The following is a 52,837-nucleotide window of genomic DNA, read 5'->3' on the forward strand; positions in this document are numbered from 1 at the left end:
CACTGATCCCTCCGGACGGTGCGGCGTCCTCCCGCCCTGCCGCACGCCACGCCGCCGCGACCTCCTCGGCGGCGGTCAGCGGCACGCTGCTGATCAGCGTCCGCGTGGTCCAGGTGCCTTTGGTGGGGTGCTGCGCGCGCCGGACGTGGAGGTACCCCTCCTCGATCAGCTGACTGCGGGCCCCGGAGACGGCCGTTCGCCCCTCGGGCATCCGGCCGCCGATCGTCTGGATGGTGTCCCGGCTACCGGGCGGCAGCGACAGCGCCCAGAGCAACAGCGTCTTCGCCGTCGCCTTCAACCGTGGGTGCCGCACGATGTCGTGGGATGCCCGGACATACCGCTCGGGCGCGATAAGGTGCACGTGCATGAGGATCCTCTATCAATCCTTGCGCCGGACCCCGGGGTGTTCCAGCACCGCCGGGGTCAACTGTCTCTATGCGACCGGACGCTAACACCCCGTAGCCGACCGCGTACCCGCAATCCCCCAACCTCACCCGAACGCGACACCGAACCGGGCGGGCGCCCTGAAGTCCCGTACGACTACTGCTCGCGGGCGGGCGCGAAGTAGTCGCCGAGCATGGTGGTCGTCCACGCGGCCTGACGGAGGTCACCGCGCGGGCCGAACTCCGCGAACCAGGGCTTCACATCGAGCACCGGACTGCCGTCCACCGCATCGAGGTCCTCGACATGGAGGTCGAGCCCGTCGACCTTGAGCAGACGGCAGCGCGAGACGCCGAGCCAGTTCAGCCGCCGCATGTTGCGATGACCGAAGATCCCGACCTCGGGCCAGTCCGGGTTGTCCCTGGGCCGCCGGGCCCCGAGGTTCAGATCGGTCGGGTCGGTGAGGTGGAAGCGGAACACGATCTCCAGGTGGGAGAAGTCCTCCAGCCCCTTGGTCGCTTCCGGGGTGAACCGGTCACCGTCGAGCCGGATGATCGAGCGCGTCCCACCCCAGTGGTCGTCCGTGGGCTCCACCCGGCCGCCGACCACCCGGCCCAGCGCCTCCACCTCGAACGTCTGACGATCTGTCATCACTCCGTGCTCCCTCTTCAGACTGATTCGGAAAGATACGCGGCGGCACGGGCGTCCACCTCGGCGGCGGCCGCAACGCGCCGCCGCCGGTAGGGCGAGAGCAGGCCGCGCATGTCGCCGGCGGCCTGCCTGGTGCGGCCGGACCGGACACCGTCCATCGCGTCCAGGGCTTGCGACCAGGTCGCGCATGCCTCCTCGACGTTCTTCAGCCGGACCTGCACGCCGCCGAGGTAGCCGAGGGTCACGGCGTGGGTGCGGGTGAACCTCTCGGCCTTCCGGGTTCGGACACTACGCCGGAACTCCCGTACGGCACCGTCCAGATCGCCCATGTCGCGCAGTGCGCACGCCGTCTCGTGCGCCAGGCTCGCCTCGCCGAAGAAGAAGACGCGCTCGGGCTCCGCCACCTCCGCGCGGGCTCCGGTCAGGTCGGCCTCCGCACGCAGCAGTGCGGCCGTCGCGGCACGCCTGCGGCCCACGGCGGCAAGGCCCCGGGCGTGCACGACGCCGAGCAGCGCCCGCTCACGTGGGCCGGCGAGCGCGTACCGCTCACCCTCGATCGAGGCCTCGGCGAGAGCGAGTGCCTGCCGATGGTGACCGAGGTCGATCGCCTGGTGTGCCATCGCTCTCAGGACGTGGGCCGCCATCGGCGGGTCGCCCGCCTCTGCCGCGAGCTTCACCGCCTCGGTGAAGAACCGCTGAGCCGTGGGATGGTCGCCGTTGTCGAACGCCATCCACCCCGCCAGGTACGACAGTTCACTCGCGGCGGAGAACATGCCGCGCCGTACCCGCTCGCTCTCGAACTTCCCGCGCAGATAGCCGGTGACGTCAGCGGTCAGATACCGCACCACCGCGCCCCAGGCATGCCCGCCACCCCGGCGCTGGTCGACCTTCGAGAAGAGACCGGCCATCTCCCGCACGGCTTCGAGGTCTCCGCGCCCGACCCGCCGGGTCGCCACCTTGTCGCGGACGCTGCCGCGTTCGGCCGCGTCCTTCCACCACTGTTCGCCCGGGACGGCGAGCGCGGCGACCGAGTAGGCCGCCACACCCAGAGCGCGTCTGCGTTCCACATCCACTTCGGTTCTCCCGAGGTCGGCCAGAGCGATCAGCGTATCCGTGCCCCAGTCCGCCACTCGGCGAGATGGGACGATCAGGCCGATCTCCTGGGGTGTCACAACCCCGCCGAGAGCGCGGCTCAGCGCCTCCGCCAGGAACACGCCGACGTTCCCGGAGGGCTGCCGGCCGCTGATCCACTGAGAGATCGTCGACTTGCCGGTCTGCGGCGCTTCGTTGTTCTCCGCCGCCACCCTCTGCACCAACCGCGCCAACGCGTCGAGCGTCATGTCGGCCTCGGCGATGACCGCCCGCAGCCGGTCGTTCGGCTCTCGCACCGATGTCACCCTGCACACCCCCTGACGGAGCCGTTGAACCGCTTAACCGCTCAGCGTGTCCAACACCGTACTCCGCGTGATGATCCGGCGGTTTCACTGATTGCATGCCGCCGGGCGCCGCAGCGGCGCACCGGCACAGGCCGCCGAGCCCCAACTCATCCCCGGCTCGCCAAGGCGGTCACGAACGTCCTGTCGCCTTCAACGGAGGAACCTCACATGCCGAACGTGTCCGCCGGCTTCATCCTCGGCCTGCCCGCCAACGTCACACTCCCCTTCGACGTAGGCGAGTTCGAAGGCTACTCGGAGCTCTGGCTGCCCTCACGGAACTCCTCCGTGCGCCACGCCCGCCGTCACCTGCGCGACCTCATGGCGATCTGGGGCGCATTCGACGACGCAGCGGCCCGCCACTTCACCGAGATCGGGCAGTTGGTCCTCTCCGAACTGGTCACCAACGCCGTCCGGCACGCCGAGCCCGCCGTCTCCGAGAGCGGAATCCACGTCCTCTTCCTCTACGGCGAACCGGGCCTGCAACTCTCCGTCTCCGACGGCGACGCGGAGCGGCTGCCCACGACGCAGCCCGAGGACACGCTCGGCGACCACGGGCGCGGCCTCGCCATCGTCACCTCACTGTGCGCACACTGGGACTGCCATCCACGCAAGTCCCGCGCCGGCAAGACCGTCCGCGCCCTGATCGCCCCGCCCGCCCCGCCCGCGCGACAGTGGTCGACCGCATAGCGGCTCGGCTGCCTTCAGTCCCCGAGGAAGGCCACACAGGTGCCAGGTGTGTCCGTGCACTTCACGGACAGACGGCTGCCGCTCGACCGCTGTGCACAGCGCCTTGCACGCGCGCTCCGGGAAGCCCGGTGCGGCGGTCGGGGCCACAATGGACGAAGGGGCGAGCCCCGGGCTGGAGGTCCAGGACACCATGCCCTATATCGCGGTGAGCGCACTGAGCCACGAGGGTCTGGTGCGGGAGCACAACGAGGACAGCCTGACGGTCGGGCCGTGGACGCTCTGCGCCACGGTGACCGGGAACCCGCAGACGCTGCTCTTCCCGCTCGGCGATCCCTGCCTGGTCGCGGTCTCGGACGGGCTGGGCGGGCACCCGGGCGGCGAGGTGGCCAGTGCGCTGGTGGCCCGGCGGCTCGCGGCGGGCGGGCCGGAGCTGGCGAGCGAGGCCGCCGTGCGGCAGATTCTCCGGGAGTGCAACAGCGCGGTCTTCGCGGCCGCGGAGACCGATCCGGGCCTCACCTCGATGGGCAGCACGGTGGCCGGCGTGGTGCTGCTGCCGGAGTCCGTCATCGTCTTCAACGTGGGTGACAGCCGGGTGTACGAGGTGACCGACGAGCGGCTGCGCCGGGTCAGCGTCGACGACAGCCCGCCGCTCGAACCGGGGCACCGCACCACCTCCATGGTCACCCAGACCCTCGGCGGCTCCAGCCGGCTCAGCCCGGTCGATCCCCACCTGTGCACGGCCCCGCTCGCGGCCGGCGACCGCTACCTGATCTGCAGCGACGGGCTCACCGACCCGGTGCCGGACGAGGAGTTGCACGGGGTGATCAGGGCGGCGTCCGAGCAGGCCGAGGGAATGTCCGAACGGGCGGACGGGCGGGCCGCATTCGAGCTGTGGCGGAGCGCGATCGAGGCCGGCGGACCGGACAACATCACCCTGGCGCTGGTGCGCATCGGCGAGTGACCGCGCCCAGGGCGCGCCGGGGACGCAGGGGGCGCGATGCGTCCACGGGCCCGCCGCCCCCGCGTCAGCCGTGCAGGTCGCGCGCGAAGTGGAAGGCGACCACGGCCATCCGGCGGGCGTGGTAGAAGCGGTGGGCGCCGTGGTTGGAGAGGCCGGAGTCGAGTTCGATCCGTACGCAGCCGGCCTGCCGGGCGCGCTCCTCCAGCTCGGTCAGCAGCCGCCCGCCGATTCCGGCGGAGCGGGCCTCGGGGGCGGTGACCAGGTCGTCCACGAGCAGCAGCCGCCCCCGGCTGGTGGCGAGCACGCGGTGGGTGGCGACGGCGAGGCAGCGGCGGCGCTCGTCGTACGCGGCGGTGAAGACCAGGCCCTGCTGGTGCGCCTCGGCCGCGAACTCGGCGAATCCGTCGCGGGTCAGGCCCGGGCGCAGGGTGCGGATCAGCGGGGCGATGTCGGCGGCCATGGCGCTCTGGCCCGGGGCGATGTCGAGCATGGTCAGTTCCACGCGCCCACTGTACGGGCGTGGTTGTGCCCCGGCGGGGAGAGTCGGGCCTCCCCGCCGGGGCATCGGCGTGCGAGTGGGCCGGGGCCGGCCCGGGCAGGTCAGTACTGGGTCTTGACGCTCACCCCGGCGAAGCCCTTCTTCGCGTACAGGCTGATGAAGACCGCGCCGGCGGGCGGGTTCCGGACGGTGAGCGTCTCGGTGTTGCCGGCGCTCGTGGACCTGGCGGTGTAGGAGCCGGTGGTCGCCCAGCCCTTGGCGCTGTAGTAAAGGTCGGCGTTGCCCGTGCCGCCGCCGGTGCTGATCGTCAACTGCTTCGTCCCGGCGGGCACGTACAGGTACAGGTAGCTGTAGTCACCGGTGACCGCGGACAGGTTGCTGCGCCGGCAGTTCTTGCCGAGTTGGCGGGTGTCCGGGTCCGCGCACTCCGGCACGCCGGTGGCGGCGACGGTGATGCTCCGGGTGGCGGTGGCGGTGGCGCCCCGGTCGTCGGTGACGGTCAGGGTGACGGTGTACGTGCCGGCGGCGGCGTACGCCTTGGTGGGGTTGGCGGCGGTGGAGGTGCTGCCGTCCCCGAAGTTCCAGGCGCGGGCGGCGATGGTGCCGTCGGCGTCGGTGGAGTTGTCGGTGAAGGCGACGCTCAGGCCGGTGGCGAGGGCGGTGAACCCGGCGCTGGGCGGCTGGTTGGCCGGCGGCACGACGCCGCAGGAGCCGGCGGCGCAGGCCGTGAGCCAGGCGGCGAAGTCGGCGTCGTAGCGGGTGCCGATGGTGCCGGTCAGGTAGCTGCGGGCGCCGGCCCAGTCACCGGTGCGGTACTTGGCGAGTACGGCGTCCAGGTCGGCGCGGTGCGACTGGAGCATGTACCGCACGGCGAGGTAGCCCCAGTTGTAGACGCGGGTCTGGTCGGCGTTGTCGTAGGTGGTGTCGAACAGGGTGCTCAGCGCGTACGTGTGCCGGGCCGCCTGGGCGATCGCGTCGTCGTAGCGGACGTTGCGGTAGGAGTAGGAGATGTACTCCGCGAAGCCCTCGACCCACCAGATGGTCGGGGTGGTGACACCGGCGTCGAAGTCGCCGTACATGTCGAACCGGCCGTCGAGGTAGTGGGTGTACTCGTGGTTGAGGTTCCAGATCTGGAAGTCCGGGCGCAGCCACTCCGCCTCGTAGGCGATGAAGCGCGGCTGGTTGCCGGCCTTGGCCGGGTCGCCCTCCAGGTACATGCCGCCGTTGTCGGTGGAGATGCCGAAGATGGTGCCGGCGTAGGTCTGGTAGTCCCGGCTGGAGTCGAAGACCACGACCTCGATGGTGGTGTTGTTGTCCCCGGCGACGGCGCCCTTGTCCCTGGCCACGCCGTGGAAGTAGGCGTCCTGGCCCTGGAGGCTGGCGCAGGTGGCGTCGAACTCGGCGGGCGTCATCTGCTGGGCCAGGATGCGGATGCTCGCGCTACAGGTGTGACCGGTGGTCAGCACGGCGGCCTTGAGCCGGGCGGCCAGGTCGCAGGTCTCGTAGTAGGCGCAGTTGGCCTTGTCGTAGGAGTCGGTCATCTCCGCGAGGCCGACCCAGAGCGGGGCGGTGCGGCCGGTGATCGAGCTCTGCCCGAGCAGGCCCTTGACCAGCGGGCGGACCTTGGCCTGGAGCGCGGGGTACTGGAGGAAGCGGCCCAGTTCGCGGCCGGCGTTGGAGACCAGGTACCCCTGGTCGGTGCCGAGCGCGCCGAGGTTGGTGCCCGCGAAGGCGGACAGCGTGTCGGTGACGCTCGGGTCGGCCTGGACGGCGGCGACGAAGTCGGGTGACTGGTGGCCGCGCCAGAGCACGGTGTAGGTGGCGTTGACGGCGGCCAGCATGTACCAGGAGCTGTTGTACGCGCTGGTGTAGCCGGCGAGCAGCCGCTTGACGACGTCCAGGTAGCGGGCGTTCTCGCCGGAGCTGTCGATCAGGGTGACGGCCTCGGAGAGGGTCTGGCCGTTGGCGTCGGTGACGTCCCGGGAGTGCGGGGCGGCGAAGAAGCCGTCCAGGGCGGCCCGGATCGAGCCCTTCAGGGTGCTTCCGTACGGGCCGACGTCCGCGGCGTGGTACCACTGCACGAAGTAGCCGGCCCGCAGGTAGAGCACCAGTTGGGTGGCGGAGGTGCTGTTGTCGCCGGGGTAGCCGGCCGCGGTGTCGCGCAGCGCGTCCGCGACGCTGACCATCTGGGCCTCGCGGAAGGCGCCGGCGGCGTCCGGGCCGACGAGCTTGAACAGCGTGTTGACGCAGGCCACGTCCACGGACTTGATCTGCTGGACGAGGGCGGCGCCGGTACGGGTGGTGAAGTCGGCGACGTTGCAGGTGGCGGCTGCGGCGAGGCTACCGGCAGCGGGGGAAGCCGGCTTGTCGTAGTCGCGCCTCAGGGCGTCCTGGTCGGCCGGCAGCGGGGGGCGGTCACGCAGGTCGAGCACCTGGCCGGCGTGACTGTCCTCCCGCGCGGCGGTGCCGGTGGCGGGCTGGGGGGCCGCGCCGGTCGGCACCGAGGCGCCGGGGCCGCGGTCGGCCGGTCGGGCGGCGGCGGCCTGGCTCCTCGGCGCGGGGAAGCCGATGGCCAGACAGAGTGTCAACGCGAGTATCAGGAGCCTGAGGAGGTCCTTCGGAGTTCGAGCGGTTCGCACGTGGGGGTCTCCAGCCGGTCTTCGGCCGCGTGGGGGCGGCCCTGAGGGGTGAGGACCGATGCAGCAGAGCCGTATCCGCCTGGCTTTGACGTGCACACGGTGGGGGATGTGACATGTACCATTGCACGCGTCACACGTCACTGGGAAGACTCCTGCACTGCCCAATTCCCCGGCCGCCGATCCGGTCCCGGGGCCGACGCCCCTGCGGTGACCGGACGGTGACCAGGCGTCAGGTCACAGGCCGCCGCGCCGGAGAGCTCGACTCTCCGGCGCGGCGGCTCGGTTGTTCACCGTGCACCCGGGCGGCGCGGGGCGCGCGTCGCGCCCGGGTCGCCCGCGCGGCACCTACTTGCGCAGCAGCAGGATGACCCCGGCCGTGACCAGGCCGAGCGTCACCGCGGCCGCGCCGTACGCCAGTCGGTGGGCCCGCAGGCCGGGCAGGAAGCGATCGACGGCGAGGCGGCCGGGGCCGGTCAGCGTGAGCGCGCCGGCGGCGGCGGTGAGCAGCAGCTCGTACTCGACGCCCTTGGGCGCGAAGAACCCACCGCCCCAGGTGACGGCGAGGGCGTTGACCATGGTGCCGACGACGGCGGCCCCGCCAGCGGGGTGAGCAGGCCGACGGCCAGCGCGAGGCCGCCGAAGGTCTCGGTCAGGCCGGCCACCACCGCCATGGTCCGGCCGGCCGGGTAGCCACTCATGGTGAAGAACTGGCCGGTGCCGTCGATCCCGCCACCGCCGAACCAGCCGAGCAGCTTCTGACTGCCGTGCGCGGCCATCGTCAGTCCGAGCGCGAGGCGCAGCAGCAGCAGACCCGCGTCGTAGGCGTGCGGCGAGGCCGAGGGCGCGGCGGCCCTCCGGGCGCCGGCCGGGGTGGCCGGGGCGGGGACGGTCGGGGCGAGGGCGGGGGCGGTCGGGTTCGGCATACGCGTCTCCAGCGGTCATGGGTACGTGAGTACGGTTACAGCGCGAAGTGGTTCAAATTCGAACCACCATCTGACCGTACCTGCCAATTCGAATGTGAACAACTCTCGGCGTGTCGCGCGCGCCCGGCCGCGAACCGGGGCAGGGTGGAGGCATGTCTCACCGACGTGAACCAGAAGTCCTGGACCTGTACCGGAAGGCGCTTGAGGAGTTCGGCCGCCGGGTCCATCTGGTCGCCGCGCACCAGTGGGCCGCGCCGACCCCCTGCTCCGAGTGGTCGGTACGTGATCTCGTCAACCACGTCACCGCCGAACAGCTCTGGGTGCCCGAGCTGCTGATGGGCTCGACCATCGCCGAGGTCGACGGCCGCTTCGACGGCGACGTGCTGGGCGAGAACCCGGTCGCGGCCTGGGACGCGGCCGCCGGCGCGGCCCGCGAGGCCTTCGAGCTCCCCCGCGCGCTCGACCTCGTCGTCCACCTCTCCTACGGCGACACCTCCGGCCTGGTCTACTGCAACCAGATGGTCGCCGACGTCACCGTGCACAGCTGGGACCTGGCCCGGGGCGCCGGCGCCGACGGGCGGCTGCCGGCGGAGCTCGTGGACTTCACCCTGCGGGAGGTGAGCGCGTACGGCGAGGCGGCCACCGCCGCCGGACTCTTCGCACCACCGCTGGCCGTCCCCGCAGACGCCGCCCCGCAGACCCGGCTGCTCGCCCTCACCGGCCGGCGGGACGGGCCGTGACCCCGCGCCCTTGCCACACCCCCTTGCCCTGACCGGGCCGCGCACCGGCCGGACCGGTCCGTGACGCCGGATACTGGAAGGACCGGGGTGCGCGGTGCAGGCGCGCCTCCGGCGTACCGGTCCGACCGGGGCCGGTCGTAGCCGAGGGCTGAGCGAGGCGAGCCATGGGCCGGAAGGCAGAGGCGGACATCGTCGAGGAGCTGTCCACCGAGCACCGCGCGGTGGAGGAGTTGCTGGCGCGTGTCGAAGCGGCCTGGACGGGCCGGCAGGAGCCGGCCGACGGCGGCGACCGGCCGGTCGGCGCCGACAGCGGCGCGGGCGGTGGCGCCGACAGCGGCGCCGACAGCGGCGGGAGCGGCGGCCACGCGGCGGTCCTGGCGCGCGGAGCCCTGGTCGAGCAGCTCTCCGACCTGCTGCTGAGCCACTGCACCGCCGAGGAGGAGCACCTGTTCCCGGCCGTCCAGGAGCGGGTGCCCGACGGCGGCTCGATGGTCTTCACCAGCATCACCGACCACCTGGCGATCGGGCAGTACCTGTCCGACCTGGCCGGGCTGGCCCCCGAGGACCCGGCCTACCGGCCGCTCGTCGAGGACCTGGCCCGGGCCGTCCGCAACCACCTGGACATCGAGGAGCGGCGCCTGTTCCCCGCCGCCCGCAAGTCCCTGCCGCCCGCCGAGCTCGTCACCCTCGGAGAGGCCGTCCGCCGGGACCGCCGGGCCGAGACGGCGGGTGGCGCCGAGGGTTGACCGCAGAAGCCGCCGGCACCGGGCACCGGGCCGGCTCTACCGGTTGGGGCAGATCACCGCGAACCGGCCGCCCTCCGGGTCGCGCAGGCGCGCCACCCGGCCGTACGGGGAGTCGAAGGCGGCGCCCAGCACGCCGCCGCCCAGCCGCTCGGCGGTCTTGACCGCCGCGTCCGTGTCGGGCACCGAGAAGGAGACCTCCCAGTGCGGCGGGCCGCCCTCCGGGACTCCGGCGCGCAGCGCCGCGACGCTGCGGCCCTCCGCGAGCAGCACCACCCGCTCGTGCTCCCACCGCACCTCGAAGTGCGCGGGATCGCGGCCGTCCCAACGGAACACCTCGCCGTAGAACAGCGCGGCGGCGAACGGATCCGGGGTGCGCAGTTCGATCCAGACGGGGGCGCCGGGCACGTCCAGCACCCGGGCGGTGCCGGGCGGGCCCTCCCAGATGCCGAACACCGCGCCCATCGGGTCGGAGGCGAAGGCGACCCGGCCCTCGTCGAAGAGCAGCGGGCCGACGGCCAGCGTGCCGCCGCGCTCGCGTACGGCGTCGGCGGCCTGGTCGGCACTCTCGGTGCCGAAGTAGCAGGTCCAGGAGATCGGCAGGGCCAGGTCGCCGCTCGCCTCGCCGAGCCCGGCGACCGCCTCGTCCCCGGCCACCGCGTGCACATAGCGGCCCCAGCGGTCGGGGGCGGGCTCGAAGTCCCAGCCGAGCAGCTCACCGTAGAAGGCCTGCGCCTCGTCCAGGTCCCGGGCCATCAGGCTGACCCAGCACGGCGTGGCCGGCACGCAGCGCACCCTGGCGGTCTGGCTGACCATCGCGGTACCTCCTCGACACCGAGGCCGGGAGGCCCCCCGGCAGGGGCGGCCGACCGGTCGGCCGCCCAGCTCAGCCTAGGGTCAGCGGCGCGTCCAGGCGCGGTACGGCACGGCACCGGCGCGGCCCGGGTCGGCGCTCCCGCCGGTGCCGGGCGGGCCGGGGGCCGGCTTCGTCCGGCCGGACCGGCCGGGCGGCCGTCAGAGCCCGGGGAGCGTCCCGAACCCGCCGTGGCCCGCACCGGGGGCGGTGAGTGCGAGCCAGCCGTGGCCCCGGACGGGGGTGGCGGCGTCGATCCCGGAGGGGTCGATCGACAGGGACGCGGCCGCCTGGTTGACGCTCTGCACGCCGCGTGCGCCGGAGCCGCCGTCCTCGTCGTCGTAGTCCTCGTCGTCGTGATCCTCGTCCTCGTCGTCCATCAGCTCCACCTCCCAGGGCAGCGGCTCGCCCGTCCACGGCGGCTCGCTGTAGCGCCAGTAGCCGCGCCGGACGGCGCCCTGCTCGGCGACGGCCCACATCATCGCGTCGGCGTGCGGGTCCTGGTAGAAGACCTGGGCCTGACCGCAGGCCGCGCTGAGCCGCTCGATCGTGCCGTGCAAGTCCCACAGGGTCTCGCGCAGCGGGGTGTCCGCGTAGATCAGCCGCCACCCCGCGTACTCGGGGGTGACGAAGACACGGTGGACGCGCACGGAGCGGTCGCCGGGCCCGGGGACGAACTTCTCGTCATCGCGCTGGCACTCGTCGCCCAGGGCCACCGTCACCGGCACACGATCGTGCAGGCCGAGCACGTCGAAGGCCTTCTCGTAGGTCTCCCCGGGGACGGCCAGCCACCAGTGGTCGCCCAGGTCGGGCACCTCCTGGGCGCTGCGGATCCGCACCAGCCGCTGCACCGCGGCGCGATCGCGGGCCTCCAGGGCGTCGAGGCCGCCGGCCGCCAGCAGCGCCTCCAGCGCCCGCCGCCGCAGCCGCGCCGTCCCCGCCTCCCGCCGCAGCACCCGCAGCTGCGGGACGGCATCGGCGCCGAGCGCGGCCGGCTGCCCGGCTGCGAGTTGCCGCGGGTCGAGCCGTTCGAGTTCGGCGATCAGGGCATCGGTCTCGGTGTTCATGCCGCAGACCCTAGACGGGTGCACTGACACTCCCTCACCTGCCCCCGCCGGCCACACCCCGCGGCTGGGCCCGGGTCGCCCCGGCACCGTCAGGTCAGCACCAGCACCCAGAACAGGGCGAAGGGCACGACCACCGCGCCCGCCAGCAGGACCGCTCCCAGTCGGGCCCGCTCACGGGCGGCCCCCGGGCCCCGCGCCCGCCACCACCACACCGCGGTGGCCGCCGCCGCCAGCACGGCCCCCAGGGTGAGCACCTGGAGGGCGAGCCAGGCCACCGGACGGCCGGCCAGCACCGGCCCGGCGGTCAGCGCCAGCGTGACGTAGCCGAAGTAGCCCAGGAAGCCGAGCACCACCGTGAGGCCGCTGCCGGCCAGCCAGCGGGTGGCCCCGCTCGGCGGCGGTCCGCCCGGGCTGCGGCGCAGCCGCGTGAGCAGGCCCGCCGGCAGGTACGCGGCGGCGGTGACGGCCATCAGCAGCAGCGCCGCCGACTCGGAGCGGGTGGCGCGACGGCCCGCGAGCGGGGCGGCCTCCCTCGGGCGCGGTGCCCGGGCCGACGGGCCCGAGCGGAAGGCGCACCGGTGCCCGCACCCGTCCGGGGACGGGTCGACGGTCAGGTCTGCGAACGGATCTGCGGACAGGTGGCGGGGCCGGGGGTGCCGCCCTCTCGGCGGCTGTCCGCCGGGGGGCCGGCCCTCGACGAGCCCGCCCTGCTCCGCGCGCTCGGCCCGCTCCACTCGCCGGACCTCGGTCCGCCCCTCCGCCCGGATCTCCAGGCCTGTGCCGTGCCCTGCCCTGCACCCGCTGCGTAAGTCCACACCCCGTCCAATGCACCGCCCCGCCGGCCCGGCCATCGCCGCGCCCGCACCGTCACCCGACAGCCCCCGGAGGGCCACCACGAGTGACAGAAACCCATCGAAGCTTCATATGCCTTCCCCCGCCGCTCGCAAACCCCCGGGCCGCCGCGGGCTCGGCCCGCCCCCGCACGGCGGCGGCCCTGCCGGCCCCGGCTCCGCCCCCGAGCACCCGGAACCGCACCCGGAGTCCACCCTCACAACAATGTGACCCAGATCACATCGAAGTTTGAAATTCCGGGGAGCGGGTCCCCGTTTGGTCCTGTGTACGACAAACCGGGGAGGCTTTCCCCGGAACCGGAAGGGAGCAGGACCGTGAGCAGCACCACCGCCGCCGAGCCCCGCGCGCCCAAGCTGCGCGCGGACGCCACCCGCAACCGGGAGCGGATCATCGCGGCGGCGCGGGAGGTCTTCGTCGAGGTCGGGGCCGACGCCCCGCTGGACGAGATCGCCCGGCGCGCGGGCATCGGGAACGCGACGCTCTACCGCAACTTCCCGAACCGCGACGCGCTGATCCGCGAGGTGGCGCTGTTCGTGAAGGCCCGCATCCTGGCGCGGGCCGAGACGGCGATGGCCGAGCACCCGGACGCGTTCGACGCTCTCCAGAGCTTCGTCCACGGCGCGGCCGACGAACAGCTCGGCGCACTCTGCCCGGTCATCTCCGGGCGCTTCGACCACAACGACCCCGACCTGGCCGAGATCCGCGAGCGCCTGGTCGTCATCGTCACCGAGCTGATGGAACGGGCCCAGCGCTCGGGCGGCCTGCGCCCGGACGTCGCCCCCGGCGACATCTTCGTCGCCATCAGCCAGCTGACCCGCCCGCTGCCGGGCACCGCGTGCCTGGACCTCTCCGGGTTCGTCCACCGTCACCTGCAACTGTTCCTGGACGGTCTGCGGGCGCCGGCCCGATCGACCCTGCCCGGCCGGGCCCTGACCTTCGAGGACTTCCAGCAGCAGCACTGACACCGGCAGCACCGACACCTGGCGCACCACCGCCCCCGCGCCGGCCCGAGCGGCCGGCCGAAGCCAGCGCGCCCGTACGCCTCGCCTCGCCCGACCCGTCCGACACTCGCCCGCACGCCTCGCCCAGACACTCCCGGCCGCCAGCTCGGCCGGCCCCGCAGCCATCGCTTCGCGCACCGACTCCGCGGAGTCCCCCGCGTCCGGATGCCCCACACCCGCAAAGTGAGTACCTCCATGCCTGAAACAGCCCCGCAGCCCGATCCCCGGCGCTGGAAAGCCCTCATCTTCATCGGCCTCGCCCAGCTGATGGTCGTGCTGGACGCGACGATCGTGAACATCGCCCTGCCGTCGGCCCAGCGCGACCTGGGGATCACCGACGGCAACCGCCAGTGGGTCATCACCGCGTACGCCCTCGCCTTCGGCGGGCTGCTGCTGTTCGGCGGCCGGATCGCCGACCTCTGGGGCCGCAAGCGGACCTTCGTGGTCGGCCTGACCGGCTTCGCCCTCGCCTCCGCGCTCGGCGGCGCCGCCGCCAACACCGCGATGCTGCTCGGCGCCCGCGCTCTCCAGGGTGTCTTCGGCGCCCTCCTTGCCCCGGCCGCGCTGTCGCTGCTCGCGGTGATGTTCACCGAGGCCAAGGAGCGCGCCAAGGCGTTCGGCATCTACGGCGCGATCGCCGGCGGTGGCGGTGCGATCGGCCTGATCCTGGGCGGTCTGCTCACCGAGTACATGAACTGGCGCTGGACCTTCTTCGTCAACATCCCGTTCGCCGTGGTGGCGGCCGTCGGCGCCGTCCTGGTGATCCGCGAGCCCGCCCAGGGCCGCAACCGCGACCGGCTGGACATCCCCGGCGTCCTGCTGGTCACCACCGGCCTGGTCTCGCTGGTCTACGCCTTCACCCGCGCGGAGGCGGACGGCTGGTCGGCCCCGCTGACCATCGGCCTGTTCATCGCCGCCGGTGTGCTGCTCGCCGCGTTCGTCGTGGTCGAGCGGGTGGTCAAGGCCCCGCTGCTGCCGCTGCGGGTCATCCTGGACCGCAACCGCGGCGGGGTGTACCTGTCGCTCGGCCTGGCCGTGATCGGCATGTTCGGCCTGTTCCTGTTCCTGACGTACTACCTCCAGGTCGTGCTGCGGTACAGCCCGGTGCTGACCGGCGTCGCCTTCCTGCCGATGGTGGCCGGTATGATCACCGGCTCCACCCAGATCGGTGCCCGGCTGATGACCCGGGTCGCCCCGCGCTACCTGATGGCGCCCGGCTTCCTGCTCGCCTCGGCGGGCATGCTGATCCTCACCCAGATCAAGACGGACACCTCGTACCCGGCACTGATCCTGCCCGGCCTGGTCCTGATGGGCCTGGGCATGGGCACCGCCTTCATGCCGGCGATGAGCCTGGCCACGCACGGCGTCCAGCCGCGCGACGCCGGTGTCGCCTCCGCCATGGTGAACACCTCGCAGCAGGTCGGCGGCGCGATCGGCACCGCCCTGCTCAACACCATCGCGGCCAGCGCCACCACGGCGTACGCCGCCGCCCACCTGGCCGGGGCGAAGTCCCCGCAGGGCGTCCAGCTGCTCCAGCTGGAGTCGATGGTGCACGGATTCTCGACGGCCATCTGGTGGTCGTTCGGCATCCTGGTGGCGGCCGCCGCCATCGCCTTCACCCTGATCAACACCGGTCACCAGGGCGGCGCCCCGGCCGGCGAGGGTGCGCAGGACGCGGACAGCAACGCCGTCCCGGTGCTGGTGCACTGACACCGGCCGATCCCGCGGTGTGCACAATGGCCGGGTGGATCTCCAGGACCAGCTGACCCAGGCCATGGAAGCGGCCCGTCCGGTGCTCGGCACCGGGCGGGTCGCCGACTACATCCCGGCGCTCGCCGCCGCCGACCCGGACGCCTTCGGGCTGGCGCTGGCCACCGTCGACGGCGAGGTGCACGGCGTCGGGGACTGGGAGCGCCCGTTCTCCGTCCAGAGCATCTCCAAGCTCTTCACGCTCGCCCTCTCGCTGGCCGTCGGCGGGGACGACCTCTGGCTGCGGGTGGGCCGCGAGCCCTCGGGCAGCCCGTTCAACTCGCTGGTCCAGCTGGAGAGCGAGCACGGGATCCCACGCAACCCGTTCATCAACGCGGGCGCCATCGTGGTCACCGACAGGCTGCACAGCCTCACCGGCGACGCCCGGGCCGCCGTCCGGGACTTCCTGCGCGCGGAGTCGGGCAACCCGCTGCTGGACAGCGACTCGGTGGTCGCGGCCTCCGAGGCCGAGCACGGCGACCGCAACGCTGCGCTGGCGCACTTCATCGCCAGCTACGGCAACCTGGAGAACCCGGTCCAGACCGTGCTCCAGCACTACTACGACCACTGCGCGCTCACCGCCAGCTGCCGGGACCTGGCGCTGGCCGGCCTCTTCCTGGCCCGGCACGGGCTGCGCGCCGACGGCTCCCGGCTGCTGACCCGCAGCGAGGCCAAGCGCATCAACGCCGTCCTGCTCACCTGCGGCACCTACGACGCGGCCGGCCAGTTCGCGTACCGGGTCGGGCTGCCCGGGAAGAGCGGTGTCGGCGGCGGGATCCTGGCCGTCGTGCCCGGCCGGGGCACCCTCTGCGCCTGGAGCCCGGCACTGGATCCGGCCGGCAACTCCGTCGGTGCCGTCGCCGCACTGGACGCCTTCACCACGGCCACCGGCTGGTCGGTGTTCTGAGCCACGCCCCGGAGCCCGCGAGGCCCGCGAGGCCCGCGAGGCCCGCGAGCCCCCCCGGGCGGTCCGAGCTGCCCGAGCTGCCCGAGCTGCCCGGGCCGGCTGTCGGTGCCGGCGGGGATCATCGCCACCACGCCGACCTGGGAAGACTTCTGGACCCTGATCGACCTGCTCGGTGATCCGGCCGACTGCGCGTACGCCGAGCCACTGGCCGAGGCCCTCGCCGGGCTGCCGCCGGCGGCCATCACCGGCTTCGCCGAGCGACCGGCCCGCGCCAGCCCCGACGGGTGGCCGCCGCTGCGGCCCTGACCCCCTCAGCACCCGGGGGCCCCGGGGCAACGGGGACCGATCCGGCCGAAGGGGCCACCCCGGGGCGAAAACGGGGAGTGCACCCCGCTACTGTATGGGGCGCGGCAGGAAACGGGGGCTGCTCCCCGCTTCCGCCGCCCCATCGTCCCTGCTCGACAGAGGTGTGTGGCACATGACCCGGAATCAGACGCCCGGCCGCGGCCGGCGGGCGGCGGACTGGGCGGACGGCCGGCTGGGGATCCACTCCCTCGCCCGGGCCAACCTGCGCAAGATCTTCCCGGACCACTGGTCCTTCATGCTCGGCGAGATCTGCCTCTACACGTTCGTCATCATCATCCTGACGGGCGTCTACCTGACGCTCTTCTTCAAGCCCAGCATGGGCGAGGTCGTCTACGACGGCGCCTACACGCCACTGCGCGGGATCCGGATGTCGGAGGCCTACGCCTCCACGATGGACATCAGCTTCGAGATCCGCGGCGGCCTGCTGATCCGTCAGATCCACCACTGGGCCGCGCTGGTCTTCATCGCCGCGATGCTCGTGCACATGATGCGCGTGTTCTTCACCGGCGCGTTCCGCAAGCCGCGCGAGGTCAACTGGGTCTTCGGCTTCCTGCTGTTCTTCCTGGGCCTGACGGACGGCTTCTTCGGCTACTCGCTGCCCGACGACCTGCTCTCCGGCACCGGGATCCGCTTCCTGGAGGGCGTACTGCTGGCCGTGCCGCTGGTCGGCACCTACCTCCAGATGTTCCTGTTCGGCGGCGAGTTCCCCGGCACCGACATCGTGCCGCGGTTCTTCACCATCCACGTGCTGCTGATCCCCGGAATCATGGTCGGCCTGCTCGCGGCGCACCTGATCCTGGTCTTCTACCACAAGCACACCCAGTGGGCCGGGCCCGGCCGCACCGAGAAGAACGTCGTCGGCATGCCGCTGATGCCGGTCTACATGGCCAAGGCCGGCGGCTTCTTCTTCCTGGTCTTCGGGGTCATCGCACTGATGTCGGCGATCGCCACCATCAACCCGATCTGGGCGTACGGCCCGTACCGCCCCGACCAGGTGTCCACGGACGCCCAGCCGGACTGGTACATGGGCTTCGCCGAGGGCCTGGTGCGCGTCATGCCGGGCTGGGAGGTCCGGGCCTGGGGTCACACCCTCAACCTGGGCGTGCTGATCCCGATCACGCTCTTCCCGGTGATCCTGGGTGCGATCGCGGTCTACCCGTTCACCGAGTCGTGGGTCACCGACGACAAGCGCGAGCAGCACCTGCTGGACCGCCCGCGCAACGCCCCGGTACGCACCGCGCTCGGCGCGGCCTGGATCAGCCTCTACCTGGTGGCACTGGTCGGCGGCGGCAACGACCTGTTCGCCACCCATCTGCACCTGTCGCTGAACGCGATCACCTACTTCGTCCGGGTCGGCCTGTTCGTGGTGCCGGTGCTGGTCTTCGTGATCACCAAGCGCTGGTGCCTGGGCCTCCAGCGGCGCGACAGGGACAAGGTGTTGCACGGTCGCGAGACCGGCGTCATCAGGCGCCTGCCGCACGGTGAGTTCGTCGAGGTGCACGCCCGACTCCCGCAGGAGAAGCTGTTCGAGCTCACCGCACACGAGCAGCCTCAGCCGATCGAGCTGCCGGCCGAGGTGGACGAGAACGGCGTCGCCCGGCGGGCCGGACTCCTGGACCGCACCCGCACCAGGCTCTCCCGGGGCTTCTACGGCGAAGGCGCCCGGATCCCCAAGCCCACCGCCGAGGAGCACCGCGAGATCACCAGCGGCCACGGCGGGCACTGACCCGCCCGCCGCCGGCCGGCAAACAGCCCCAGGTATCAGCCCCAGGTATCAGGAGGACTCCGTGCACGAGGACCACACCGAGCAGCTCGCCGCCGGCAGGTACCTGCTGCTCACCACCTTCGGCGAGGACGGCACCCCGGTACGCACACCGATCTGGGTGGTCCAGGACGGCGGCGCGCTCGGCGTCTGGACGCCCGCCGACTCCTGGCCGGCCCGGCGGATCCGGCGCAGCCCCCGCGTACTGGTCGGCCCCTGTGACGCACGCGGCAACCCGACCGGTGGGCAGCTCCCGGCCCGGGCGGCACTCTGCGACCCGGACGCCACCGCCCAGTACCGGACCTCGCTGATCAACAAGTACGGCATGCCCGCCCTGCTCACCCTCGCCCGCAGCCGCCTGCGGTGCGGGCTGGCCGGCACGGTCGGCATCCGGATCACGCTCGACGAGCGCGCACCGCTGCTGATCGGCGCGCCCTGGCAACCGCCCGGCACGTACAGCCTCAACTGACCCACGGCACGTCCCGGGCCGACGCCCGCCGCCCACCGGTCGGCGGGCTCGGCCCGCGCCCGCGTTGCCGGGCGCGGGCCGCGTTACCGCGCTCCGTCCCAGTCCGCGTCCGCGTCGGGTCAGCCGGCCCGGTCCGCGCCGCCGCGCCCCTCCCCGGTCCCCGGCTCGGCGGCCCCCGACCCGGCGACTCCCGGCTCGCACTCCTCACGGCCGGTGTCGGTGTGCACGACCCGGACCGCCCGCTCGGGGCCGCCGGGCACCGCCCGCTGGGGCCGGCCGCAGCGGGGGCAGGTCAGGGGGATGGGTGACATCGCTCCTCCGATCCGGGGGTCGCGTCCCGCTCGCGCCGTGCGCCGAGCCCGGCGAACCCCGCGCGTGGCCGTACGGTCGCCTCACGGCCGTACGGCCACCTCAGTCGTGCGGTCACATCAGCGGGTGTGTCGGGAGCGGAGTGACCTCCTGGATCTCACTGTGCGCCTTGGTCAGCAACTGCGACGCGAGGTCGTTCAGGGCCCGCGCGGCCGCGATCTCCTCGCCCACCCGCAACTGCTCCGGATCCGAGGGGTGGCGGCTGGTGTAGCCGTGCGCCCGGATCTCGCTTCCGTCGCCGAGCCGGAGCAGGGCGGCTGCCGCGGTCCTGGCGCCCTCCTCGCGGAATTCCATCTCGATGTGCCAACCCACCAGAGTCTGCATGACGGATCACCTCCAGCTGTACCACCTCCAGAGTGCGCCGGGCGGGCGGCGAACACCAGGCAGGCCGGCACGGCAGGCTCCCGCGCGCACCGCCGGCGACGCCGCGGGCGCAGTCGGCAGTATCCCCAGAATCGACTTGAACGCGTTCAAACCCTGTCGTAGAGTCTGCTCCGCCAGGATTTTGAACACGTTCAGATGAAGGTCGTGACACCCGTGCCCCCGGTGCCGCTCATCCGCCCCAACCTCAGCGCCCACCGGGCCGTGACCGCCGGGAGACTGCCGTGACGATCCTGGTGAACCTCATCGTCATGCTCGGCATGTCCACCGTGATACCCGTCGGCCTGACCCTGATCGACGGCCCCGGCCTCGCCCCGCTGCGCCGCTGCTGGCCGGCCGCCGCCGTGCCGGGCGCCGTCGCCCTGTGGCTGCCACGCGGCCCGGGCGCCACCGCCCTCGCCGCGGCCTACGCGCTCACCACCCTCGTCCTCGCCGCCCAGGCGCCGCGCCGGCTGCTGCGGACCCGCTCACTCGCGCCGCGCGAGATCGCGGTGCTCACCGCCCTCGCCGCGCCGTCGGTCGCCGGGCTCGCCCTGGTCGCCGAACGCTCGGGCCACCGGCTGTTCGGCTTCGACCTGGACATCCTGGCGCTGACCGTCCCGCACTTCCACTACGCGGGCTTCACCGCCGCCCTGGTCGCCGGCCTCGTCTGCCGGGCCGCACCCGGCCGGCCCGCCGCCCGGTACGCCGCGCTCAGCGTGCCGCTGGGCACCCTGCTGGTACTCGCCGGCTACTTCGTCGACGACTGGGCCGAACTGCTCGGCGCCGTCGTCCTCACCGCCGGCATGTGGCTGGTCGGCCTGCTGACCTGGCGCGACCTGCGCACCCGCAGCGGCGACCGGACCACCGCCGGCCTGCTCGCGGTGTCGGCCGCCGTCCTGGCCGCCACCATGCTGCTCGCCCTCTGGTGGGCCCTCGGCGAGGCCTCCGGCCTGCCGCACCCCACCCTCACCTGGATGGCCGCCACCCACGGGCTGGGCAACGCGCTCGGCTTCGCGCTCTGCTCGCTGCTCGCCTGGCGCCGGCTCAAGGACACCACGGAGATCCCCGCATGAGAATCCTCAACTACCCCGAGGTGGGCGCCAGCATCGCCCCTGTCCCGCTGTCCGGCGGGTACCACCACCTCCGCCACCGCGCGCTGATCGGCCACGGCCGCGACACCCTGGAGGCCGCCGGCGCGGCCCTCACCGAGTGGCGGATGCACCGTGCGGCAGGCGTCCGGATCCGCACGCGGGCGGACCGGGCGGCGCCGGGAGCTGCCGTCGAGTGCGCGATCGGCGCCGGGCCCCTGCGCATCGGCGCCCCGTGCGAGGTGGTCTGGGTGGCGTACGAGGGCGACCGGATAGGCTTCGCGTACGGAACCCGGCGCGGGCACCTGGCCTGCGGCGAGGAGTCCTTCGTGGTGGAGCTCGGCGCCGACCGGGCAGTCTGGTTCACCGTCACCGCCTTCAGCCGCGCCGACCGCTGGTTCACCCGCGCCGCCGGCCCGCTGCTGCCGCTGGCCCAGCGCGCCTTCGCCCGCCGCTGCGGCCGCGTCCTGGCCAGCATCGCCACCACCGCCACCACCCGCTGACCCCGGTTCTTGCCCACCGACCCGTTGCCCACCACCCCCACCGCCGGCCGGCCCGGCCGCGCTCGCTGACGCCGGCCGTGGCCTCCCGGCCGTGCCGGGTCGTGCTCCTCTCGCCGCAGGTGAGCACGGGCCGCCGGCACGCCCACCGGTCGGCACCGGAGTGGGGAGTCGGCCGGTCCGACTTCCCACTCCGCCGCGCCGTACGTACGCGCGCGGCCGCCGATGCCCGGCCCGGTGGAGCTGCGTGCGACGTGCCCCCGACGGCGGGCCGCGGCCCCGGCGGAAATGGCGGTGCGCGCCCCGGGCGGTGTCCGCCAGACTCGGGGGGTGATCCTCATTCAGCCCGTGCTCGAAATCTACGTACCGGACGACTTCGCGCTCTGGCCGGTCGCCGCGCTGGCCCCGTTCAGCCTGCTCGCGCTCGGTGGCGGGCTGAGCCCCGAGGAGGTCGGCTCGGTGATGGCCAGTCTGGGCCACATCAACCGGGACACCTCGGACGACGCCGAACCCGTGGGCGATCCGCTGGACCTGTTCCTCGGCGCCCTGCTGGACCCGGAGGACGTCACGGGCAGCGGCGGCCTGCGGATCGAGGACACCGTCACCGGTACGGTCCTGCGACCCGGATGCTGCTGCGACCTGAACGACTGGCGGGAGTGGCTGGAGCTCGGCGCCGACGGGATCTGGCTCGGCCACGACCCGTGGCCCGTCGCCGAACGGCTCGGCGACACCGTCCGGCTGGTGCCCGACCAGGGGAACCCCGGCCCGGTGATCGAGCTTCCGGCCGCCGAGCTGGGCCGGCTGCTGCGCGGCGTCCAACGCGACCTCGCCGGCCTGCTGCGGCTGGTCGACGGCTGGGCCGGGGCCGTCGCCCCGGGCCGGGCGCCGGCCCTGCTCAGGACGATCGACACCGCGTTGAAGATCACTCCGGCGGTGGCGCCGGACCACGCCGCCGGGTGAGCGGCCGCCGGATCCCGTCCGGCCCGCCGGGCCGCCCACCGCCCGAGTCCCGGGGGGAACGCGCGGACACGGGGCCGGCCGACCCCGACCACCAGGGCCCCAACCGCCCCTCCCGTGAGCACTGTTAGCATCGTCCGCCTACCGACGGAAACGCCACTAGGGGGAATTGGTGTCCGACTTCACGGTTGACGTGGACTTTCTCGCGAAACTCTCCAAAGACCTGCAGGGCTGCGCCAGCGAGCTGGAAGAGGGCCTGAAGGCACTGAAGGACGTGGGCCCGACCGGCCTCGGCTTCGACTTCCTGGACGACTCCTGCGCCCACTTCCAGGACAAGTGGGAGTACGGCCTGAAGAAGGTCCACGAGTGCGTCAAGGTCCTGCACGAGGGGCTGGACCAGGTGCAGCAGAACTACGCCGGGACAGAGCAGGGCCTCACCAAAGCCATGAGCGGAGGCAACTGATGGCCACGAACACCCAGGACTGGCCGGGCATCGGCCACAACCCCGCACCGGGCGAGCCGGGCGCGGTCTCCGGCCTCAGCACCAGCCTTCGCCGGGTCTCGCAGCACCTGGTCGAGGTGCACACCGTACTCACCCAGCTCTCGAACGGCCAGGGGCAGTGGACGGGCGAGGCGGCCAACGCCTTCACGGGCAAGCTCGGTAAGCTTCCCGGCTACCTGCGGGACGCCTCGGACTCGATCACCGAGGCCTACCAGGCCCTCGACGTCTGGTACCGCTCGCTCGGCGAGCACCAGCCGAAGGCCCGAGACCTGGAGCGCCAGGCCCGATCCGCCCGCGAGCACAAGGAGCAGGCCGAGGCCGCCCACCGGAGCGCGGCCGGCGCCGCCGACCTCCAGCTCGCCGGCAAGCACTACCCGGACGACGCGAGCCTGGCCGACGCCAAGCGCCGCTACGACGCGGCCAGGACCCAACTCGACGCCGCCGCCCGTACGGTCGACAGCGCCGCCACGGAGCTGGACGACGTCCTGCGCCGGGCGCACGAGTTGGGCGACACCCACAAGTCCGACGCCCGCCAGGCGTCCACCCGGATCCGCCAGGCCGCCGACAGCAAGGCACCGCCGGAGCCCGGCATGTTCAGCAAGATCGGCTCCTGGATCAAGGCGCACGGCGCCGACATGCTCACGGTGGCCGCATCGGTGGCCGGCGTCGCGGCCATCTTCTTCCCGCCGCTCGCCCTCGCCGCCATCGCGCTGAGCGCGGGAGCGTTCGCCGCGCACGTGGCCACGTACGGCGCGTCCGGGCTCTGGCCGCCGAGCTCCAAGAACGTCGGCAACTACCTGACCCTGGGCGGAGACCTGCTCGGCGCGATTCCCGGGGTCGGCGTCGCCGCCAAGGGCATCGGTGTGGCCGGCCGCACCGCCCGGGCGACCGAGGGCGTCGGCGCGGGGATCCGGGCCGGCGCCAAGGCGGGCGCCACCGAGGTACGGGCAGGTGCCCGCGCCATCGACCCGGCGAACCCGATCTTCACCACCGCGATCGAGAAGCCGGCCATGAAGCTCGGTCTCTCCAAGGCGGCGGCCATGAACGTCTCCGACGGGGTGCAGGCGGCCACGACCCTGGGCCTGGCCGCCCCCACCGCCTACTCGCTGACCCAGAACAACCCGAGCGACGGGCTGACCAGCTCCGTGAACTACACCACCGGGGCCGGCAACGTCCTCGGCGGAGCGGGCATGGCCAGGGGCGGCGGCAAGGCCGGAGTCGCGGGCAGCCTGCTCGCCCTCGGCAGCGCCTTCGGACTCGGCAACTGGGGGGTGGCCCATGGCCACTGAGACCTCACAGGCACCCGGCCCCTCGCTCTGGCTCGCCCTGCCGGCCGGCTTCATCCGCATCGACCTGGACGAGGACCCGGGCGACCGGATGGAGCGGATGGCCGCGGGGCTGCACGCCCTGTTCCCCGACGCCCTCCCGGAGCAGAAGCTGAGCCTCGTCCTGGCGGGTGAGACGGCTCTGCAGTCCCACCTGCGCGAGGGCGCGGTCCATGTGTCGAGCTGCCTCTACGTGGCCGGGGACGGCGAGCCGATCCAGGGCACCTTCGCCCTCTTCGTCCGGCCCGAGGAGATCGGCGACCTCGCCACCTACCCTCAGCGCGCTGCGGAGCAACTCGCCGCCGCCTGGCCGGAGGCCGAGGCCGGCGTTCTGGGCCTGCCGTACGGCCGGGCCGCCGTCGCCACCCGCGACAAGGCGGTCCCCGTCCCCGGAGCGATCTACGGCGTGGCCGAGGACACGGCCACCGTCGTGCGGCAGATCGAACTGCTGATCCCGCACCCCTCGGGCCGTCACGTGGTGGCAGCCGTGTTCAGCACCGAACACCTGGAGCACTGGTCCGAGTGGCTGCCGATCGTGGCGACGGCGATGGACGGCATCTCCTTCCTCCCCCCTGCGACCGATCCGGCTGACGAGGGACCGTCCGAGCAGTGGACCAGCGTCCGGCGGGCGTTCGGATGAGTGCGCCCGTCACGACCCGCTGCCGCTGCCGTGAAGGGAGGCGGCCACCGTGCTGACACCGCCCCGGGCTGCCGCCGGTGGCGGGGCGGCCGGCGGGGCACCGCGGAGGCGCGGCGAGGGCTCGGCCGGCCTGACCTCGGCCCTCGCCGTGTTCGCGGTGGGCGGGCTCTTCGGGCTCGTCTTCGCCAACGCGTACCTCGGCGGGCTCGCCGGCTTCGGCCTGGGCGCCCTGTACGCGGTCGTGCTGTCGGCCGGCCTCGTCGTGGCGGCCGGAGCCGAGACCGGGTGCTGGACGGCCTTCCTCGTGCTGATCGCCGCACTGATCGCCGCCGCGGCGGGCAGCTCGGCCAGGGAGGACCTGATCCTGCTCTCCGGGCGTACGGTGACCGCCACGGTGGTCGGTAAGAGCATGGGCCCGGTCTCCAAGGGACACGCCGACTGGTACTACACCCTGCGCGGGCCCGACGGCACGACCGTGCCCGGCGGAAGGCTCAAGCTGTCCGAGGACGGCCTCGCCACCGGCGATCAGGTGACCGTACGCGAGGACCCCGCCGGCCGGGCGACGCCGAACGCTCCGGACAGGGTGAACCCCGACGGCAGCCTCTGGACCGCAGCGGGACTCTCCGGCGCGATCGCGCTCGCGGTACTGTACGCCGGCCTCACCCGCCGCAGGGCTCTGCGGGCCGGCGCCGGCCCGCCCCCGGAGGGTCACAACTAGGGCTGCCCGCCGGGGCGCAGCGGATCTCGCGCTGCGCCCCGGCGGGCGGACACCCGGGCCGGGCGACACCTGGTCACGCCTGGTCAGGGAGACGCCTGGTCAGGGCCCCGCCGTTCAGGCCTGGGCCTGGGCCTGGACGGGGACGCTGACCAGCACCTGGCGACCGTCCAGGGTGCGGACCTCGAAGTGGTCGATGTCCTTGAGCTGGAGGCCGGCCCCGCCACCGGTGCGCAGGGCGTCGGGCGCCTGGGCGGTGCCGTACCCGGTGTCGGGGACGGTCCAGGTGGTGACGGTCTGCCGCTCCCCGCTGCGCGAGACGGCGACCAGGTCGCAGCTCAGCGGGCCCCGGACGTTGGAGAGTTCGAGGCTGACCTGACTCCCCCACTGCTTGCCCGCGACCCCCACGGTCGCCCGCGCACCGCTCAGCGGGTCGGTGGCGGTGAACTGCTGCGCGACCGACGTCGTCGCGGCTCCGTGGTCGGCGCTGACCACGGCGACGGTGACGGCCGGCCCGCCGACCACCAGCACGGCTGCCGCCGCGACCAGCACCAGCCGACGGGTACGGCCGCGCCGCCGGGTGGCGGCGACCTCGCCGACCAGCCGGCCGAGCAGGTCCTCGCTCACCCTGGGCGCCGGATCGGCCGGGTCCACGGCGTCCGGCCCTCCGGCGGACAGGTACTCGGCCAGGATCGGCTCCAGTCCGCCGAGCTCCTCGACCTGCTGCGCGCACTGCGCGCAGCCGGCCAGGTGGCGTTCGAAGGCACTGCGCTCGGGCTCGTCGAGCACGCCGAGGACGTAGGCACCGACGTCGACGTGATCTTCCCTTGGCGACGTCACGATGTCACTCCTCGTTCCTCGAGCGCCAGCTTCAACGAGCGCAGCGCGTAGAAGACCCGGGACCGCACCGTGCCCGCGGGGACGCCGAGTTCGACCGCCGCCTCGTTGACCGTACGGCCCTTGAGATACGTCTCGACGATAACCGCACGGTGGGCCTCGGTCAGGTCGTCGAGCGCTTCGGAGATCGTCATCAGCCTCAGCGCCTTGTCGAGCTCGTCCTCGGCCGGCAGCAGCTCCAGTGGCGAGGCGTCCACCTCGCGTGGGCGGGCCTGGATGCTGCGGTGGTTATCGATCACGATCCGCCGGGCGACCGTCACCAGCCAGGGGCGCAGCGAGCCCGCCGTCACGTCCAGCCGGTGGATGTTGCGCCAGGCCCGGACCAGCGTCTCCTGGACGATGTCCTCGGCCCGCTGGCGGTCTCCCGCCACCAGGCGCAGCACGAAGCCGAACAGCGGGCCGGCGTGCTCCTGGTAGAGCGTGCGCATCAGCTCCTCGTCGGGTGTGGTGCCGTACGACGGCCCGCCCGCGGCGCCGCCACCGCCGCCGCGGGAGTGCTGTTCGGTCACGGCGCTATCCTTGCGCACCCGTACCTCCGGGTCGAGAGACTCGCTCGGCCACTCGACGGTCTTCGTCATCCGTCACGCCCGGCCGGGCCGTACGTGCCACCGGTGGTGGCCACCTGCCGTACTCGGTCAGTAGCCGTAGCCGCCGGAGCTCGGGGACTGCGAGGGGGTGGCCGGCTTGCCGGCCGGCGGCTGCGAGGGCGTGGTGGCGCCGGCGCCGGCCTTCTTGCCGTCCGGCGTGACGACGAACCAGGTGCCGCCGACGCCCTGGCCCTTGGTCTCGCCGGGCTTGGTGTCGGGGGCGTAGCGGTAGAGCGGCCAGCCGTTGAGGGTGAGCTGCTGGCTGCCGTCGGCCCTCGTCACGGTGCCGACCAGCTTGCTGTCGATGCCCTTGACGGAGGTGTCGCCGCCGGCCGGCACGGGCGGCCAGGTGGTGGCGCAGGCGCCGTTGCAGTTGGACATGGACGGGCTGGCGGTGTCCTTGTCGAAGCGGTACAGGGTCAGGCCCGCGCTGTCGGTGACGATGGCGCCGAGCTTGGGGTCGGTGGCCGCCTGGAGGGCGGCCGCGCCCGCCTGGGCGCCGGCGGAGCCGGTCGACGGGCTCGTTGGCGCGGGGCTGGCCGGCGCGGTCGCCGCAGCGGTGGGCGACTGGCCCGAGCCCGCGGAGGAGGAGCCGGAGCCGGAGGAGCCACAGGCGGTCACCAGGGCGATCGAGGTCAGGCCGGAGGCGGCCAGCAGAGCGATCCGGTTGTACTTGCGCATGATCGTGTCCCCAGAGGCATGCTGATCGGAACCGCCGGGTGGGTCCCGCCGGCCGGGGCGCCTTCCCCGCGCCCGCACCCTCCAGTACGGACGCCGGCGCGGAGGTACTCAACCGTCGTCCAAGATTCTTCGGAATTCTTTCCGGGACACCTTCTCGGGCCGCCCGCCCGGCCCGGGAAGGGGGTGGAATAGCGGGGGTGACGCGGGGGTTGACGCGTGCGGACGGCCTCGGATCCAACCTCGAAGGGCAGGAACCCTGATATGAGCACGGTCGTGCTGACCAAGGACAACTTCGACGAGGTGGTCCCCGGCCCGGCGGGCAAGGACTTCGTCTTCATCGACTTCTGGGCGGCCTGGTGCGGGCCATGCCGCCAGTTCGCCCCGGTGTACGAGAAGGCCGCCGAGCGCCACCCCGACCTGGTCTTCGCCAAGGTGGACACGGAGGCGGAGCAGGAGCTGGCGGCCGCCTTCGGCATCCAGTCGATCCCGACGCTGGCGATCATCCGGGAGGGCGTGCTGGTGTTCTCGCAGCCCGGTGCCCTGCCGGAGGCCGTGCTGGAGGACTTGATCGGCAAGGCCCGCGAGCTGGACATGGCCGAGGTGAAGCGCAAGGCCGCGGAGTCCGCGGCCGCAGCCGACCCGGCGTGAGCCGGGCGGCCTGAGCCCGGCGCGGGCCGGGCCGACCGCAGGACCAGCCGGGCCCGCCCGCGATGCGCCGGGTGGCGCACGGACGCCTCCCGCACGAGACGGGCGCCGGGTCAGGCCCGGTCGATCGCCATCTCGATCTCCCGGCGGTCGGCATCCCCCGGGACGGGCTCCGAGTGCCCGGTACGCCGGAAGCCGGCCTTGCGGTAGAAGGCCTGGGCGCGCGCGTTGTCCTCGTGCACATAGAGCCGCACCCGCTCGATGCGTGGCTCGGGCAGCTCCCAGGACCACTGCCGGGCGGCCCCGAAGAGCGCCTCGGCGATGCCGGAGCCACGCGCCTCCGGGCGGACGAAGACGCCCACGACGTGGGTCTGCGCAGCATTCGGGACACCCCCGAACGAGGCTGCGACACCGGCCGGCTCCACCAGCACGCTGAGGGTGCCGACCCAGCGCCCGCCGGCGTCGTCCGCGTCCTGCGCGATGAACTGCCGGACGCTCTTCCCCTCCGCGGCGGCCGCCACCCGCTGCTGCCAGAACTCGTCCGGTCTCGCGACGGCCTGCTCGTACGTGTCCAGGAAGGCGATGGCGGCGGCCGGATCCTGAAGGGCGGCCAGCCGGATCTCCTTGGCCCTGGGCCACTCCTCGTGGCGCACGGCCCTGATGGTGTAGGTCATCGCCCGATCTTCGCACCAGGCCCGGGCCGCGCCGCAAGGCAATTTCGCCTCCCGCAGCGGCCTACGGGCCCGAGCAGGCGACGCGCCGGGGCGGCCGACGACCGGCGGGGTCAGAGCCGGGCCGCGAGCCCGTCCACCAGCAGGCGCAGCGCGAGTTCGAAGCCCCGCTCGTCGAGCCCGCCAGGACCGCCGCCACGCGCCGCGGAGGCCTCCAGGGCGCCGGCCAGCGCCGGGTGGCTCGGGCGGTACTCGGCCGGCCTGCGGGTGAAGCCGGCGGTGAAGGTCTCCAGGGCCGAGCCGAGTACCAGGTGGTCGAGCGGTCACCGCGTGTCTGATGGCCTCCCAGGGCGGCGCCGCCCTCGGGCTGTACTCGCTCGCCCGGGACGGCGTCTCCCCGTTCTCCGACCAGGTCCGCAAGGTCAACGAGCACCGGGCGCCGATCGGCGGCCCGGTGGCCGCGACCCTGGTCAGCGGCGCCGCGCTGCCCCTGGGCCTGGAGTCCACCGCGATCGGCAGCCTGATCACCTTCGGCACCGCCGCCACCTTCCTGCCGTTCTTCCTGCCGTTCTTCCTGCTCAGCCTGGCCGCCCTGACCGCCCGGCTGCGGGGCACCTGGCGCCCGTCCGGCCAGGTCTCGTACGGCCGGGCCGGCACCGCGCTGAACGCCCTCGCGGTGCTCTGGACCGGCCTGGAGGTGATCAACATCTGCTGGCCGCGCGCCATCCTCGCCCCGCCCGGCGCCCCCTGGTACCAGGTGTGGGCCGCGCTGCTCGGCGTCGGCATCGTCACCCTTCTGGGCCTGGGATACCTGCTCGTCCGCCGCCCGCAGCGACACATGCGCGACCACCCCGCCGCCGAGCGCCCCGACACCGGCGAACTGGCCCCGGCCGTCCTCTGAGCCGTACCGCCTCGGCCCCCGGCCCGGGTGACATCGCCCGACACGGCTTCGAGAGCCCGCGCACGGCCGCCGCACGACCGTGACAATGGCACCGATGCCGGATCCGGAGCCGTACCGGGCGAGGCCCGCGGTACCGCGGCGCACCGGCAGCACAGCGATCGACAGGGACACCCATGGCGGAGCAGCAGCCGGTGGCCGAGCTCGACCCCCGGTACAGCGACGGCAACACCTCTCCGACCGGCTGGCCGGAGGCCCGTGACAGGCTGGTGGGCGCGGAGCTCTACTGGCTCTCCACCGTCCGCCCCGGCGGCCGCCCGCACGTCACACCGCTGATCGCGGTGTGGGTGGACGGCGCGCTGCACTTCTGCACCGGCCCCGGCGAACGCAAGGCCAGGAACCTGGCGCACAACCCGCACTGTGTGCTGACCACCGGCACCCCGACCCTCTTCGAGGGCCTGGACGTGGTGGTGGAGGGCGACGCCGTCCGGGTCCGCGGCGACGATGCGCTGCGCCCGGTCGCCGACGCCTTCGAGCGCAAGTACGGCAGCGACTGGCACTTCGACGTCCGCGACGGCGCCTTCATCGGCCAGGGCGGCGAGGCCCTGGCCTTCCGGGTGGATCCGGCGACGGCCTTCGGCTTCCGCAAGGGCGACGGCGAGTACAGCCAGACCCGCTGGCGCTTCACCGCCGAGGGCTGACCACACGGGACGGGCTGTCCGTCCGCGCGCAGGACCGGCCGTCCGCTCGGAACCGCCTGATCGCCCGGGACGCAGGCGCGAGCCGCTGCCCGGAGCCGCCTGTGCGCGCACCCGATCAGCGTGTTCACCTGCGCGAACCGCCGCACCCGGCAGAGGATGGGCCCGTCGCCGGTGATCCCCTCCGGCGTGGCAGCCGACCGAGAGCGAGGGCGTGTCCGCCATGAGCCAGCTTCCGACCCCGACCGAGACCCCGGGGGAGGCCCCGCCGGCCTTCCGCAAGGTGACCACCGCCGTGGTGACGGGCAACGCGGCAGCCGCGCCGTACCACGTGGACGTCCGTGCGGGCACCCATCGGCTCGGCGCCGACGAGCCCGTCCGGCGCGGCGGCTCCGACAGCGGACCCGAGCCGTTCGCGCTGCTGCTCGCCTCGCTCGGCTCCTGCACCGCGATCACTCTGCGGATGTACGCCGAGCGCAAGCAGTGGCCGCTGACCGACGTCCGGGTCCGGCTCGGCTACGAGACCGACGGGCGCACCGGGCGGATCTCCCGCCGGGTGGCGCTCGACGGCGAGCTGGACGAGGACCAGCGCGCCCGGCTGCTGGAGATCTGCGAGCGCACCCCCGTCACCCTGGCGCTGCTCGCGGGCGTCGCGATCGAGACCACCGAGGAGCGGGCATGAGCGAGCAGCCCGAACGGTCGCACGAGCACGAGCACGAGCACGACCAGGAGCAGGGACAGGGCTCCGAGTCGGGGCTCGGACTGGAGCAGGACTACGACGTCATCGTTCTGGGCGCCGGCCCGACCGGCGAGAACCTGGCCGACCGGACGGTCGCCGCCGGCCTGCGCACCGTCATCGTGGAGAGCGAACTGGTCGGCGGCGAGTGCTCGTACTGGGCCTGCATGCCGAGCAAGGCGCTGCTGCGCCCGGCGGCCCTGCTCGCCGAGGCGCGGGCGGTGGCCGGTGTCAGGGAGGCGGTGCGCGGCGAGCTGGACGCGGCGGCGGTGCTGGCCCGGCGGGACTCCTTCGCCTCCGACTGGCAGGACGACGGCCAGGTGCAGTGGCTGCGCGACACCGGTATCGACCTGGTCCGCGGCCACGGTCGGCTGACCGGCGAACGCACCGTCACCGTGACGACGGAGGACGGCGGTGAACGCCGGCTGACGGCACGGCACGCGGTGGCCGTCTGTACCGGCAGCCGGGCCGTGCTGCCCTTCGGCGTACCCGGCCTGGCCGAGGCCGGCCCGTGGACCAGCCGCGAGGCGACCAGCGCGCCGAAGATGCCACCGCGGCTGATCGTGGTCGGCGGTGGCGTGGTCGGCGCGGAGATGGCCACCGCCTGGCGGGCGCTGGGCTCCGAGGTCACCCTGCTGGTGCGCGGCGCGCGGCTGCTGCCCCGGATGGAGCCCTTCGCGGGCGAGCTGGTCGCGGACGGGCTGCGCGCGGCGGGCGTGGACGTCCGCACGGACAGCAGCGTCGGCGAACTGGAGCGCCCCGACCAGGACGGCCCGGTCACGGTGGTGCTCGCGGACGGCGAGCGGCTGACCGCCGACGAGGTGCTGTACGCCACCGGACGGGCGCCCCGCACGGAGGACCTCGGCCTGGAGCGGATCGGCCTGACGCCGGGCGACTGGCTGGAGGTGGACGACAGCTGCGCCGTCCGCGCGGTCGAGGGCGGCTGGCTGTACGCGGCCGGGGACGTCAACCACCGCGCGCTGCTCACCCACCAGGGCAAGTACCAGGCCCGGATCGCCGGCAACGCGATCGGCGCGCGGGCCCACGGCAAGCCCGTGGACACCGGCCGCTGGGGCGCGCACGCGGCCTCGGCGGACACCGCGGGCGCCCCGCAGGTGGTCTTCACCCACCCCGAGGTGGCCGCCGTCGGCCTGACCATGGCCGAGGCCGAGCGGGCGGGCCTGCGGGTGAAGGCCGTCGACCACGACCTCGGCGCCGTCGCCGGGTCCTCGCTGTACGTCGACGGCTACACGGGCAAGGCCCGGGTGGTCTTCGACCTGGACCGCCAACTGCTGGTCGGGGCCTGCTTCGTCGGCCCCGGCGTGGCGGAGCTGCTGCACTCGGCGACGGTCGCCGTCGTCGGCGAGGTGCCGATCCACCGGCTCTGGCACGCGGTGCCCTCGTACCCGACGATCAGCGAGGTCTGGCTGCGCCTGCTGGAGGACTGCCGCGGCTGACCGTCCGGGGCCTCTGTCCGGGGCCTCTGTCCGGGCTGGCATTCCGGGCCTCTGTACGGGCTGGCATTCCGGGCCGCCGGCCGGAGGTGACGATCCGCCATCTCCGGCGGCGGCGCCGGCCACTGCGGCCACGGCTGCGGTCGGACGCTCCGCGATGGGATGCCGCTGCGGTCGGGCACTGCTGCCGCCACGGCGGTCCGTGCCGCGGCCGCCGCGGGCTGCCGCAGGGTCGGCCGCGGTGCCGCCTCCCGAGTGAACGCCGGTCCCGGGTGCATGGCAGGTGAGACACCTCGCCGCTTGTCCGCCCAGCATCTGCCATGTGCCGCCGCATGCGTTCTGACCTGCGCTTTCATACCCGTTAGGGTGGAAGCGGCGCGATCGGGAACCCCCTTTGTCCCACGATCGAAAGACGAGGCCCACCCATGACCCTGAGCATCCGCAACCAGCTCCCCGGCGAAGTCACCAAGGTCACCAACGGCGAGGTCATGTCGACCGTCAAGGTCCGCCTCGCCTCCGGGCAGGAGCTCACCGCCGCCGTCACCCTGGACGCGGTCAAGGAGCTCGGCCTCGCGGCGGGCAGCCAGGTCCGCGCGCTGGTGAAGTCCACCGAGGTGTCGCTGGCCACCGGGCCGGTCGCCGGGCTGAGCATCCGCAACCAGATCCCGGGCACGGTCTCCGAGATCTCCACCGGCGGTGCGATGGCCGGTGTGAAGGTCACCGTGGACGGCGGCGAGCTGACCGCCGCCATCACCGCCGACGCGGCCGGCGAACTGGGTCTGAAGGCCGGCTCGTCCGTCGTCGCGCTGATCAAGTCGACCGAGCTCTCGCTCGCCACCGCCTGACCGGCGGTCGGCGGCGGTCGCCGCGCCGGCGCACGCACCGGCCGACACGAAGCACGGGCCCGGCCCGGCCGCACGCCGGGCCGGGCGTCCGTGGTCACGCCGCGCCCTCGTCCGGCCCACTGCCCGTGGCGCTCACGGCCGCGGCGGTAGGCCTGGGCCATGAACACGTCTGCCGCCGTGAGCGGCCCCCCTCCCCAACACCCGTCCGAGCCCCGAGTCCCGGCCACCCCCCGATGGCACCGCCGGGTCACCGCCGCGCTGCTCGGCACCCTGATCAGCCTGCCGCTCGCCGCCACGCCCGCGCGGGCGGCAACCGGTGACATCACCGAGTTCGGCATCCCCACCGCTGACAACGCTCCGATCGGCATCACCGCGGGGCCCGACGGCAACCTGTGGTTCGCCGAGAACCGCGGCAACCGGATCGGGCGGATCAGCACCTCCGGCGCCGTCACCGAGTTCCCGCTCTCCCACCCGGACAGCTCCCCGGACACCCTCACCAGCGGCCCCGACGGGCGGCTGTGGTTCACCGAGTCCGGTATCAACGCGATCGGCCGGATCACCACCTCGGGGTCCGCCATCGACGAGTTCACGGTGCCCACCGCGAACTCCTTCCCGCTCGGCATCACCGCCGGCTCCGACGGCAACCTGTGGTTCACCGAGGCCGGGACCAGCAGCATCGGCCGGGTCACCACCGCCGGAGTCTTCACCGAGTACCCCATCCCCTCGGGCGACTCCGCCTACCGGATCACCGCCGGCCCGGACGGCAACCTCTGGTTCACCGAGCTGTTCGCCAACAAGATCGGACGGATCACGCCCACCGGGTCCGTCACCGAGTACCCACTGCCCACCCCGGACTCCTTCCCCGACTCGATCACCAGCGGCCCCGACGGCAACCTCTGGTTCTCCGGGAGCGGCTTCAACGGCATCGGACGGATCAGCCCCGACACGGGCGCCGTGCACGAGTTCCCGCTCACCACGCCCAACAGCGGTCCGATCGGTATCACCACCGGCCCCGACGGCAACCTCTGGGTGGCCGAGTCCAACGCCGACCAGGTCGCGCGGGTCACCCCGGGCGGTGTGGTGACCGAGTACCTCGTCCCCGCCACCCACCCGGGCAGCACTCCGTTCCACCTCACCGCCGGCCCGGACGGCAACGTCTGGTTCACCGAGCTCCTCAGCGGCGTCATCGGGCGGGTGCAGACCGGCGTGAGCGGGCCGACCGCCGACGTGAGGGTCGGGCTCGGCGCGCCCGCCACCGTACGGACCGGCTCGGCGTACACCTACACCCTCACCGTGACCAACCCCGGGCCGGCCACCGCGGCCGCCGTCACCGTCACCCTGACCAAGCCGCTGGACCTGCCGGTGACGGCGGCCACCGCGCGCCCGAAGCGGCAGACACCCACTCAGCTGACCTGGAACCTAGGGCCGCTGAAGGTCGGGGCACGACGCGTCATCCAGGTGACCGCCATGGCGACCTTCCCGCACACGGTGAGCGCGACGGCCAAGGTGACCTCCACGACGCCCGACCCCGACCCCACGGACGACTCGGCGACCGCCCGCACCCGCTTCACGCTGCGCTGAGCACCGCCCCCAGCGCCGCCCCCAGCCGCCCCCAGCCCTCAGCCCTCAGCCCTCAGCCGCCGGCCACGCACCGGGCGGCGGGCCGCACCTCAGGCCCGCCGCCCCTCCCGGTGCCCGTGGCCCGGCCGGCGCCGCGCTCAGCCCTGGGCGACCGGCCCCAGCCAGACCGAGCTGACGCCGCTCACGTAGCGCGCGCCGCAGTGGTCCGCCGGCACCACCAGCTGCGGTCCCGACTCGTCCAGCGGAGCGCCGTCCATGCTGGTGGCGAGCAGGATCTGCTGCCCGCCGAAGTCGGGGTCGATCTCGGCCCAGGAGAGCACCGCGCGGTGGCCGTCCGCGCCGCTGACGGCCAGCAGGAAGCTCAGCCGCTGCTTGCGGCCGGTGAAGTCGATCCTCGGGCGGGCGGCGCGCAGCACATCCCAGAGCCGGGGGCCCTCGTACCCGTGCCGCTGCGCGCCCTCGGTCAGGCAGTCGAAGCTCACCTCGACCTGCTCGGTGGGCAGCTCGCGCAGTTGTCCCACCGTCAGCTCGACGGGCTCGTCGAGGTGGCCGTGCAGCCGGACGGTGGCGGGGGATTTCATGCGGCACGCTCCTCCCGGACCGCCTGGCACGGTCCGGGAGGGTGGCACCCGTGAGCCGCCCATAGCATTCGCATCTGCGATGGTGAAAGCAATCTTTCAGCCGCATCGGCGATGGATACCCGCCTACGTCCCTGGCGTCTGCGGTTCAAACGCCGACGGCACGGGCACCCGGCGCCAGGACACGCAAGGACGCAATAGGGCGGACGGCCGGATCCGGACGGCACCCCGCAGCACCCCCTCGGCGTACCGGCGTGCTCCATCTCCACCGCGGCCGGACGGACCATCGCCGGCCCCACCGGCGCCGTCGGCCTCACCGGCACCGGCAGCACCGACAGCACCACCGAAGGTGCCCGCCCTGCCCGGCCCGACGGCCACGCGGACCCGGATCGTACGGACCCGGATCGGGCGGCGCAGCCCGCGGGCGGCCTGGCGATCGGCCCGCAGGACGCGTCCCCGTTCGACGGCTGGCTGCTGCATCCGCGCGCCGACCCCGGTAGCACCCCGGCAGCCGCCCCCGCCCCGGCTCCCACGCCGATGCTGCACGCCTTCGCCGAGCTGCTCGCGCCCCTCGCCACCCGCGCCCACACCGAGGCCGCCGCCCGCCGCCGCGCGCTCGGCGAGCTGCTCGGCCGGCTCGCCCCCGACGGCCCCGCCGACCTCACCGAAGCGCTCACCGCCTGCGGCCTCCCCCCGCACACGCCGCTGGTCACGGTCGCCGCCGAGATCGACGGCGCGCCCACACCCGCCGCCTGGGCCGCGTACGCGCTCGCCGGGGCCCTGTACCCGCTGGATGCACCGTTCGCCGCCGGGACGGACAGCCACGGTCGGACGGCCGCGCTGGTGGCCGCACCCGCCGAGCGGGTCGCCGCCCAGCTGCGGCGGGCCCGGCCGGCCCTCCAGGCCCGGCTGACCGGCGGCCGGACGCTGCGCGCCGGGGTCGGCCCCGCCGCGGCGCCCGGCGCCGGGCCGCTGCGGGCGGCGCTGGTCCAGGCCCGCTACGTGCTCGCGGGCGCCGCGCCCGACCCGGCCCCGATCGGCAGCGCGGCCGAACTCGACTCCCTCGCCGGGCTGCTGCGGGGCATCCCGCCCGAGGTCACCACCGCCTTCCACACCCGGCTGCTGGCGCCGCTGGCCGCCCACGACCGGGAGAACAGCGTCTCCCTGCTCGGCACCCTGGCCGTCTTCCTGGACCACGACTGCTCCTGGGCCCGGACGGCCGAGTCGCTGCACGTCCACGTCAACACCGTGCACTACCGGGTCCGCCGCGTCGAGGAGCTCACCGGCCGCAACCTCGCCCGCCTCCAGGACCGCCTGGACCTGCGCGCCGCCCTCCTCTGCGCCCCCACCGCGCACTGAGCCCCCGCACTGAACCGTCCGCGCTGGGCCCCGCTCGTTCCCCGGACCGCTCAGCGCGGCACAGGCCCAGGGCGGGTGCGGGAAACGGGTGGCGGGCTCTGGACGCTGGGGTTACCCGTGGGTACTGTTCCGGGCATGCCTACCGGCCGCACCTACGACGTCGTCCTGTTCGGGGCCACCGGCTTCACCGGCGAGCTGACCGCCGAGTACCTCGCGCGGCACGCACCCGCCGCCACCCGCTGGGCGCTGGCCGGTCGCAGCCACGCCAAGCTGAGCGCGGTACGGGCGCGGCTGGCCGTGATCGACCCCGCGCTGGCCGAGCTGGACCTGCTCACGGCGGACGCCGCCGACCCGGCCTCGCTGCGGGCGGTCGCCGAGTCCGCCCGGGTGGTGATCACAACGGTGGGCCCGTACGTCCACTACGGGGACGCGCTGGTCGGCGCCTGCGCCGAGGCGGGGACGGACTACGTCGACCTGAGCGGCGAGCCCGAGTTCGTCGACCGGACCTACCTGCGGCACCACGCCACGGCGGTGGCCAGCGGCGCGCGACTGGTGCACTGCTGCGGGTTCGACTCCATCCCGTACGACCTGGGGGTGTACTTCACGGTCAAGCAGCTCCCCGAGGGCGTGCCGCTGAAGGTGGAGGGGTTCGTCCGGGCGAACGCCACCTTCTCCGGGGGCACCCTGCACTCGGCGGTGACGGCGTTCGCCCGGGTGCGGACCGGTGTGAAGCTCGCGGCGCAACGCCGCCGCGCGGAGGACCGGGCGGCGGGCCGGGCCGAGGACCGCCCGACCGCCCGCCGGGTACGCGGGCTGCCGGGCCTGCCCCGGCACGAGCGGAGGGTCGGCGCCTGGGCGCTGCCCGCCCCGACCATCGACCCGCAGATCGTGCTGCGGTCGGCGCGCGCCCTGGACGGCTACGGCCCGGACTTCGCCTACGGCCACTACCTGGCCGTACGGACGCTGCCGGTCGCCGTCGGGCTGGCGGGCGGTGCGGGCGCGCTGCTGGCGCTGGCCCAGGTACCGCCCGCGCGCAACTGGCTGCTGGGGCGCAAGCAGCCGGGCGAGGGGCCGTCGGCCGAGAAGCGGGCGAAGTCCTGGTTCAAGGTCGTGTTCCTCGGTGAGGGCGGCGGCCGGCGCGTGGTCACCTCGGTGTCGGGCGGCGACCCCGGCTACGGCGAGACGTCCAAGATGCTCGCCGAGTCGGCCCTCTGCCTGGCCTTCGACGACCTCCCCGCCACCGCCGGCCAGGTCACCACGGCCACCGCGATGGGCGATGCCCTCACCGAGCGGCTGATCGCGGCGGGCATCAAGTTCAGCGTCCACAAGGGCTGACGGCCTCGGCGTCCCGTGCGGCCGCCGGCCCTGACGCCTCCGCCGGCTCCGGCAGCGCCGAACCGGCGCGGCGCTGCTCGGGGCGGGTGAACAGGTACGCCGACGCCAGGGCGGCCAGCCCGGCGATGGCCAGCAGCAGGACCCGGTGGTCGAGGACGGTGATCAGCGCGGCGCCGAACGCGATCGCGATCGTCTGCGGGGTGGAGAGCGCCAGGCCGAGCGCCGCCTGCGCCCTGCCCATCAGCTCCGGCGGTACGCGCCGCTGATAGAGCGTCATGACGCCGACGCTGATCCAGGGCAGACCGGCCCCGACCAGCGCCGCCCCGGCGAGGGCGGACGGCGTCGACGGCACGGCCTGGAGCAGGAACCCGATCGCCGCACCCGCCTGGCCGAGGGCCACCAGGCGGCCTTCGCCGAGCCGCCGCATCAGCGCGGCCGCCGAGACTCCGGCGAGCACGGCACCCACCCCCTGGGTCGAGATCAGCACCCCGAGGAACGTGTCGGGCCGGTGCAGCCCGTCACTGACGACCGCGAAGACGGCGGTCTCGGACAGGCCGAAGGCGGTCACCGTCAACGCGCCGGCCAGGGTCAACTGCCGCAGGGCGCGGGTGTCGCGGATGTGGCGGGCACCGGCCGCGGCCTCGGCGAGCCGGTGCCGGCGCCGATTCCCCTGCCCCTGACACCGGCCCTGCCCCTGCCCGGGTGGGCACGGGCGGGCCTCGCGTATCCGCAGCGCGAGCAGCGAGGCCGCGGCCACCAGGAAGGTCGCCACGTCGCCGATGATCATCGGGGTCGCGCCGAACGCCGCCAGCAGCCCGGCACCGAGCAGCGGGGTGAACAGCCTCGTCCCCCACTGCATGGTCTGCAGCAGGCTGTTGGCGTCACCCAGGGTCTCCTGAGGCACCAGGGTCTGGAGCAGCGCGGCCTGCGCCGGTCCGAGGACGGCCGCCGAGAGTCCGTAGCCGAACATGACGACATAGATCAGCCAGAGCTGGCCCGGGCCCCGGACCAGCAGCAGGAGCAGGACCAGCGCGGCGGTGGCCAGGTTGGCCGTGATCAGCAGCGGGCGCCGACGCATCCGGTCGGCGAGCACGCCGCCGAGCGGGCCGCCCAGGGTGCCCAGCGCGAAGACGAAGAACGACAGCCCGGCAGCCGAGGCGCTCCCGGTGAGCGTCTTGATCCAGATGCCCAGGGCCAGCCACAGCGCCGAGTCGCCCACTCCGGAGAGGATCTGCCCGACGAGGTAGAGCCGGGTGTCGCGGTCGGCCAGCAGGCGTCGCATCCCCTCAGACCTCCGGCTCGAAGTGCCCGGCGGGCGCGGCCTCGCCGCCCTGCGGCAGGTGGCCCGGCTCGGCGGCGTCGCGCGGGTAGCTGAACAGCAGCAGCTCGACGGGCAGGCTCCCGGCCGGGCGGCGGGCCGGGTCCTCCAACCGGTCCCGGTACCGGTCGATCACCTCCCGCAGCTCGACCGTGAGCTGCTCGGCCTCCTCCGGGGTCACGTACGCCAGGCTCTCGGTGCCACTGGTGACCTGCTGCCAGGCCCCGCTGAAGCCCACCCGGCGGGCATTGACCACACCGGCCCGGCCGAGCCAGGTGTCCCAGAGCAGTCGGGCCAGGGCCTCGGCCGCATGGGACAGCTCGGCATCGCCCTCAGCCGGGTCCACCGTGAATCCGGCGTGTGTGAGTCGCCACGGCCGCCGCCGGCCGGGGGCCTCGCCGGCCTCCTCGACGAACCCGTACTTGGCCAGCGTCCGCAGGTGGAACGCGCAGTTGGTGGGCGACTCGCCGATCAGCTCACCGGCCTCGGTCGCGGTGAGCGGCTCGTGCCGCGCCAGCGCGTCCAGCAGCGCGAGCCGGGTGGGATGGGCAACGGCGCGCATCGCCTTCGGGTCCTTGAGCCGGCGCGGCGGGCGAGATTCGTCGGAAGACATGTTTCGAGAGAGTACGCTCGACACATGTCGCTCGACAAGCCTCACGGGTCGTCAGTTCGGCATCCGGTTCAGCCGCCTGCGAATCCGGGCGATACCGGCAGCGCCGGCCACCCCCGAGTCCTCACCGCTCGCCGAGTGCGGCGCGAGTGGCCATCCGCATGTCGTCACCGCCCGCAAAGATGGCGATTCCCGTGACCGGGTGGGATTGTCCGCGTGTCCGCTGAACGGAGCCCCCGGCTTCCTCCACGATCAGCGACAGCGGCGCGTAGTCCCACACCTTCCCGCTCGCCTGCACCGCCAAGTCCATCGGCGTCGACCCGGCGGCGCGCCTACGCCCCGTCGTCCACCCGCAGGCGGGCGCTGACCTCGCCGAGACCTTCGGCCAGGACGGCCAGCTGCTCGCGGCTGAGCACGTCGATCAGCAGCTCGCGCACCAGCGCGACGTGTCCGGGCGCCGCCCGGCGCAGCGCCTCGCGCCCCCGCTCGGTGAGTACGGCGAAGATGCCGCGTACGTCACTGGGACAGGAGCGGCGGCCGACCAGCCCGGCCTTCTCCAGCTGCGTGACCTGGTAGGTGAGGCCACTCTTGGAGGTGACCAGCTTGTCGGCCAGCTCGGTCATCCGCAGCTCGCCGCCCGGGGAGGCGGAGAGGTGGACGAGGATCTCGTACTGGGCGTGGGAGAGGCCCGAGTCCTCCTTGAGCTGGCGCTCCAGTCGCCGGTTGAGGAGGTTGCTCGCGGCGACGAAGCCCCGCCATGCGGCCATCTCGTCCTGGTCGAGCCAGCGGGGTTCGTTCATGGGGGAATCGTACTCCTGTTGTTCAAATTCGAACCACGGTGTACCGTCAGAAGTGTCAAGGTTCAAATTTGAACCACCCTGTTCTCGGGCCACCCCCACCGGCGGACCCCGAAGGAGAGCGCCATGCCAGTACGCCGCCTGAACCACGCGGTCCTCTACGTCCGTGACGTCGCCCGGGCCGTCGAGTTCTACACCGACGTGTTCGGGTTCAAGGTCGACGTCGAGATCCCCGGCCGCGCGGCCTTCCTCAGCGCGGCGGACACCCTCAACGATCACGACCTCGGCCTGTTCTCGGTCGGCGAGCGGGCCGTCGGCGCGTCGCACGGACAGGTCGGGCTGTACCACCTGGCCTGGGAGGTCGGCACACTCGGCGAACTCGCCGAGATCGCGGGCAAGCTCCAGGAGCGCGGCTCGATGGTCGGCGCCACCGACCACCTGGTGTCGAAGTCGCTCTACGCCAAGGACCCCGACGGCATCGAGTTCGAGATCATGTGGCGCGTCCCCCGCGAGGACTGGCCCAGCAAGGACGAGGAGAACCGCCTGCGCCCCCTGGACCTGCGCCAGTCCATCGACCGCTGGGGCACCGAGCTGAGGACGGGCGCCGCCGCCGGCTCCGCCACCTGACGCGCGAGGCGGACGCCAGACGGCGCCACCGGCCAGGCCGGTGGCGCCGCACGCACGGCAGAAGTCACACCTCGAACATCGCGGCCCAGCGAGTGAAGGAACGCCACGCATCCGGGGAGAACCGAAGCGCCGGGCCTTCGGGATCCTTGCTGTCCCGAACTGCTCCGGGGACGGCATCGTTCACCTCGATGCACTCACCCTCACCAAGGCTGTACGTGCTCTTACGCCACGCGTTCGGCAGGACGCCGGCCATAGTCGTCATGACTTCACTTCCTTCAGCGCTGAGACGATCAGATCGATCGAGTCATCAGTGGAGAGAGCCACCGCCCGGGCCAGATCATAGATCCGCACGCAACGCCTCACGTCCTCCGGACTCGTGATGAATGAACCTTCGAGTTGGTTCTCCACATAGACCTCGTCGGGCCCCTCGGCAAACGAGAAGATCGTGAGGCCCGTACCCATTGCGGCGTGAGCTCCGACGCTCTCCGGGATCACCTGGAACTCGATGCGCAATCTTCGAATCAGCTCCAGCAGCGCTTCGAGCTGGGCCGCCATCACCACGGCGCCACCCACCGGCTTGCGCAACGCGGCCTGCTCGACGATGAACCACGTCATCGGCGGTGACGGCTGCTCAAGGATGGACTGCCGCGCCATCCGAACCGCCAGCTTGTCCTCCAGATTCTCAACTCTGGCCTTGAACATCACCTCCCGGGCGTAGTCCTCGGTGAAGTGCCTCATCGACCTTCTGGACGAACTCGATCTTCGGAGTCCGCTTGGCCAGCTCTGCCAGCCCCACGTAGTCCGCGGAGTAGGCAACCATCGCGCCCAGCTCCTCCTCGGTTCCGGACATCCCGATCCGGCAATCGATCAGCGCAACGGAGAACAGTGATGGGCGAGTTGGACAGCAGAACCGACGAGGCGCCGCAGCCGTCCTCGCCCAGCTGATCACCACCCCGGCCGGCCATCGCATCGAGGTGCCGCTCGCCGGCGCGAGCGCCGACGTCACCGTCGCCGCTCTCGAAGTCGCCGCCACCGCCGACAGGTTCGGCAGCCGGGGGCGCTTCCTCTGGGCCGAGGTAGACCACGCCGTCCACGTCAAGCCCTCCTGACGTTCCACCGCCGAAGGGCACCCCGGTTCGCCGGGGCGCCCTTCGACCGGCACCAGCCGCTCCATCACCCACACCCCGACCGCGATCACCAGGCGTTTCGCACCCGCCGCGCCAGCCCGCCCGCGCTATAACGGCAGCGTGCCCAAACTCGTCGATCCCGCCGCCCGCCGCAGGGCCGTCGCCCAGGCCGTCCTGGCCGTCGTCGGCCGGCTCGGGCTGGAGCACGCGTCACTGCGCAACGTCGCCGACGAGTCCGGGCTCGCCATCGGCTCCATCCGCCACTACTTCGCCGATCACAACGAGCTGATGATCTTCGCCATGGAGGAACTGGGCGCCCGCATCGGCGAGCGCCTGCGCGCGCACACCGAACGGCCGTTGGCCTCCGCGGACGGCACCGGCGACGCCAGCACCCCCGCCGCCGCCCCGCGGGCCACCCTGGAGGAGCTGCTGGCCGAGTTCCTCCCCCTGGACGACGCCCGCCGGGAGGAGGCCGCAGTCTGGCTGGCCTTCACCGCCGCCCTGCACACCCGCCCCCAGCTGCGGCCCTGCGCCGCCGAGCACCAGCAGGAGATGCACGCCCTGGTCTCCCACGTCCTGTCCGAGGCGCAGCGGTCCGGCGGGCTGTCGCAGGACCTGGACCTCCCCCTGGAAACCGCCCGGCTGACCGCCCTCCTCGACGGGCTCACCCTCCAGGCCGTGCTGCTGCCGGACCGCTCCCCGCCGCAGCTGTTGCGGCAGGTACTGCGACGGCACCTGGAGACCCTCGGCTCCGGCGGCTGACCGGACCGCCCCCGGACTCGCCCCGCCGCGCCGAAGCCGACACCAGCGGTGACCGGCAGGCCACGACCCACCACTACCGGTAGAACGTCCGCCCGCCGACGCCGGAGGAGACCGACCAGACCTCGGCTATCAGGCCGTCGGCGACCCGGAGGATGTCCGTCCCGCTCCGCTCGACGACGTCGCCGTCCTCGCCGGTGAAGCTCGCCCGGTAAGGGCGGGCGACCAGGCCGCTCGGCACACCGTCGACGAGCGTGAGGTCGACGACCGCGACGCCCTCGGCGGTGAAGGTGAGCCCGGGTCGGCCCTTGTGCCAGGCCGCGATGATGTCGGCGAGCTGCGGCGGGGTCCGGGCGTCGTCGAACACCTCGGCGCCGGCCTGGGCGTAGCGCAGGGTGAACTCCGGGGCCATGATCGGAACTGCGAGGTCCAGGTCGTGGTTCCACAGTGCCGTCCACCGGTCGTACAGCCGGATGCCGAGCTCGCGGGTGTCGTCTGCGCCCATCATGACCGTCCTCACGTTTCGCTTCCCTTCGGTTCCACGGGAGCGCGACGCTAGCAAGGGACACTGACAGACCGCCCCTGACCTGCGTGGGAGGGCGGAAGGGCCCTGTCCCGCCGGGCCTTTGGTCCCGGCGAGGAGGGCAGAAGGCTCCGGCCGTACCGACACGGCCGTCACCCACTCCTGAGGCCGGGGGGAGCCGAAGCACCTCGTATCCGGGGCGGCCACCAGCCCTTCGACCTGACAGGAGTCCCGACATGACCGACGAGGCAGTCGCCCATCGCCTCGCGGATGCCTTCTTCACCCATTGCCACCGGTGCCGGCAGCCCGAGGACCCGGACTGCCCCGGCCGCTCCACCTGGCGGCTCTACCTGGACCTGAGCCCGGCCACCGTCCGCCGCCTGCGCGCCTGGGCGGACAGCCCCGAGGCCTTCCCGGCCACCTCCACCGAGCGCACGGCGCTACCGCCGCCGCAGCACGCCGCGGACGAACGCGGCCTGGCCGATGTGCTGCAGATCGTCGGAGATCACGCTCACCAGTCGCACGCCCAGCGTCACGGGCGGGGTCCACGCCTCGTCCACCACCCGGGCGAGCGAGGCGCCGGTGATCCCGCCCAGGTACTCCAGCGTGCGCTCGTGCACCGCGTCGTAGTAGCCGGTGAGCGGCTTCGGGGAGCCGACCCGCACGGCGGCCACGTCCTCGGCGCCGTGCCCGTAGCCGGTGGCCCGGTCGGAGAACGGGAGCTTGAAGCGGTCGTTCCAGCCCTGTGCGGTCCAGATCTGCTCGGTACCCGCCACATCGGCGATGTGGTCGTCCTGAATGCGCGTCAGATGCCAGACCAGCCAGGCGATCGTGTTGGCCTGGGGGTCGACCCGCGCTGACAGCTCGTCGGCACTCAGGCCTTCGACGACGTCATGGACGGCCTCCCGGATCCGGCCGAACGCGTCGACCAGTACATCCACGCTGTTCATGTGCGACTTCCCTTCCTGCGGGACAGCCCGTGAGGACATTTCGGCACATATCTTCCCTCCAGTGTGCGCGCGTGGGAGGCCTCGGGCCGCCAGAGGTTGATTCGTGTCCGCACCGGCGTAGGGTTGTGGGTGAGCGGGTAGATGGAGTGTTCAAGTCCTCCCAGCTCCACGCCCGGGGCTGTAGCTCAATGTCGAGCGATCCGCTCCCCGAACGGTTCCCCGAGGGCCGGTGCCGCGCACCGGCCCTTCGGCATGTCCGCCCCTCTCGGGATCCCGGTCGCCCGCCCGGCGGTACCCGGCCGCCGTTCGGCCCTGCCCGGTGTCCCCCGGCCCGGTGAACGGCCGGCGTGTCGGCCATGGCGACCGGCCCGGCGGGTGATCGATGTCTGCGACCCCCGCGGGCTCGTCAACGGCCCTCTGACCGCAGAGGCCTGCCCGGCGGGATCAGAAGAGGATCACCGAAGCGATGAGTCACTCCCGTATAGCCCTGTGCGCCGTAGGCGCAGCCGTCGCGGCCGTCCTGACCGCCGCCCCCGTCGCCCTGGCCGGTACCGCCACCGTGGGCGGGGCGAGCGCCAAGGTCTCGCCGTCGACGGTGGCACCGGGCGGTTCCTTCACCATCTCGCTGGACTGCTCCGCCTTCGCGAACCCCTCCCCCACCCCCGGCGAGGGGCAGGGCCTCCAGGAGGCCGTGAAGTTCAAGGCCGTCGGTGGCGGCAAGTTCGAGGGCACGGGCAAGCTCGCCGCCGCCTTGGCCGGCGCGAAGTCGGTGACTATCAGCGGCCACTGCCTGTCGAGTGACAGCGCCTCGGCGTGGACGGTCACGGTGACCGTCGCCGCCGTCGCCGCCCAGCCCACGGGCCCGGCCGCGACCGGTGCGGGCATCGGCGCGGACGCCGGCGAGGTCGCCGCGGGCGCCGCGCTGGCTGCTGCGGCCGTCGGCGGCGCCGCGTACCTGCGCCGTCGCCGGGCCGACGGCCGGGCCTGAGCCCGCACAGGTCGCTGTAGAGCCGTAGAAGGGTGCGTCCCCGAGCCGGGGGCGCACCCTCGCGTGGGGACACGCGGGAAGGGAAGGACCCCGGATGCCGCAGCGGACGCTGTTCCCCAGGGCCGTGCTGCTGACGGCGCTGCTGCTGGCCTGCCTGCTCGTCCAGGACGGGCTGGCGCCACCGCACCCGCCCGCGCCGACCGCCGCCGAGGCTCCCAACCGTGACCGGACGGTCACCGCCGGCCCGGGCGGGCAGGTGCGGCCGGCGGCCGGGCACTCCCCACCGGTGCGGATCAGGATCCCGGTCATCGACGTCGACGCGCCCGTCCAGGGGCTGGGCCTGGACCGGGACCGGCACCTGCTGGTGCCGGACGCGTCCGACCGCAACCTCGCCGGCTGGTACCAGGACTGGCCCTCACCCGGCGAGGCGGGCAACGCCATCCTCAGCGGGCATGTGGACACCACGGCGGGCCCTGCGGTCTTCTGGAACCTCGCCACGCTCCGCAGGGGCGACCTGATCCGGATCGAGCGCGCCGACCGGAGCACCGCGGTGTTCGGCATCGACGCCGTCGAGGCGTACACCAAGGCCGGCTTCCCCGACGCCCGGGTGTACAGCCCGACCCCGGACGCCCAGCTACGGCTGATCACCTGCGGCGGCACGTACAGCAGGCAGACCGGCTACCAGGGGAACGTGGTCGTGTACGCCCACCTCACCGCGCTCGAAGCCGCCTGAACCCGGCGGCGGCCGCTGCCCGGACGCACGCGGCGGGTCAGTGCACCGGATGGCGGGGCGGGCGGGCGGCGGCCGGGGCCGGGGCGGTGGCGGTCAGTACCTGGCCGGTGGGGGTGCCGGAGCCGGCGGCCGCCGGGCCGTTCCACTCGGCCGCCGTCATGAAGAGCGTCCTGCCGTCCGGGCCGCCGAGGGCGCAGGAGAAGCAGCCCCGGTCGAGCTCGATCCGCTGGAGCACCTCACCGCCCTCGCGCACCCGCACGCAGCACCTGTTCGGCACGTCGGCGTACCAGACGGCGCCCTCCGCATCGAGGGCGATGCCGTCCGGGGCCGCGCCGTCCACGGCGGCCCAGACCCGGCGGCCCGAGAGCCCGCCGTCGGCCCCGATGTCGAAGGCGGTGAGCCGGCCCGCGTACGACTCGGCGAGGATCAGCGTCGAGCCGTCCGGCGTCACGGCCATGCCGTTGGGGAAGGCCACGTCCTCGGCCACCCGGCGCGCCGAACCGTCGGGGGCGACCACGGCGACGAGGCCGGCTGCGGGTTCCTTACCGGTCATCAGGTCGAAGCCGATGCAGTTGACGTAGGCGTACCCCCGGCCGTCCACGGCGACCTCGTTCCAGGGCCGGTCGCAGAGCGCGCGCAGGTCCGCGTGGGGCACCAGCGAGCCGTCCGGCTCGCGGCGCAGCAGCATCCGGTCGCTGCCCGCCAGGACGAGCAGCCGGCCGTCGGGCAGCCAGTCGATGCAGAACGGGAACGCCGCTACGTGCGCGACGACTTCGCGGTGACCGGCCGTCTGACCGGCCGGATCGACGGTGACCAGCTCGTGGGAGCCCCAGTCGCAGTACCAGAGGCGGTCCTGGTGCCACCGGGGTGACTCGCCGAGGACGAGTCCGGTCAGGAGGATGCGGGGCTCGGTCACGGAGATCGTCTCCTCGGCGGTGGGGCGGGTGAGGGGCGCGGGGCGTGCGGGAGATCAGCGTGCGGGAGATCAGCGTGCGCAGGTGAAGCGTTCGCCGATGTGCTCGGGCTGCTCGATCTCGTCGACCAGCGCCACCGCGAAGTCCTGGACGGAGATCCAGCTCCGGCCCTCCTCGTCTCTCACCAGGTGGTCCAGGCTGGTGCGGTAGTGGCCGGTACGAGGCCCGGGCTCGATGGTCGCGGCCGGGCTGACGACCGTCCAGCGCACGTCCGTCACGGTGTTGAAGTAGTCCTGCGCCGCACCGTGCGCGTGCATGATCCGCAGCAGCCAGTCGGGCAGGCCCGGAGCGTCCCAGACCCTGACCCCCGGCGCCGTCTCCAGGCTGCCCGCACCCCCGACGGCGATCAGTCGCGGCGCGTCGCCGCCCAGCGAGCGCAGGCCCTCGACCAGTGCGCGGGCGGCGGGCTCGATCAGGCGTCCGCGGCCCGGGCCGTCCCCGCCGCCGACCGCGCTGACCAGTACGTCCTGGCCCCGGGCGACCCGCGCGACGTCCGCCGGGTCGAGCACGTCGGCCGCCGCCACCGCCACGCCCTCGCCCCGGTAGCGCGCGGGGTCGCGCACCACCGCGGTCACCTCGTGCTCACGGGCCAGCGCCTCGACGACGATGGCGCTGCCGATGGTGCCGCCGGCGCCGATGACGGCGATCGTGGCCATGGGTACCTCCTTCTGCCGGAAGTCCCAGCAGTAGCACCCGCCGCACCCGCCCCCGGGCCGGACACGCCACCCGTACGCTGCCTGCCGGGCAGTCACCTCCGCCGGGGGGACGCGGGGTCGGCGCTTCGGGCCCCGGGTGGCCGGCCACCCGGGGAGTGACCCATCGGCGGGCGGGCGCCGCAGGCAGGACGGCCGCCCGTCCCCTCCGTACGCGCGGAGGGGGCGGGCGGCCGTTGCCGCCGAGGTGGCGAGGTGGCGCGACGGCGAGGTGCGTCAGCCGGTGCGCTCGGCGGCGCTGCGCTCGACGCAGAACTCGTTGCCTTCGAGGTCGGCCAGCGTCACCCAACCGGTGCCGTCGGGCCGCCGGTGGTCGCCGACCAGGGTCGCGCCGAGTGCGAGCAGCCGCTCGGCCTCCTCGTCGCGGGTACGGTCCTGCGGCTGGAGGTCGAGGTGGACGCGGTTCTTGACCGTCTTCGCCTCCGGGACGGTGACGAAGAGCAGGGCGACGCCCTCGGACTGCACCAGCGCCTCCGGGTCACCGGGCTTGTCCTCGTCGCTCAACGAGGCGCCGAGCACCCCGGCCCAGAAGCTGCCGAGCCGGTAGGCGTCGGCACAGTCGAATGTCATGTGTCGTGCAAGAGAAGCCATGATCGTCACTATGCCGCCGCCCAGCACCGCGGTCCAGCGGTTTCCGGCTACTCGCGGTCGAGAGCCGGGGCGCGGCGGATGTGCAGGTGCCCGTCACGCGGGAAGGGCGGTTCGGCGGGCAGCACCCGGTCGAAGCGGTACCCGCTCTTCTCCGCGACCCGGCAGGACGCCGGGTTGTCCACCTGATGCAGCAGTTCGAGGCGCTCCAGACCGCCGGCGGCGAAACTCTCGAAGGCCCAGCCCGTCAGCGCCGCCACCGCCCGCGGCGCCACCCCGCGGCCCCGGGCGGACGCGGCCGTCCAGTACCCGACCTCGGCGGACGGCGCGCCCGGGGGCCCGCACTTGAGGGCCACGTTGGCCACCAGACGGCCCGCTCCGGCCCCGGCTCCGGCTCCGGCTCCGGCCCCGGGGTGCGGTTCGACGACGGCGAAGCTGAGCCGGCTCCCGGTCTCCCAGCCGACCCGCTGCGTCTCCAGCCACCGGACCGCGTCCTCGGGACCCTCCACCGGCATCCGCGTCCAGCGCCGGAGGACCGGATCCCGGTAGGCCTCGATCAGCGGCCCGGCGTCGCCGTCCCGCCACGGGCGCAGTAGCAGGGCGGGGGCGGACGCGGTGGCGTCCACCCAAAGGGCGGTGTTCGACATGACTCCCCCGGGCGTGATCGGCTGATCGCCAGGGTAGTCGTGCCACCGCCGCCGGCACCGAGGTGCCGCAGCGCTGCGGCACCTCGGCGTACCCACGCGTCGGCCGCCGTCCCGACGGGGCGCCGGGCCGGCGGGTCGCTCGGATCCCGGCGGGCCGCTCAGATCAGGCCGTCCCAGCCCCAGCGGGGCGTTGGGCCCGGGTCGCCCAGGTTCTCACCGACCGGGGCGGCCGAGACGTCGCGGGCGATCCTGGTGCCCCAGTCGAAGTACTCCAGCACCCGGCGGCGCAGGAGTTCGTCGTCCGGGAGCTCCTTCTGCACGGCGGCCGCCATCAGCTCCATCCAACGGGTGCGCTGCTCCTCGGTGATCGACAGGCCGAGGTGGGCGCGGAGCAGCGACTGGTGGCCGCCCAGTTCGGCGGTGAAGCCGGCCGGGCCACCGAAGACCTCGGCGAGCCAGACCGCGACGTGCTCGACGTGCCCTCTGGTGAAGTTCGCGAAGACCGGTGCGAGCAGTGGGTCCGCGAGCACGGCGTCGTAGAAGGTGTCACTGAGTCGGCGCAGTGCGTCGAGGCCGCCGACGGCCTCGAACAGGCTCTCGCTGTGGTCGGTCATGTCTCTCCTCGGAGTCCGATCGGGCAATGTCCTTGCCCAGCATGCGCGTTGGCCGGCCGCAGGCGCGGCGTTGTTCGCGTGTGGCGCAACCGGACGGGTGTTCCCCCACGACACCCCGGCACGGGGGTGTGCAGCGGGCGCGCGTCCCGGCAGAGTGGGCGCATGCAGACTCCACTGTCCGTGATGGACTTCCTCGACCGCGCCGAGCTGGTCTACGGCGACCGGGTCGGGATCGTCGACGAGCCGGTGCAGCCGGCCGCCTCCTGGGGCGAACTGACCTACCGTCGGGTCGCCGAGCTGGCCCGGGCGCAGGCCGCCGGGCTCGACCGGCTGGGTGTCGGGCCCGGGGAGCGGGTCGCGATCGTGTCGCACAACTCGGCGCGGCTGATGACCTCGATGTTCGGTGTCAGCGGCCACGGCCGGGTGCTGGTCCCGGTCAACTTCCGGCTCCGGGCCGAGGAGGTCTCGTACATCGTCGAGCAGAGCGGCGCATCCGTCCTGCTGGTCGACCCCGAGCTGGCCGAGTCGCTGGCGGAGGTGCCGGCCGAGCACAGGTTCGTACTCGGCGCCGAGAGCGACGCGGTGCTGTACGACTTCGAGAAGCCACCACGACGGTACGAGATCTCCGAGTCGGACACCGCCACGATCAACTACACCAGTGGAACCACCGCCCGCCCCAAGGGGGTTCAGCTCACCCACCGCAACATCTGGCTCAACGCGGTACTGATGGGCCTGCACTTCGGCGCGAGCGACCGGGACGTCTACCTGCACACCCTGCCGATGTTCCACGCCAACGGCTGGGGCCTGCCGTTCGCGCTGACCGGGCTGGGCGCGCAGCACATCGCGCTGCGCAAGGTGGACGGCGCGGAGATCCTGCGGCGGGTGGAGCGGCACGGGGTGACCTTCCTGTGCGGCGCCCCGGCGGTGGCCACCATGGTGCTGGACGCGGCCGCCGACTGGGAGGGCCCGATCCCCGGGCGCGACCGGGTGCGGATCATCGTCGCGGGCGCGCCGCCGCCGACCTCGGTGGTGCAGCGCATCGAGTCCGAGCTGGGCTGGGAGTTCATGCAGATCTACGGCCTGACCGAGACCTCCCCGATCGCCACCGTCAACCGCAGCCGGTCCGAGTGGGACGCACTGCCCTCCGCCGAGCGGGCGGAGCGGCTGGTGCAGGCGGGCTCGCCCGCGCTGGGCACCCGGCTGCGGGTGGACGGGCAGGGCGAGGTGGTGATCCGCTCCAACACGGTGCTGGAGGGCTACTGGCACCAGCCGGAGGAGAGCGCCGAGGCGCTCAGGGACGGCTGGTTCCACACCGGCGACGGCGGCACCATGACCGACGGCTACCTCACGATCTCCGACCGGAAGAAGGACGTCATCATCAGCGGCGGGGAGAACGTCTCCTCGATCGAGGTGGAGGACTGCCTGTACGACCACCCGGCCGTCGGCGAGGTCGCGGTGATCGGCGTACCGGACGAGAAGTGGGGCGAGACGGTGAAGGCGCTGGTGGTCCTCAAGGCCGGGCGGAGCGCGGACGAGGCGGAGCTCATCGCGCACTGCAAGCAGCGACTGGCCGGCTACAAGTCGCCGACGTCGGTGGAGTTCCGGGACGCGCTGCCGCGGACGACGACGGGCAAGCTGCAGAAGTTCCGGCTGCGCGAGCCGTACTGGGCGGGGCGGGAGCGGGGGGTGAACTGACCGTCCCACGGTGTTGTCGTGTTCCGTGTTCGGGGCGGTGGCCGTAGTCTGCGCCCGTGGTCCTACCGAGAGGGAGACGACCGATGGCGAGCCTGGACGCACTGCTGGCCGACCTGCGGGCCGAGAGCGCCGAACTGGACGGCCTGGTGGCTCCGCTGCCGCCCGCCGCCTGGGCCCGGGCGACGCCGGCCGAGGGGTGGACGATCGCGCACCAGATCGCCCACCTGGCGTGGACGGACGACTGGGCGCTGCTGTCCGTACGGGATCCGCAGGCGTTCGCCGACGCCGCCGAGGGGATGTTCGCACCGGGCTCCGACCCGGTCGAGGAGGGCGCGAGGCGGGGCGCGGACGATACACCTGCGGCGCTGCTGGCCCGCTGGCGCGCCGGGCGGGAGGCCCTCTCGGTGGCGCTGGGCGCGGTGCCCCCGGACGTCCGGCTGCCGTGGTTCGGGCCGCCGATGAAGGCCGCGTCGATGGTGACCGCACGACTGATGGAGACCTGGGCGCACGGGCAGGACGTCGCCGACGCGCTCGGCGCCGCCCGGGTGCCGTCCGCGCGACTGCGGCAGGTGGCGCATCTGGGCGTACGCACCATGGGATTCGCGTTCGGTGTGCACGGACTGCCCGCGCCCTCCGCGCCCGTACGGGTGGAACTGACCGGTCCTGAAGGCGAGTTGTGGGCCTGGGGCCCGGAGGACGCGGCGGACCGGGTGACCGGACCGGCGTTGGACTTCTGCCTGCTGGTCACCCAGCGCCGGCACCTGGCCGATCTGACGCTGTCCGCCGAGGGCGGGACGGCGGTGGCCTGGCTGCCGATCGCGCAGGCCTTCGCCGGTCCGCCCGGCAAGGGGCGGGAGGCCGGGGAGGTGTAGGTGGGCTGTCCCGGTGCGCTCGGCGGCGCCAAACCTCCTCAGTACCTGACCCCACTGCTCGACGCCCAGTTGGACCGCTGGGCGGCCGCGCACGATGCCGACCCGGTCACCCGGGCGCAGGACGTCCCCGCGGCCTGGCCCGTCCGGCAGGCGGCCACCGAGCACGACTTCACCTCCGTCCCGCCGACCCAG

General features: G+C 73.5%; 61 protein-coding genes and 1 pseudogene (2 of these 62 only partly in view). 34 read left to right on the top strand and 28 right to left on the bottom strand.

The annotated features are described in order from the left end of the window. The 3 genes from ACIBH3_RS18865 to ACIBH3_RS18875 form a co-directional block, all read right to left on the bottom strand. A protein-coding gene (locus ACIBH3_RS18865; protein ID WP_396313113.1) for a hypothetical protein crosses the window boundary here: on the bottom strand, nt 1-367 show its start. The gene continues 629 nt to the left of window position 1, outside the view; 367 of the gene's 996 nt are visible here — the first part of the coding sequence; its start codon is at nt 365-367; its stop codon lies off the left edge, out of view. Between the two features lie 173 nt (nt 368-540). After that, complete coding sequence (locus tag ACIBH3_RS18870; protein WP_396313114.1) at nt 541-1,032, bottom strand: TrmO family methyltransferase; 492 nt, start codon at nt 1,030-1,032, stop codon at nt 541-543. Nucleotides 1,033-1,049: 17 nt separating this feature from the next. After that, nucleotides 1,050-2,420 (bottom strand): Tat pathway signal protein, encoded by a 1,371-nt coding sequence (locus ACIBH3_RS18875; RefSeq protein ID WP_396313115.1) that lies wholly within the window; start codon nt 2,418-2,420, stop codon nt 1,050-1,052. A gap of 216 nt (nt 2,421-2,636) precedes the next feature. Between ACIBH3_RS18875 and ACIBH3_RS18880 the strand changes: the two genes are divergently transcribed. Further along, nucleotides 2,637-3,155: an ATP-binding protein gene (locus ACIBH3_RS18880; protein WP_396313116.1), complete on the top strand. Its 519-nt coding sequence runs from the start codon at nt 2,637-2,639 to the stop codon at nt 3,153-3,155. A gap of 190 nt (nt 3,156-3,345) precedes the next feature. Then, on the top strand, nt 3,346-4,116 hold the full coding sequence (locus tag ACIBH3_RS18885) for a PP2C family protein-serine/threonine phosphatase (protein ID WP_396313251.1): 771 nt from the start codon (nt 3,346-3,348) through the stop codon (nt 4,114-4,116). Nucleotides 4,117-4,180: 64 nt separating this feature from the next. On the opposite strand, the gene ACIBH3_RS18890 is transcribed toward ACIBH3_RS18885, so the two are convergent. The 3 genes and pseudogenes from ACIBH3_RS18890 to ACIBH3_RS18900 all read right to left on the bottom strand — a co-directional run bounded on the left by ACIBH3_RS18890 (nt 4,181) and on the right by ACIBH3_RS18900 (nt 8,177). Beyond that, nucleotides 4,181-4,618, bottom strand: coding sequence for a GNAT family N-acetyltransferase (locus ACIBH3_RS18890; protein WP_396313117.1), 438 nt, complete (start codon nt 4,616-4,618; stop codon nt 4,181-4,183). A 98-nt stretch (nt 4,619-4,716) separates the two neighbouring features. After that, on the bottom strand, nt 4,717-7,254 hold the full coding sequence (locus ACIBH3_RS18895; RefSeq protein ID WP_396313118.1) for a collagenase: 2,538 nt from the start codon (nt 7,252-7,254) through the stop codon (nt 4,717-4,719). Nucleotides 7,255-7,599: 345 nt separating this feature from the next. After that, nucleotides 7,600-8,177 (bottom strand): annotated as a pseudogene (locus tag ACIBH3_RS18900) (DoxX family protein). A gap of 152 nt (nt 8,178-8,329) precedes the next feature. Between ACIBH3_RS18900 and ACIBH3_RS18905 the strand changes: the two are divergent. Both ACIBH3_RS18905 and ACIBH3_RS18910 read left to right on the top strand, forming a co-directional pair. Further along, a complete protein-coding gene (locus ACIBH3_RS18905) occupies nt 8,330-8,917 on the top strand; it encodes a TIGR03086 family metal-binding protein (RefSeq protein WP_396313119.1) in 588 nt (195 codons plus the stop codon). Between the two features lie 164 nt (nt 8,918-9,081). Then, nucleotides 9,082-9,663 carry a hemerythrin domain-containing protein gene (locus ACIBH3_RS18910; protein WP_396313120.1) on the top strand — a complete coding sequence of 194 codons (582 nt, stop codon included), beginning with the start codon at nt 9,082-9,084 and terminating at the stop codon, nt 9,661-9,663. A 36-nt stretch (nt 9,664-9,699) separates the two neighbouring features. Here the strand turns inward: ACIBH3_RS18910 and ACIBH3_RS18915 are convergent, their stop codons facing one another. The 3 genes from ACIBH3_RS18915 to ACIBH3_RS18925 all read right to left on the bottom strand — a co-directional run bounded on the left by ACIBH3_RS18915 (nt 9,700) and on the right by ACIBH3_RS18925 (nt 12,314). Then, on the bottom strand, nt 9,700-10,476 hold the full coding sequence (locus ACIBH3_RS18915; RefSeq protein WP_396313121.1) for a VOC family protein: 777 nt from the start codon (nt 10,474-10,476) through the stop codon (nt 9,700-9,702). Between the two features lie 198 nt (nt 10,477-10,674). Continuing rightward, complete coding sequence (locus tag ACIBH3_RS18920; RefSeq protein ID WP_396313122.1) at nt 10,675-11,580, bottom strand: hypothetical protein; 906 nt, start codon at nt 11,578-11,580, stop codon at nt 10,675-10,677. Between the two features lie 89 nt (nt 11,581-11,669). Continuing rightward, complete coding sequence (locus ACIBH3_RS18925) at nt 11,670-12,314, bottom strand: hypothetical protein (RefSeq protein ID WP_396313123.1); 645 nt, start codon at nt 12,312-12,314, stop codon at nt 11,670-11,672. A gap of 432 nt (nt 12,315-12,746) precedes the next feature. Between ACIBH3_RS18925 and ACIBH3_RS18930 the strand changes: the two genes are divergently transcribed. The 6 genes from ACIBH3_RS18930 to ACIBH3_RS18955 all read left to right on the top strand — a co-directional run bounded on the left by ACIBH3_RS18930 (nt 12,747) and on the right by ACIBH3_RS18955 (nt 18,686). After that, nucleotides 12,747-13,394 carry a TetR/AcrR family transcriptional regulator gene (locus ACIBH3_RS18930; RefSeq protein ID WP_396313124.1) on the top strand — a complete coding sequence of 216 codons (648 nt, stop codon included), beginning with the start codon at nt 12,747-12,749 and terminating at the stop codon, nt 13,392-13,394. A 234-nt stretch (nt 13,395-13,628) separates the two neighbouring features. Continuing rightward, nucleotides 13,629-15,143: an MFS transporter gene (locus ACIBH3_RS18935; RefSeq protein WP_396313125.1), complete on the top strand. Its 1,515-nt coding sequence runs from the start codon at nt 13,629-13,631 to the stop codon at nt 15,141-15,143. 34 nt (nt 15,144-15,177) lie between these two features. Beyond that, on the top strand, nt 15,178-16,089 hold the full coding sequence (locus tag ACIBH3_RS18940) for a glutaminase (protein ID WP_396313126.1): 912 nt from the start codon (nt 15,178-15,180) through the stop codon (nt 16,087-16,089). Between the two features lie 105 nt (nt 16,090-16,194). Then, nucleotides 16,195-16,395, top strand: coding sequence for a hypothetical protein (locus ACIBH3_RS18945; RefSeq protein WP_396313127.1), 201 nt, complete (start codon nt 16,195-16,197; stop codon nt 16,393-16,395). 172 nt (nt 16,396-16,567) lie between these two features. Further along, nucleotides 16,568-18,181 (top strand): cytochrome bc complex cytochrome b subunit, encoded by a 1,614-nt coding sequence (locus ACIBH3_RS18950; protein WP_396313128.1) that lies wholly within the window; start codon nt 16,568-16,570, stop codon nt 18,179-18,181. Nucleotides 18,182-18,242: 61 nt separating this feature from the next. Then, a complete protein-coding gene (locus ACIBH3_RS18955) occupies nt 18,243-18,686 on the top strand; it encodes a PPOX class F420-dependent oxidoreductase (protein WP_396313129.1) in 444 nt (147 codons plus the stop codon). Between the two features lie 119 nt (nt 18,687-18,805). On the opposite strand, the gene ACIBH3_RS18960 is transcribed toward ACIBH3_RS18955, so the two are convergent. Continuing rightward, the gene (locus ACIBH3_RS18960; RefSeq protein ID WP_396313130.1) at nt 18,806-18,997 is read right to left on the bottom strand and encodes a hypothetical protein; all 192 of its coding nucleotides are present in this window, start codon (nt 18,995-18,997) and stop codon (nt 18,806-18,808) included. 112 nt (nt 18,998-19,109) lie between these two features. Continuing rightward, nucleotides 19,110-19,379, bottom strand: a complete 270-nt coding sequence (locus ACIBH3_RS18965; protein ID WP_396313131.1) for a DUF1876 domain-containing protein — start codon at nt 19,377-19,379, stop codon at nt 19,110-19,112. 281 nt (nt 19,380-19,660) lie between these two features. Here ACIBH3_RS18965 and ACIBH3_RS18970 point away from each other — a divergent pair, with 281 nt between their 5' ends. The 7 genes from ACIBH3_RS18970 (at nt 19,661) to ACIBH3_RS19000 (ending at nt 25,148) form a co-directional block, all read left to right on the top strand. Next, nucleotides 19,661-20,491 (top strand): YndJ family protein, encoded by an 831-nt coding sequence (locus tag ACIBH3_RS18970; protein WP_396313132.1) that lies wholly within the window; start codon nt 19,661-19,663, stop codon nt 20,489-20,491. Further along, nucleotides 20,488-21,009: a DUF1990 domain-containing protein gene (locus tag ACIBH3_RS18975; protein WP_396313133.1), complete on the top strand. Its 522-nt coding sequence runs from the start codon at nt 20,488-20,490 to the stop codon at nt 21,007-21,009. Before ACIBH3_RS18970 ends, ACIBH3_RS18975 begins: the two co-directional genes overlap by 4 nt. A 327-nt stretch (nt 21,010-21,336) precedes the next feature. Further along, complete coding sequence (locus ACIBH3_RS18980) at nt 21,337-21,966, top strand: hypothetical protein (RefSeq protein WP_396313134.1); 630 nt, start codon at nt 21,337-21,339, stop codon at nt 21,964-21,966. A 169-nt stretch (nt 21,967-22,135) separates the two neighbouring features. Then, nucleotides 22,136-22,426, top strand: coding sequence for a hypothetical protein (locus ACIBH3_RS18985; protein WP_396313135.1), 291 nt, complete (start codon nt 22,136-22,138; stop codon nt 22,424-22,426). Beyond that, nucleotides 22,426-23,754 carry a putative T7SS-secreted protein gene (locus ACIBH3_RS18990; protein ID WP_396313136.1) on the top strand — a complete coding sequence of 443 codons (1,329 nt, stop codon included), beginning with the start codon at nt 22,426-22,428 and terminating at the stop codon, nt 23,752-23,754. The genes ACIBH3_RS18985 and ACIBH3_RS18990 overlap by 1 nt, the downstream gene beginning before the upstream one ends. Further along, nucleotides 23,744-24,430: a hypothetical protein gene (locus ACIBH3_RS18995; RefSeq protein ID WP_396313137.1), complete on the top strand. Its 687-nt coding sequence runs from the start codon at nt 23,744-23,746 to the stop codon at nt 24,428-24,430. The genes ACIBH3_RS18990 and ACIBH3_RS18995 overlap by 11 nt, the downstream gene beginning before the upstream one ends. Before the next feature lie 49 nt (nt 24,431-24,479). Next, a complete protein-coding gene (locus ACIBH3_RS19000; protein WP_396313138.1) occupies nt 24,480-25,148 on the top strand; it encodes a hypothetical protein in 669 nt (222 codons plus the stop codon). Nucleotides 25,149-25,262: 114 nt separating this feature from the next. On the opposite strand, the gene ACIBH3_RS19005 is transcribed toward ACIBH3_RS19000, so the two are convergent. Genes ACIBH3_RS19005 through ACIBH3_RS19015 form a run of 3 tightly spaced genes read right to left on the bottom strand, consistent with a single transcriptional unit; the run spans nt 25,263 to nt 27,310 of the window. Continuing rightward, nucleotides 25,263-25,985 (bottom strand): zf-HC2 domain-containing protein, encoded by a 723-nt coding sequence (locus tag ACIBH3_RS19005; protein ID WP_396313139.1) that lies wholly within the window; start codon nt 25,983-25,985, stop codon nt 25,263-25,265. Beyond that, on the bottom strand, nt 25,982-26,620 hold the full coding sequence (locus tag ACIBH3_RS19010) for a sigma-70 family RNA polymerase sigma factor (RefSeq protein WP_396313140.1): 639 nt from the start codon (nt 26,618-26,620) through the stop codon (nt 25,982-25,984). The genes ACIBH3_RS19005 and ACIBH3_RS19010 overlap by 4 nt, the downstream gene beginning before the upstream one ends. 57 nt (nt 26,621-26,677) lie before the next feature. Beyond that, on the bottom strand, nt 26,678-27,310 hold the full coding sequence (locus tag ACIBH3_RS19015; RefSeq protein ID WP_396313141.1) for a hypothetical protein: 633 nt from the start codon (nt 27,308-27,310) through the stop codon (nt 26,678-26,680). A gap of 261 nt (nt 27,311-27,571) precedes the next feature. Here ACIBH3_RS19015 and ACIBH3_RS19020 point away from each other — a divergent pair, with 261 nt between their 5' ends. Continuing rightward, nucleotides 27,572-27,958 (top strand): thioredoxin family protein, encoded by a 387-nt coding sequence (locus ACIBH3_RS19020; protein WP_396313142.1) that lies wholly within the window; start codon nt 27,572-27,574, stop codon nt 27,956-27,958. A gap of 110 nt (nt 27,959-28,068) precedes the next feature. Here ACIBH3_RS19020 and ACIBH3_RS19025 read toward each other — a convergent pair whose 3' ends face one another. Continuing rightward, nucleotides 28,069-28,629, bottom strand: coding sequence for a GNAT family N-acetyltransferase (locus tag ACIBH3_RS19025; RefSeq protein ID WP_396313143.1), 561 nt, complete (start codon nt 28,627-28,629; stop codon nt 28,069-28,071). Nucleotides 28,630-28,963: 334 nt separating this feature from the next. On the opposite strand from ACIBH3_RS19025, the gene ACIBH3_RS19030 reads away from it, so the two are divergent. The 6 genes from ACIBH3_RS19030 (at nt 28,964) to ACIBH3_RS19055 (ending at nt 34,838) form a co-directional block, all read left to right on the top strand. Beyond that, complete coding sequence (locus ACIBH3_RS19030) at nt 28,964-29,527, top strand: amino acid permease (RefSeq protein WP_396313144.1); 564 nt, start codon at nt 28,964-28,966, stop codon at nt 29,525-29,527. A 173-nt stretch (nt 29,528-29,700) separates the two neighbouring features. Continuing rightward, nucleotides 29,701-30,225 carry a pyridoxamine 5'-phosphate oxidase family protein gene (locus ACIBH3_RS19035; protein ID WP_396313145.1) on the top strand — a complete coding sequence of 175 codons (525 nt, stop codon included), beginning with the start codon at nt 29,701-29,703 and terminating at the stop codon, nt 30,223-30,225. A 220-nt stretch (nt 30,226-30,445) separates the two neighbouring features. After that, nucleotides 30,446-30,904 carry an OsmC family protein gene (locus ACIBH3_RS19040; protein ID WP_396313146.1) on the top strand — a complete coding sequence of 153 codons (459 nt, stop codon included), beginning with the start codon at nt 30,446-30,448 and terminating at the stop codon, nt 30,902-30,904. Further along, nucleotides 30,901-32,415 carry a dihydrolipoyl dehydrogenase family protein gene (locus tag ACIBH3_RS19045; protein WP_396313147.1) on the top strand — a complete coding sequence of 505 codons (1,515 nt, stop codon included), beginning with the start codon at nt 30,901-30,903 and terminating at the stop codon, nt 32,413-32,415. Before ACIBH3_RS19040 ends, ACIBH3_RS19045 begins: the two co-directional genes overlap by 4 nt. Before the next feature lie 422 nt (nt 32,416-32,837). Beyond that, nucleotides 32,838-33,257 (top strand): molybdopterin-binding protein, encoded by a 420-nt coding sequence (locus ACIBH3_RS19050; RefSeq protein WP_396313148.1) that lies wholly within the window; start codon nt 32,838-32,840, stop codon nt 33,255-33,257. Between the two features lie 159 nt (nt 33,258-33,416). After that, nucleotides 33,417-34,838, top strand: a complete 1,422-nt coding sequence (locus tag ACIBH3_RS19055; RefSeq protein WP_396313149.1) for a hypothetical protein — start codon at nt 33,417-33,419, stop codon at nt 34,836-34,838. A gap of 137 nt (nt 34,839-34,975) precedes the next feature. Here the strand turns inward: ACIBH3_RS19055 and ACIBH3_RS19060 are convergent, their stop codons facing one another. Further along, nucleotides 34,976-35,419, bottom strand: coding sequence for a molybdopterin-dependent oxidoreductase (locus tag ACIBH3_RS19060; protein WP_396313150.1), 444 nt, complete (start codon nt 35,417-35,419; stop codon nt 34,976-34,978). A 534-nt stretch (nt 35,420-35,953) separates the two neighbouring features. Here ACIBH3_RS19060 and ACIBH3_RS19065 point away from each other — a divergent pair. Beyond that, entirely contained in the window at nt 35,954-36,775 is an 822-nt protein-coding gene (locus ACIBH3_RS19065; protein WP_396313151.1) for a PucR family transcriptional regulator, read from the top strand. A gap of 135 nt (nt 36,776-36,910) precedes the next feature. Then, entirely contained in the window at nt 36,911-38,110 is a 1,200-nt protein-coding gene (locus ACIBH3_RS19070; RefSeq protein WP_396313152.1) for a saccharopine dehydrogenase family protein, read from the top strand. On the opposite strand, the gene ACIBH3_RS19075 is transcribed toward ACIBH3_RS19070, so the two are convergent. The 3 genes from ACIBH3_RS19075 to ACIBH3_RS19085 form a co-directional block, all read right to left on the bottom strand. After that, a complete protein-coding gene (locus tag ACIBH3_RS19075) occupies nt 38,091-39,392 on the bottom strand; it encodes an MFS transporter (protein ID WP_396313153.1) in 1,302 nt (433 codons plus the stop codon). The genes ACIBH3_RS19070 and ACIBH3_RS19075 overlap by 20 nt on opposite strands. 4 nt (nt 39,393-39,396) lie before the next feature. After that, on the bottom strand, nt 39,397-40,041 hold the full coding sequence (locus tag ACIBH3_RS19080; protein WP_396313154.1) for a helix-turn-helix domain-containing protein: 645 nt from the start codon (nt 40,039-40,041) through the stop codon (nt 39,397-39,399). A 329-nt stretch (nt 40,042-40,370) separates the two neighbouring features. Then, complete coding sequence (locus ACIBH3_RS19085; RefSeq protein ID WP_396313155.1) at nt 40,371-40,838, bottom strand: MarR family winged helix-turn-helix transcriptional regulator; 468 nt, start codon at nt 40,836-40,838, stop codon at nt 40,371-40,373. 123 nt (nt 40,839-40,961) lie between these two features. On the opposite strand from ACIBH3_RS19085, the gene ACIBH3_RS19090 reads away from it, so the two are divergent. Then, entirely contained in the window at nt 40,962-41,462 is a 501-nt protein-coding gene (locus tag ACIBH3_RS19090; RefSeq protein WP_396313156.1) for a VOC family protein, read from the top strand. A 64-nt stretch (nt 41,463-41,526) separates the two neighbouring features. Here ACIBH3_RS19090 and ACIBH3_RS19095 read toward each other — a convergent pair whose 3' ends face one another. Beyond that, a complete protein-coding gene (locus tag ACIBH3_RS19095) occupies nt 41,527-41,724 on the bottom strand; it encodes a DUF397 domain-containing protein (RefSeq protein ID WP_396313157.1) in 198 nt (65 codons plus the stop codon). Beyond that, nucleotides 41,721-42,200 (bottom strand): DUF5753 domain-containing protein, encoded by a 480-nt coding sequence (locus ACIBH3_RS19100; protein ID WP_396313158.1) that lies wholly within the window; start codon nt 42,198-42,200, stop codon nt 41,721-41,723. The genes ACIBH3_RS19095 and ACIBH3_RS19100 overlap by 4 nt, the downstream gene beginning before the upstream one ends. A gap of 236 nt (nt 42,201-42,436) precedes the next feature. Here ACIBH3_RS19100 and ACIBH3_RS19105 point away from each other — a divergent pair, with 236 nt between their 5' ends. Then, on the top strand, nt 42,437-42,571 hold the full coding sequence (locus ACIBH3_RS19105; protein ID WP_396313159.1) for a hypothetical protein: 135 nt from the start codon (nt 42,437-42,439) through the stop codon (nt 42,569-42,571). Between the two features lie 138 nt (nt 42,572-42,709). After that, nucleotides 42,710-43,351, top strand: coding sequence for a TetR family transcriptional regulator C-terminal domain-containing protein (locus ACIBH3_RS19110; RefSeq protein WP_396313160.1), 642 nt, complete (start codon nt 42,710-42,712; stop codon nt 43,349-43,351). Nucleotides 43,352-43,424: 73 nt separating this feature from the next. Here ACIBH3_RS19110 and ACIBH3_RS19115 read toward each other — a convergent pair whose 3' ends face one another. Both ACIBH3_RS19115 and ACIBH3_RS19120 read right to left on the bottom strand, forming a co-directional pair. Then, nucleotides 43,425-43,853, bottom strand: a complete 429-nt coding sequence (locus ACIBH3_RS19115) for a nuclear transport factor 2 family protein (protein WP_396313161.1) — start codon at nt 43,851-43,853, stop codon at nt 43,425-43,427. A 458-nt stretch (nt 43,854-44,311) separates the two neighbouring features. Further along, nucleotides 44,312-44,821, bottom strand: a complete 510-nt coding sequence (locus ACIBH3_RS19120) for a DUF664 domain-containing protein (protein WP_396313162.1) — start codon at nt 44,819-44,821, stop codon at nt 44,312-44,314. Nucleotides 44,822-45,287: 466 nt separating this feature from the next. On the opposite strand from ACIBH3_RS19120, the gene ACIBH3_RS19125 reads away from it, so the two are divergent. Both ACIBH3_RS19125 and ACIBH3_RS19130 read left to right on the top strand, forming a co-directional pair. Next, complete coding sequence (locus tag ACIBH3_RS19125; RefSeq protein WP_396313163.1) at nt 45,288-45,809, top strand: hypothetical protein; 522 nt, start codon at nt 45,288-45,290, stop codon at nt 45,807-45,809. 94 nt (nt 45,810-45,903) lie between these two features. Next, nucleotides 45,904-46,542: a class F sortase gene (locus ACIBH3_RS19130; protein WP_396313164.1), complete on the top strand. Its 639-nt coding sequence runs from the start codon at nt 45,904-45,906 to the stop codon at nt 46,540-46,542. Between the two features lie 37 nt (nt 46,543-46,579). On the opposite strand, the gene ACIBH3_RS19135 is transcribed toward ACIBH3_RS19130, so the two are convergent. The 5 genes from ACIBH3_RS19135 to ACIBH3_RS19155 all read right to left on the bottom strand — a co-directional run bounded on the left by ACIBH3_RS19135 (nt 46,580) and on the right by ACIBH3_RS19155 (nt 50,078). Beyond that, nucleotides 46,580-47,458 (bottom strand): SMP-30/gluconolactonase/LRE family protein, encoded by an 879-nt coding sequence (locus ACIBH3_RS19135; protein ID WP_396313165.1) that lies wholly within the window; start codon nt 47,456-47,458, stop codon nt 46,580-46,582. A gap of 69 nt (nt 47,459-47,527) precedes the next feature. Continuing rightward, nucleotides 47,528-48,172 carry an NAD(P)-dependent oxidoreductase gene (locus tag ACIBH3_RS19140; protein WP_396313166.1) on the bottom strand — a complete coding sequence of 215 codons (645 nt, stop codon included), beginning with the start codon at nt 48,170-48,172 and terminating at the stop codon, nt 47,528-47,530. Between the two features lie 273 nt (nt 48,173-48,445). Further along, nucleotides 48,446-48,820: a VOC family protein gene (locus ACIBH3_RS19145; RefSeq protein WP_396313167.1), complete on the bottom strand. Its 375-nt coding sequence runs from the start codon at nt 48,818-48,820 to the stop codon at nt 48,446-48,448. Nucleotides 48,821-48,867: 47 nt separating this feature from the next. Continuing rightward, entirely contained in the window at nt 48,868-49,464 is a 597-nt protein-coding gene (locus ACIBH3_RS19150; protein ID WP_396313168.1) for a GNAT family N-acetyltransferase, read from the bottom strand. 158 nt (nt 49,465-49,622) lie between these two features. Continuing rightward, nucleotides 49,623-50,078 (bottom strand): group II truncated hemoglobin, encoded by a 456-nt coding sequence (locus tag ACIBH3_RS19155; RefSeq protein ID WP_396313169.1) that lies wholly within the window; start codon nt 50,076-50,078, stop codon nt 49,623-49,625. Between the two features lie 162 nt (nt 50,079-50,240). Between ACIBH3_RS19155 and ACIBH3_RS19160 the strand changes: the two genes are divergently transcribed. From ACIBH3_RS19160 to ACIBH3_RS19170, 3 genes are all read left to right on the top strand, one after another. Then, nucleotides 50,241-51,773, top strand: coding sequence for an AMP-binding protein (locus ACIBH3_RS19160; RefSeq protein WP_396313170.1), 1,533 nt, complete (start codon nt 50,241-50,243; stop codon nt 51,771-51,773). Between the two features lie 83 nt (nt 51,774-51,856). Further along, complete coding sequence (locus ACIBH3_RS19165; RefSeq protein WP_396313171.1) at nt 51,857-52,645, top strand: TIGR03084 family metal-binding protein; 789 nt, start codon at nt 51,857-51,859, stop codon at nt 52,643-52,645. Next, nucleotides 52,646-52,837, top strand: partial view of a hypothetical protein gene (locus tag ACIBH3_RS19170; protein ID WP_396313172.1) — the 5' portion only. 117 nt of this gene lie beyond the right edge of the window; only the first 192 of its 309 coding nucleotides appear in the window; it begins with the start codon at nt 52,646-52,648; its stop codon lies off the right edge, out of view.

Origin of the sequence: Kitasatospora sp. NPDC050543 (assembly GCF_044457565.1) — a bacterium.
Taxonomy (GTDB): domain Bacteria; phylum Actinomycetota; class Actinomycetes; order Streptomycetales; family Streptomycetaceae; genus Kitasatospora.

Excerpts from the sequence above, each read along its gene's own strand:
- ACIBH3_RS19130 (WP_396313164.1), top strand. The coding sequence starts at position 45,904 with ATGCCGCAGCGGACGCTGTTCCCCAGGGCCGTGCTGCTGACGGCGCTG.
- ACIBH3_RS19155 (WP_396313169.1), bottom strand. The coding sequence starts at position 50,078 with ATGACCGACCACAGCGAGAGCCTGTTCGAGGCCGTCGGCGGCCTCGAC.
- ACIBH3_RS18870 (WP_396313114.1), bottom strand. The coding sequence starts at position 1,032 with ATGACAGATCGTCAGACGTTCGAGGTGGAGGCGCTGGGCCGGGTGGTC.
- ACIBH3_RS19065 (WP_396313151.1), top strand. The coding sequence starts at position 35,954 with ATGCTGCACGCCTTCGCCGAGCTGCTCGCGCCCCTCGCCACCCGCGCC.
- ACIBH3_RS19055 (WP_396313149.1), top strand. The coding sequence starts at position 33,417 with ATGAACACGTCTGCCGCCGTGAGCGGCCCCCCTCCCCAACACCCGTCC.
- ACIBH3_RS18990 (WP_396313136.1), top strand. The coding sequence starts at position 22,426 with ATGGCCACGAACACCCAGGACTGGCCGGGCATCGGCCACAACCCCGCA.
- ACIBH3_RS19025 (WP_396313143.1), bottom strand. The coding sequence starts at position 28,629 with ATGACCTACACCATCAGGGCCGTGCGCCACGAGGAGTGGCCCAGGGCC.
- ACIBH3_RS18960 (WP_396313130.1), bottom strand. The coding sequence starts at position 18,997 with ATGTCACCCATCCCCCTGACCTGCCCCCGCTGCGGCCGGCCCCAGCGG.
- ACIBH3_RS19090 (WP_396313156.1), top strand. The coding sequence starts at position 40,962 with ATGCCAGTACGCCGCCTGAACCACGCGGTCCTCTACGTCCGTGACGTC.
- ACIBH3_RS18965 (WP_396313131.1), bottom strand. The coding sequence starts at position 19,379 with ATGCAGACTCTGGTGGGTTGGCACATCGAGATGGAATTCCGCGAGGAG.
- ACIBH3_RS19095 (WP_396313157.1), bottom strand. The coding sequence starts at position 41,724 with ATGACGACTATGGCCGGCGTCCTGCCGAACGCGTGGCGTAAGAGCACG.
- ACIBH3_RS19145 (WP_396313167.1), bottom strand. The coding sequence starts at position 48,820 with ATGGCTTCTCTTGCACGACACATGACATTCGACTGTGCCGACGCCTAC.
- ACIBH3_RS19100 (WP_396313158.1), bottom strand. The coding sequence starts at position 42,200 with ATGAGGCACTTCACCGAGGACTACGCCCGGGAGGTGATGTTCAAGGCC.
- ACIBH3_RS18910 (WP_396313120.1), top strand. The coding sequence starts at position 9,082 with ATGGGCCGGAAGGCAGAGGCGGACATCGTCGAGGAGCTGTCCACCGAG.
- ACIBH3_RS19075 (WP_396313153.1), bottom strand. The coding sequence starts at position 39,392 with ATGCGACGCCTGCTGGCCGACCGCGACACCCGGCTCTACCTCGTCGGG.
- ACIBH3_RS19085 (WP_396313155.1), bottom strand. The coding sequence starts at position 40,838 with ATGAACGAACCCCGCTGGCTCGACCAGGACGAGATGGCCGCATGGCGG.
- ACIBH3_RS18920 (WP_396313122.1), bottom strand. The coding sequence starts at position 11,580 with ATGAACACCGAGACCGATGCCCTGATCGCCGAACTCGAACGGCTCGAC.
- ACIBH3_RS19070 (WP_396313152.1), top strand. The coding sequence starts at position 36,911 with ATGCCTACCGGCCGCACCTACGACGTCGTCCTGTTCGGGGCCACCGGC.
- ACIBH3_RS18975 (WP_396313133.1), top strand. The coding sequence starts at position 20,488 with ATGAGAATCCTCAACTACCCCGAGGTGGGCGCCAGCATCGCCCCTGTC.
- ACIBH3_RS19160 (WP_396313170.1), top strand. The coding sequence starts at position 50,241 with ATGCAGACTCCACTGTCCGTGATGGACTTCCTCGACCGCGCCGAGCTG.
- ACIBH3_RS19150 (WP_396313168.1), bottom strand. The coding sequence starts at position 49,464 with ATGTCGAACACCGCCCTTTGGGTGGACGCCACCGCGTCCGCCCCCGCC.
- ACIBH3_RS18995 (WP_396313137.1), top strand. The coding sequence starts at position 23,744 with ATGGCCACTGAGACCTCACAGGCACCCGGCCCCTCGCTCTGGCTCGCC.
- ACIBH3_RS19050 (WP_396313148.1), top strand. The coding sequence starts at position 32,838 with ATGACCCTGAGCATCCGCAACCAGCTCCCCGGCGAAGTCACCAAGGTC.
- ACIBH3_RS18935 (WP_396313125.1), top strand. The coding sequence starts at position 13,629 with ATGCCTGAAACAGCCCCGCAGCCCGATCCCCGGCGCTGGAAAGCCCTC.
- ACIBH3_RS19125 (WP_396313163.1), top strand. The coding sequence starts at position 45,288 with ATGAGTCACTCCCGTATAGCCCTGTGCGCCGTAGGCGCAGCCGTCGCG.
- ACIBH3_RS19060 (WP_396313150.1), bottom strand. The coding sequence starts at position 35,419 with ATGAAATCCCCCGCCACCGTCCGGCTGCACGGCCACCTCGACGAGCCC.
- ACIBH3_RS19015 (WP_396313141.1), bottom strand. The coding sequence starts at position 27,310 with ATGCGCAAGTACAACCGGATCGCTCTGCTGGCCGCCTCCGGCCTGACC.
- ACIBH3_RS18880 (WP_396313116.1), top strand. The coding sequence starts at position 2,637 with ATGCCGAACGTGTCCGCCGGCTTCATCCTCGGCCTGCCCGCCAACGTC.
- ACIBH3_RS18950 (WP_396313128.1), top strand. The coding sequence starts at position 16,568 with ATGACCCGGAATCAGACGCCCGGCCGCGGCCGGCGGGCGGCGGACTGG.
- ACIBH3_RS18885 (WP_396313251.1), top strand. The coding sequence starts at position 3,346 with ATGCCCTATATCGCGGTGAGCGCACTGAGCCACGAGGGTCTGGTGCGG.
- ACIBH3_RS19030 (WP_396313144.1), top strand. The coding sequence starts at position 28,964 with ATGGCCTCCCAGGGCGGCGCCGCCCTCGGGCTGTACTCGCTCGCCCGG.
- ACIBH3_RS19040 (WP_396313146.1), top strand. The coding sequence starts at position 30,446 with ATGAGCCAGCTTCCGACCCCGACCGAGACCCCGGGGGAGGCCCCGCCG.
- ACIBH3_RS19045 (WP_396313147.1), top strand. The coding sequence starts at position 30,901 with ATGAGCGAGCAGCCCGAACGGTCGCACGAGCACGAGCACGAGCACGAC.
- ACIBH3_RS19020 (WP_396313142.1), top strand. The coding sequence starts at position 27,572 with ATGAGCACGGTCGTGCTGACCAAGGACAACTTCGACGAGGTGGTCCCC.
- ACIBH3_RS18915 (WP_396313121.1), bottom strand. The coding sequence starts at position 10,476 with ATGGTCAGCCAGACCGCCAGGGTGCGCTGCGTGCCGGCCACGCCGTGC.
- ACIBH3_RS19080 (WP_396313154.1), bottom strand. The coding sequence starts at position 40,041 with ATGTCTTCCGACGAATCTCGCCCGCCGCGCCGGCTCAAGGACCCGAAG.
- ACIBH3_RS19140 (WP_396313166.1), bottom strand. The coding sequence starts at position 48,172 with ATGGCCACGATCGCCGTCATCGGCGCCGGCGGCACCATCGGCAGCGCC.
- ACIBH3_RS19120 (WP_396313162.1), bottom strand. The coding sequence starts at position 44,821 with ATGAACAGCGTGGATGTACTGGTCGACGCGTTCGGCCGGATCCGGGAG.
- ACIBH3_RS19165 (WP_396313171.1), top strand. The coding sequence starts at position 51,857 with ATGGCGAGCCTGGACGCACTGCTGGCCGACCTGCGGGCCGAGAGCGCC.
- ACIBH3_RS19035 (WP_396313145.1), top strand. The coding sequence starts at position 29,701 with ATGGCGGAGCAGCAGCCGGTGGCCGAGCTCGACCCCCGGTACAGCGAC.
- ACIBH3_RS19115 (WP_396313161.1), bottom strand. The coding sequence starts at position 43,853 with ATGGGCGCAGACGACACCCGCGAGCTCGGCATCCGGCTGTACGACCGG.
- ACIBH3_RS19010 (WP_396313140.1), bottom strand. The coding sequence starts at position 26,620 with ATGACGAAGACCGTCGAGTGGCCGAGCGAGTCTCTCGACCCGGAGGTA.
- ACIBH3_RS18905 (WP_396313119.1), top strand. The coding sequence starts at position 8,330 with ATGTCTCACCGACGTGAACCAGAAGTCCTGGACCTGTACCGGAAGGCG.